The sequence below is a fragment of the Pseudomonas sp. NBRC 111140 genome, assembly GCF_001320885.1.
Lineage (GTDB): Bacteria > Pseudomonadota > Gammaproteobacteria > Pseudomonadales > Pseudomonadaceae > Aquipseudomonas > Aquipseudomonas putida_P.
In genome coordinates this window covers 1-57230 of sequence record NZ_BCBQ01000009.1, presented here as the reverse complement: position 1 = coordinate 57230, position 57230 = coordinate 1, and the positions used below count along the sequence as shown (strand labels likewise).

The 57230-nt window shown below is 62.2% G+C and carries 52 protein-coding genes and 1 tRNA gene (1 of these 53 running past the window's edge); 34 read left to right on the top strand and 19 right to left on the bottom strand.

The window, feature by feature from the left end; genetic code table 11:
* The 3 genes from APH42_RS04970 to APH42_RS04960 all read right to left on the bottom strand — a co-directional run.
* Positions 1-1204: the 5' portion of an aldehyde dehydrogenase family protein gene (locus tag APH42_RS04970; protein ID WP_012270454.1), read on the bottom strand. Its footprint begins 227 nt before the window's first position; 1204 of the gene's 1431 nt are visible here — the first part of the coding sequence; its start codon is at positions 1202-1204; the stop codon falls past the left edge of the window.
* A gap of 13 nt (positions 1205-1217) precedes the next feature.
* Complete coding sequence (locus tag APH42_RS04965) at positions 1218-2717, bottom strand: cytosine permease (RefSeq protein WP_060492873.1); 1500 nt, start codon at positions 2715-2717, stop codon at positions 1218-1220.
* Positions 2718-2808: 91 nt separating this feature from the next.
* Positions 2809-3198: a nuclear transport factor 2 family protein gene (locus APH42_RS04960; protein ID WP_060492872.1), complete on the bottom strand. Its 390-nt coding sequence runs from the start codon at positions 3196-3198 to the stop codon at positions 2809-2811.
* 200 nt (positions 3199-3398) lie between these two features.
* Here APH42_RS04960 and APH42_RS04955 point away from each other — a divergent pair, with 200 nt between their 5' ends.
* From APH42_RS04955 to APH42_RS04905, 11 genes are all read left to right on the top strand, one after another.
* The gene (locus APH42_RS04955) at positions 3399-3902 is read left to right on the top strand and encodes a sigma-70 family RNA polymerase sigma factor (protein ID WP_012270457.1); all 504 of its coding nucleotides are present in this window, start codon (positions 3399-3401) and stop codon (positions 3900-3902) included.
* Complete coding sequence (locus APH42_RS04950; protein WP_012270458.1) at positions 3899-4843, top strand: FecR domain-containing protein; 945 nt, start codon at positions 3899-3901, stop codon at positions 4841-4843. The genes APH42_RS04955 and APH42_RS04950 overlap by 4 nt, the downstream gene beginning before the upstream one ends.
* Positions 4844-4983: 140 nt before the next feature.
* On the top strand, positions 4984-7404 hold the full coding sequence (locus tag APH42_RS04945; RefSeq protein ID WP_012270459.1) for a TonB-dependent siderophore receptor: 2421 nt from the start codon (positions 4984-4986) through the stop codon (positions 7402-7404).
* Between the two features lie 109 nt (positions 7405-7513).
* The gene (locus tag APH42_RS04940) at positions 7514-8533 is read left to right on the top strand and encodes a transporter (protein WP_012270460.1); all 1020 of its coding nucleotides are present in this window, start codon (positions 7514-7516) and stop codon (positions 8531-8533) included.
* A gap of 102 nt (positions 8534-8635) precedes the next feature.
* Positions 8636-9256: an isochorismate family cysteine hydrolase YcaC gene (gene ycaC / locus APH42_RS04935; protein WP_012270461.1), complete on the top strand. Its 621-nt coding sequence runs from the start codon at positions 8636-8638 to the stop codon at positions 9254-9256.
* 108 nt (positions 9257-9364) lie between these two features.
* Positions 9365-10183, top strand: a complete 819-nt coding sequence (gene ppk2 / locus APH42_RS04930; protein ID WP_012270462.1) for a polyphosphate kinase 2 — start codon at positions 9365-9367, stop codon at positions 10181-10183.
* 36 nt (positions 10184-10219) lie between these two features.
* Entirely contained in the window at positions 10220-11416 is a 1197-nt protein-coding gene (locus APH42_RS04925) for a monovalent cation:proton antiporter-2 (CPA2) family protein (protein ID WP_012270463.1), read from the top strand.
* Between the two features lie 40 nt (positions 11417-11456).
* A complete protein-coding gene (locus APH42_RS04920; RefSeq protein WP_060492871.1) occupies positions 11457-12554 on the top strand; it encodes an AI-2E family transporter in 1098 nt (365 codons plus the stop codon).
* Between the two features lie 3 nt (positions 12555-12557).
* Positions 12558-14072 carry an efflux transporter outer membrane subunit gene (locus tag APH42_RS04915; RefSeq protein ID WP_012270465.1) on the top strand — a complete coding sequence of 505 codons (1515 nt, stop codon included), beginning with the start codon at positions 12558-12560 and terminating at the stop codon, positions 14070-14072.
* Positions 14069-15166 (top strand): HlyD family secretion protein, encoded by a 1098-nt coding sequence (locus APH42_RS04910; protein ID WP_060492870.1) that lies wholly within the window; start codon positions 14069-14071, stop codon positions 15164-15166. Before APH42_RS04915 ends, APH42_RS04910 begins: the two co-directional genes overlap by 4 nt.
* Positions 15156-16172: a DUF2955 domain-containing protein gene (locus tag APH42_RS04905; protein ID WP_012270467.1), complete on the top strand. Its 1017-nt coding sequence runs from the start codon at positions 15156-15158 to the stop codon at positions 16170-16172. The genes APH42_RS04910 and APH42_RS04905 overlap by 11 nt, the downstream gene beginning before the upstream one ends.
* Positions 16173-16180: 8 nt before the next feature.
* On the opposite strand, the gene APH42_RS04900 is transcribed toward APH42_RS04905, so the two are convergent.
* Positions 16181-17893, bottom strand: coding sequence for a SulP family inorganic anion transporter (locus tag APH42_RS04900; protein WP_060492869.1), 1713 nt, complete (start codon positions 17891-17893; stop codon positions 16181-16183).
* 118 nt (positions 17894-18011) lie between these two features.
* Between APH42_RS04900 and APH42_RS04895 the strand changes: the two genes are divergently transcribed.
* From APH42_RS04895 to APH42_RS04885, 3 genes are all read left to right on the top strand, one after another.
* Positions 18012-18518, top strand: a complete 507-nt coding sequence (locus APH42_RS04895) for a sigma-70 family RNA polymerase sigma factor (RefSeq protein ID WP_060492888.1) — start codon at positions 18012-18014, stop codon at positions 18516-18518.
* Complete coding sequence (locus APH42_RS04890; RefSeq protein ID WP_060492868.1) at positions 18515-19462, top strand: FecR domain-containing protein; 948 nt, start codon at positions 18515-18517, stop codon at positions 19460-19462. Before APH42_RS04895 ends, APH42_RS04890 begins: the two co-directional genes overlap by 4 nt.
* 99 nt (positions 19463-19561) lie before the next feature.
* Positions 19562-21964, top strand: a complete 2403-nt coding sequence (locus tag APH42_RS04885) for a TonB-dependent receptor (RefSeq protein ID WP_060492867.1) — start codon at positions 19562-19564, stop codon at positions 21962-21964.
* Positions 21965-22021: 57 nt separating this feature from the next.
* On the opposite strand, the gene APH42_RS04880 is transcribed toward APH42_RS04885, so the two are convergent.
* The gene (locus APH42_RS04880; RefSeq protein WP_060492866.1) at positions 22022-22936 is read right to left on the bottom strand and encodes a LysR family transcriptional regulator; all 915 of its coding nucleotides are present in this window, start codon (positions 22934-22936) and stop codon (positions 22022-22024) included.
* A gap of 117 nt (positions 22937-23053) precedes the next feature.
* On the opposite strand from APH42_RS04880, the gene APH42_RS04875 reads away from it, so the two are divergent.
* From APH42_RS04875 to lgt, 3 genes are all read left to right on the top strand, one after another.
* The gene (locus APH42_RS04875; protein WP_060492865.1) at positions 23054-23902 is read left to right on the top strand and encodes a type 1 glutamine amidotransferase domain-containing protein; all 849 of its coding nucleotides are present in this window, start codon (positions 23054-23056) and stop codon (positions 23900-23902) included.
* A 16-nt stretch (positions 23903-23918) separates the two neighbouring features.
* A complete protein-coding gene (locus tag APH42_RS04870) occupies positions 23919-24641 on the top strand; it encodes an SDR family oxidoreductase (protein ID WP_060492864.1) in 723 nt (240 codons plus the stop codon).
* 237 nt (positions 24642-24878) lie between these two features.
* Positions 24879-25697: a prolipoprotein diacylglyceryl transferase gene (lgt, locus tag APH42_RS04865; RefSeq protein WP_060492863.1), complete on the top strand. Its 819-nt coding sequence runs from the start codon at positions 24879-24881 to the stop codon at positions 25695-25697.
* A gap of 32 nt (positions 25698-25729) precedes the next feature.
* Here lgt and APH42_RS04860 read toward each other — a convergent pair whose 3' ends face one another.
* Positions 25730-26653 (bottom strand): TIGR03571 family LLM class oxidoreductase, encoded by a 924-nt coding sequence (locus tag APH42_RS04860; protein ID WP_060492862.1) that lies wholly within the window; start codon positions 26651-26653, stop codon positions 25730-25732.
* Positions 26654-26885: 232 nt separating this feature from the next.
* On the opposite strand from APH42_RS04860, the gene APH42_RS04855 reads away from it, so the two are divergent.
* Together APH42_RS04855 and APH42_RS04850 are read left to right on the top strand one after the other, a co-directional pair.
* Positions 26886-27791 carry a LysR family transcriptional regulator gene (locus APH42_RS04855; protein ID WP_060492861.1) on the top strand — a complete coding sequence of 302 codons (906 nt, stop codon included), beginning with the start codon at positions 26886-26888 and terminating at the stop codon, positions 27789-27791.
* A complete protein-coding gene (locus tag APH42_RS04850) occupies positions 27703-29349 on the top strand; it encodes an FGGY-family carbohydrate kinase (RefSeq protein ID WP_082421379.1) in 1647 nt (548 codons plus the stop codon). Before APH42_RS04855 ends, APH42_RS04850 begins: the two co-directional genes overlap by 89 nt.
* A gap of 45 nt (positions 29350-29394) precedes the next feature.
* Here APH42_RS04850 and APH42_RS04845 read toward each other — a convergent pair whose 3' ends face one another.
* A complete protein-coding gene (locus APH42_RS04845) occupies positions 29395-30327 on the bottom strand; it encodes a LysR family transcriptional regulator (protein WP_177336841.1) in 933 nt (310 codons plus the stop codon).
* A gap of 205 nt (positions 30328-30532) precedes the next feature.
* Between APH42_RS04845 and APH42_RS04840 the strand changes: the two genes are divergently transcribed.
* From APH42_RS04840 to APH42_RS04795, 9 genes are all read left to right on the top strand, one after another.
* Positions 30533-31051, top strand: a complete 519-nt coding sequence (locus tag APH42_RS04840; protein WP_060492859.1) for a flavin reductase family protein — start codon at positions 30533-30535, stop codon at positions 31049-31051.
* A gap of 50 nt (positions 31052-31101) precedes the next feature.
* Positions 31102-32085 (top strand): ABC transporter permease, encoded by a 984-nt coding sequence (locus APH42_RS04835; RefSeq protein ID WP_082421378.1) that lies wholly within the window; start codon positions 31102-31104, stop codon positions 32083-32085.
* A 47-nt stretch (positions 32086-32132) separates the two neighbouring features.
* Positions 32133-33065 (top strand): sugar ABC transporter substrate-binding protein, encoded by a 933-nt coding sequence (locus APH42_RS04830; protein WP_060492858.1) that lies wholly within the window; start codon positions 32133-32135, stop codon positions 33063-33065.
* Between the two features lie 13 nt (positions 33066-33078).
* Positions 33079-34575 (top strand): sugar ABC transporter ATP-binding protein, encoded by a 1497-nt coding sequence (locus tag APH42_RS04825; protein ID WP_060492857.1) that lies wholly within the window; start codon positions 33079-33081, stop codon positions 34573-34575.
* 9 nt (positions 34576-34584) lie between these two features.
* Positions 34585-35382 (top strand): SDR family NAD(P)-dependent oxidoreductase, encoded by a 798-nt coding sequence (locus tag APH42_RS04820; protein WP_060492856.1) that lies wholly within the window; start codon positions 34585-34587, stop codon positions 35380-35382.
* 72 nt (positions 35383-35454) lie between these two features.
* Positions 35455-36573, top strand: a complete 1119-nt coding sequence (locus APH42_RS04815) for an LLM class flavin-dependent oxidoreductase (RefSeq protein WP_060492855.1) — start codon at positions 35455-35457, stop codon at positions 36571-36573.
* A 38-nt stretch (positions 36574-36611) separates the two neighbouring features.
* Entirely contained in the window at positions 36612-37490 is an 879-nt protein-coding gene (locus APH42_RS04810; RefSeq protein WP_060492854.1) for a transketolase, read from the top strand.
* Between the two features lie 2 nt (positions 37491-37492).
* Positions 37493-38473 (top strand): transketolase family protein, encoded by a 981-nt coding sequence (locus APH42_RS04805; RefSeq protein ID WP_060492853.1) that lies wholly within the window; start codon positions 37493-37495, stop codon positions 38471-38473.
* 267 nt (positions 38474-38740) lie between these two features.
* The gene (locus APH42_RS04795; protein ID WP_060492851.1) at positions 38741-39961 is read left to right on the top strand and encodes a carbohydrate porin; all 1221 of its coding nucleotides are present in this window, start codon (positions 38741-38743) and stop codon (positions 39959-39961) included.
* Between the two features lie 91 nt (positions 39962-40052).
* Here APH42_RS04795 and APH42_RS04790 read toward each other — a convergent pair whose 3' ends face one another.
* A complete protein-coding gene (locus APH42_RS04790) occupies positions 40053-40958 on the bottom strand; it encodes an NAD-dependent epimerase/dehydratase family protein (protein WP_060492850.1) in 906 nt (301 codons plus the stop codon).
* 219 nt (positions 40959-41177) lie between these two features.
* On the opposite strand from APH42_RS04790, the gene APH42_RS04785 reads away from it, so the two are divergent.
* A complete protein-coding gene (locus tag APH42_RS04785) occupies positions 41178-41960 on the top strand; it encodes an SDR family NAD(P)-dependent oxidoreductase (RefSeq protein ID WP_060492849.1) in 783 nt (260 codons plus the stop codon).
* Positions 41961-41979: 19 nt separating this feature from the next.
* On the opposite strand, the gene APH42_RS04780 is transcribed toward APH42_RS04785, so the two are convergent.
* The 11 genes from APH42_RS04780 to APH42_RS04725 form a co-directional block, all read right to left on the bottom strand.
* Positions 41980-43167 (bottom strand): MFS transporter, encoded by a 1188-nt coding sequence (locus APH42_RS04780; RefSeq protein WP_060492848.1) that lies wholly within the window; start codon positions 43165-43167, stop codon positions 41980-41982.
* Between the two features lie 315 nt (positions 43168-43482).
* Entirely contained in the window at positions 43483-44583 is a 1101-nt protein-coding gene (ychF, locus tag APH42_RS04775) for a redox-regulated ATPase YchF (protein ID WP_012270475.1), read from the bottom strand.
* Between the two features lie 24 nt (positions 44584-44607).
* Positions 44608-45192, bottom strand: coding sequence for an aminoacyl-tRNA hydrolase (gene pth / locus APH42_RS04770; protein WP_012270476.1), 585 nt, complete (start codon positions 45190-45192; stop codon positions 44608-44610).
* 79 nt (positions 45193-45271) lie between these two features.
* Positions 45272-45865 (bottom strand): 50S ribosomal protein L25/general stress protein Ctc, encoded by a 594-nt coding sequence (locus tag APH42_RS04765; RefSeq protein WP_012270477.1) that lies wholly within the window; start codon positions 45863-45865, stop codon positions 45272-45274.
* A gap of 120 nt (positions 45866-45985) precedes the next feature.
* On the bottom strand, positions 45986-46927 hold the full coding sequence (locus APH42_RS04760) for a ribose-phosphate pyrophosphokinase (RefSeq protein ID WP_003247410.1): 942 nt from the start codon (positions 46925-46927) through the stop codon (positions 45986-45988).
* Between the two features lie 48 nt (positions 46928-46975).
* Positions 46976-47050, bottom strand: a tRNA-Gln gene (locus APH42_RS04755).
* Between the two features lie 20 nt (positions 47051-47070).
* Positions 47071-47931 (bottom strand): 4-(cytidine 5'-diphospho)-2-C-methyl-D-erythritol kinase, encoded by an 861-nt coding sequence (gene ispE / locus APH42_RS04750; protein ID WP_012270478.1) that lies wholly within the window; start codon positions 47929-47931, stop codon positions 47071-47073.
* A 4-nt stretch (positions 47932-47935) separates the two neighbouring features.
* On the bottom strand, positions 47936-48553 hold the full coding sequence (gene lolB, locus APH42_RS04745) for a lipoprotein insertase outer membrane protein LolB (RefSeq protein ID WP_012270479.1): 618 nt from the start codon (positions 48551-48553) through the stop codon (positions 47936-47938).
* Between the two features lie 4 nt (positions 48554-48557).
* Positions 48558-50279: a tetratricopeptide repeat protein gene (locus tag APH42_RS04740; protein WP_060492847.1), complete on the bottom strand. Its 1722-nt coding sequence runs from the start codon at positions 50277-50279 to the stop codon at positions 48558-48560.
* A 586-nt stretch (positions 50280-50865) separates the two neighbouring features.
* Positions 50866-51840 carry a hypothetical protein gene (locus APH42_RS04730; protein ID WP_060492846.1) on the bottom strand — a complete coding sequence of 325 codons (975 nt, stop codon included), beginning with the start codon at positions 51838-51840 and terminating at the stop codon, positions 50866-50868.
* Between the two features lie 10 nt (positions 51841-51850).
* Positions 51851-52339: a type VI secretion system tube protein Hcp gene (locus APH42_RS04725; RefSeq protein ID WP_012270483.1), complete on the bottom strand. Its 489-nt coding sequence runs from the start codon at positions 52337-52339 to the stop codon at positions 51851-51853.
* Between the two features lie 471 nt (positions 52340-52810).
* On the opposite strand from APH42_RS04725, the gene hemA reads away from it, so the two are divergent.
* From hemA to murI, 5 genes are all read left to right on the top strand, one after another.
* Positions 52811-54088, top strand: coding sequence for a glutamyl-tRNA reductase (gene hemA / locus APH42_RS04720; protein ID WP_012270484.1), 1278 nt, complete (start codon positions 52811-52813; stop codon positions 54086-54088).
* The gene (gene prfA, locus APH42_RS04715; protein ID WP_012270485.1) at positions 54085-55167 is read left to right on the top strand and encodes a peptide chain release factor 1; all 1083 of its coding nucleotides are present in this window, start codon (positions 54085-54087) and stop codon (positions 55165-55167) included. The genes hemA and prfA overlap by 4 nt, the downstream gene beginning before the upstream one ends.
* A complete protein-coding gene (gene prmC, locus APH42_RS04710) occupies positions 55167-55997 on the top strand; it encodes a peptide chain release factor N(5)-glutamine methyltransferase (protein ID WP_012270486.1) in 831 nt (276 codons plus the stop codon). The genes prfA and prmC overlap by 1 nt, the downstream gene beginning before the upstream one ends.
* The gene (locus tag APH42_RS04705) at positions 55991-56746 is read left to right on the top strand and encodes a molybdopterin-synthase adenylyltransferase MoeB (RefSeq protein ID WP_012270487.1); all 756 of its coding nucleotides are present in this window, start codon (positions 55991-55993) and stop codon (positions 56744-56746) included. The genes prmC and APH42_RS04705 overlap by 7 nt, the downstream gene beginning before the upstream one ends.
* Positions 56739-57230: glutamate racemase (gene murI / locus APH42_RS04700; protein WP_082421377.1), on the top strand; the 492-nt coding region annotated here is incomplete at its 3' end. The genes APH42_RS04705 and murI, both read left to right, overlap by 8 nt.

Sequence of the window (57230 nt, the reverse complement as noted above, 5' to 3'; positions counted from 1 at the left end):
CGTTGGCTTCGGCAATCGCCTGTTCTTCTGTAGCAAAGCGCCGTGCGCACAGCACTGGGCCAAAGATTTCCTCGGTCCACAGGCGGCTGTCTTTCGGCACGTCGGCATACAGCGTAGGGCTGACGAACCAGCCATCACGGTCCAAAGCCTTGCCGCCGGCCAGGCACTGCAAACCTTCTTCCCGCGCCGTGGCAAAGTAGCTGGCCACCTTCAGCCACTGCGCCTGGCTGGTCAGCGGGCCCATGTCGACCTCTTCGGTCAATGGGTTGCCCACCCGCAGGTTTTCCAGTGCCGCCTGCAAGCGCGGCAACAGCGCATCGGCAATGCCGTCCTGGACCAGCAGCCGTGAAGTGGCCGAACACATCTGCCCGGCGTTCCAGCTGATGCCGGCAACAATCCACTCCACCGCCTGGTCGATGTCGCAATCGTCGAACACCACGATGGCTGACTTGCCGCCCAGCTCCAGTGTCACCGGCCGGCACTGCGCCGACGCGCTACGCATTACCTGGCTGCCGACGCTGTTGCTGCCGGTGAACGACAGCTTGTCCAGGCCGTTATGGTTGCTGAGCGCGGCGCCAGTCTCGGCCTTGCCGTTGACAATGTTCAGCACGCCGGCCGGCAGGCCCAGGGCGTCGGCGAGCTGGCCGTAGGCCTGCTCGATCAGCGGGGTGACCTCCGACGGTTTGAGCACCACGGTGCAGCCGGCAGCCAGGGCCGGGGCGAGCTTCCAGGCACTGGTAACCAGCGGGAAGTTCCACGGCACGATCAGGCCGACCACGCCCACCGGCTCCAGGCGGGTACGGGCGGTAAAACCGGGTGCGGCCAGCGGCACGTCACGGTTTTTCGACGGCAGTTGCTCGGCCAGTTCGGCGTAGTAGCCGAAGGTGGCGATGGCGTCATCCAGGTCGATTTCGGCCTCGTGACGGGGTTTGCCGTTGTTGCGCATCTGCAAGGTGATCAGCGCTTCACGGCGCTGCCCGAGCTGTTCGGCAAAGCCACGCAGGAAGGTTGCGCGTTCGCTGGCGCTGGTGTTTTTCCAGGCGGGCAGAGCGCTGCGGGCAGCGGCTACGGCCTGATCGACCTGGGCCACGCTTGCGGCCATCAGTTCGGCGAACGGTTGCCCCAGCGCAGGGTCGTTGACGCTGATGCAGTCGCTGCCCTGGCCTTCGACCCAACGGCCGGCGATATAGTGGGAAGTGGTCATGGTTGGTTTCCAGTCAGGCCATTTCGGCAGTGGTCACAGGCGTGCGCGCGGTGCTTTTGCAACGCACCCAACGCGGGCCCTGGGGGCCATACACGCCAGCAGGTTCAGGGAACAGGTTGAGCAGCAGCAGGTACAGTACGCCAGCCAGCCCCAGGGTGACCGGCAGGCTCAGGTCGATGCCACCGGCCAGGTCGCCCAGCGGGCCGACGAACTGCCCCGGCAGGTTGACGAAGCACAGGCCGACCGCCGCGCTGGGGATCCACGCCCCCATGCCGCGCCAGTTCCAGCCGTGCAGGAACCAGTAGTGGCCACCACGCTGGCCGCGGGTGAACACCTGCAGGTCATCGGCGTGGTAGAAGCCGCGGCGAGTGATCAGGCCAAGGATCATGATCACCATCCACGGGCTTGTGCAGGTAATGATCAGCACGGCAAAGGTCGAAACGCTCTGCACCAGGTTGAAGGTGAAGCGGCCAACGAAGATGAAGCCGATTGCCAGCACGCCGATCAGCAGCGTGGCGCCGGCACGGCTGAGCAAGCGGGGGAACACGCTGGACATGTCCAGGCCCGTGCCATACAGCGCGGTGGTGCCGGTGGACATGCCGCCGATCACCGCAATCAGGCACACCGGCAGGAAGAACCAACTTGGCGCTACCGCCAGCAGGCCGCCCACATAGTTGTTGGCGGCGATGTAGTCCGGTGCCTGGGTGGCAACCAGGGTGGCGGTACACAGGCCGAACAGGAACGGAATCAGCGTTGCGCCCTGTGCCGCGATCACTGCCAGCATGATGCGCGCCTTGGGCGTCTCACGCGGGATGTAGCGCGACCAGTCGCCCAGGAAGGCGCCGAACGACACCGGGTTGCTCATGGCCAGGATCGCTGCGCCGACGAACGCCGCCCAGAAGCCTGCCTGGCCAAGGTTGACACTGCCTGCATAACCCGCATCGAACGGGCCGGCAAAGGCGACGATGCCCAACAGGAACAGCAGGCTTGAAGCCCACACGGCAATCTTGTTGACCCACAACATGAAGCGGAAGCCGAAGATGCATACCGCCAGTACCAGCACCGCGAACAAGCCGTAGGCCAGGCCCAGGGTCAGGTCGGTTTCCGGCAGGCCGGCCAGGCGCTTGGCTCCGCCGACCAGGGCATCCCCCGAGCTCCAAACCGACAGCGAGAAGAACGCCACCGCCGTGAGCAGTGACAGGAACGAGCCGACGATACGCCCGTGCACGCCAAAGTGCGCGCCTGACGAAACGGCGTTGTTGGTGCCGTTGAGCGCGCCGAACAACCCCATCGGTGCGAGGATCAGTGCACCGACGCCAACGCCAAGCAGAATGGCCCACACACCCGCCTGGAACGACAGCCCGAACAGCACCGGGAAACTGCCCAGCACGGCGGTAGCGAAGGTATTGGCACCGCCGAAGATCAGGCGGAACAGGTCTAGTGGGGAGGCGTCGCGTTGATCGGCGGGGATCTGTTCGACGCCGTTGGTCTCGATACCAGTCGAGTGGCTCATGGTGGTGCTCCAGCGCGGTTGTTGTAGCCTGCGCAGTGCGCGGGCCTTCTTGTGGGTGCGATGGCAGGGCGGCAGTGCCGCGTAAAGGTGATCAGGCCGGCGTTACGACCGACAGGTGCTCGTGACAGGCCAACCACTGGTCGGCCTGGCGGCGAAAGACAATTGTCTCGCGTTCGCTCAAGCGGTGGTCTTCACCGGCGATACGGATATGCGTGGCCACATCGTGCATGAAGATCGCCACGTCACCTTGCAGGCTTACCTGGGCGTTGCTCGACTCGCAGGCGAGCACGGCAAAGCCTTCGGCCTGCCACTGGGCCCAAAGGTCTTCGTAGGCGCGGCGCGACAGCAGCGGCTGCGGCAAGGTGTGGAACAGGAATGTGGCGTCTTCGCTGAAACAGGCGAAATAGCGGGCGGTGTCGTTGCTGGCGAACGCGGCGACGAGGTCGGCGGCGGCTTGGCGCACCTGGAGTGTCTGGTCCACGGGAGTGGCCTCACGGTTTTTGTGATTATGGTGAAGCGATTCTGGTGGTGGTTGGCGAGGGGACAAATCGCTGACGGCAAATAATCAGTTCAGGAATTTGTGAAGTGATGGCCATGGGCAAGTCTCTTGAAATGCGCGCACTTGTAAATAATACTGCTTCCCATTAACACCCTCGCGTAACCCTGCCTCGAGGTACTCCCGTGTCGTCGCTGCCCCACAACGCTCAAGTCGGCGAGCTTTACCGTGGCCATCACTCCTGGCTGCGTGGTTGGCTGTTCAAGCGCCTGGAGTGCCAGCACCAGGCTGCCGACCTGGCCCAGGACACGTTCCTTCGCCTGCTGGGGCGTGACACCTTGAATGGCCTGCGCGAGCCACGCGCATTTCTGGCCACCGTCGCCAAGGGGCTGGTGGTGGACCATTACCGCCGGCTGAGCCTGGAACGGGCCTGGCTCGACAGCCTCGCGGCGCTGCCTGAGCCGGAAGCTCCGTCAGCCGAAGCGCGGGTGCTGGTGCTGGAAACCCTGGTGGAAATCGACCGGATGCTCGATGGGCTGAAGCCCAAGGTGCGTAGCGCGTTCCTGCTGTCGCAGCTGGACGGGCTGACTTATCCACAAATTGCCGAACAGCTGGGCCTCTCGCTCAGTTCGGTGCAGCAGTACATGACCCAGGCGTTCGGCCATTGCTACCGGGTGCTGTATTCGTGAGCGCATCGGAACCGACTGAGCAAGTGGTGGCGCAGGCCATCGGCTGGCGCGTGCGCCTGGCCTCGGGGCTGGCCCAGGTCGAAGAACTGGAAGCCTGCCAGCGTTGGCGCGGTTTGCACCCAAGCCATGAGCAGGCCTGGCAACGGCTGGCGGTGTTCGACGGGCGCCTGGGGGCGATGCCGCCACCCCAGGCAAGCCAGGCCCTGCGTTACCGCGATCGACGCACGGTACTCAAAGGGCTGGCGTTGCTATTGGGCGGCTCAGCCGTGGTCGGTAGTGCCAGCCTGGGGATGCGCGGCTCGCCCTGGCTGGCAGGGCAGCGCACTGCCATGGGTGAGCGCAGGCGCCTGCAACTGCCGGATGGCGGCTGGCTGCAGATGAACAGTGGTAGCGCGTTGGACCTGGCATTCGACAGCCAGCAGCGGCGTATAAATCTGCTGGCTGGCGAGGTGATGATCCAGACCGGCAAGCAAGGGGCCGAACGGCCATTCTGGGTTGAAACCCCCTTGGGGACCTTGCAGGCACTCGGGACCGGTTTCTCGGTGCGGCTGAATGACGAGAGTGCGTTGCTGGCCGTGGAGGAGGGGGCCGTTGCGGTGCGGCCGGGTACCTTGCTGCAATCTGCAGCCGTTATACGCGCGGGGGAGCAGGTGCGTTTCAACCGGCAAAGGGTATTTGCGACCCAGCCATTGGACCGTGACGCACTGGCTTGGCGCGACGGGTATCTGGTCGTTCGGCAGTGGCCTTTGGCCCGCCTGTGTGCCGAGCTCGGGCGTTATCGCAACGGGGTGTTGCGCTGTGACCCTGCGGTAGCGGACTTGCTGATTTCCGGGGTGTTTCCGCTGGACGAGCCGGACCGGGCGCTGGCGGCATTGGGCCGTACTTTGCCTGTGCGAACGCGGTACTTGACCCGCTGGTGGGTGACCCTGGAGCCGGCCTGACAAAGCGCGTGAGCCCCTTCGCGGGCATGCCCGCGAAAACGTTCATGCACATCTCACAGAAACTATTTTCTTTTTTTTTGCAGTTTTTTCGCCGTGGCTCGGCCTCCTTGCAATTCCGCTCATGACCACAAGGAAACCCCATGGCGTCGTCCCCGCACACCCCGCTTGCCCGCGCCCTGCGTATCGCCCTGCTGGGCCTGAGTGTCAGCCTGCCCATTGGCAGCCTGGCGCAGGCTGCGCCAAGCCACCACGTCGAAGTCCCGGCCGGTAGCCTGGAAGGTGCCCTCAACGCCTATGCCCGCCAGGCCGGCGTGTTGCTGAGTTTCGACCCGGCACTCACACGTGGCCTGAGCAGCCGCGGCCTGTCAGGTGATTACCCGATCGACGTAGGCTTCGCTTCCCTGCTCGGCAACACTGACTTGGCCGCCGAAGCCAGCAGCGATGGCAGCTGGCGCCTGGTACGTGCGACGAGCCAAGGGGCGGTCACCTTGCAGGCACAGACCATTTCCGCCCTGGGCGAAGAGAACCCGCTGGGGCCGGTGGGCAGCTACGTGGCCAAGCGCAGTGTCACTGCAACCAAGACCGACACGCCTATCCATGAGACCCCGCAGTCAATTTCGGTAGTAACCCGTGAACGCATGGAGGCTCAAGGCGTGCAGTCGGTCAATGAGGCCCTGCGTTACACCCCGGGCGTGTCTTCCTACGGCGCCAACAACCGCTCCGACTGGTACACGGTCGTACGCGGCTTCTCGCCGACGACCTATCTAGACGGCCTGCAACTGCCGACCACCATCAACCTGGCCAGCTGGATGGTCGACCCCTACATGCTCGAACGTGTCGAAGTGCTGCGTGGTCCGGCAGGCGTCTTGTATGGGCAGGGCGACCCCGGTGGGGTGATCAACCAGGTATCCAAGCGCCCGAGCACGGTCAGCAGCCACGAAATCCAGGCCCAGTACGGCACTGACGCGCGCCGACAGCTGGGCTTCGACAGCACCGGCGCGTTGGATGACGAGGGCGTTTGGAGCTACCGCATAACGGCCATCGGCCATGAAGCCAACATTCGCGACACCCCTTGGGAGGACAAGCGCCAGGCACTCTCCGCCGCCCTGACCTGGCAGCCGTCGGAAGAGACCCGGCTGACCGTAATGGGCAATTACCTGGCGGACGATTCCAACGCCCAGGACAACTTCCTGCCGGCAGTTGGTACTTTGTCCCACTCGCCCTACGGCAAGATCGGTCGCGATACCTTCACCGGCGACAAGCACTTCTCCAAGTACGAGAAGACCCAGTACAGCCTCGGCTACGAATTCGAAACGCGCCTGAACGACGTCTGGCAGCTGCGCCAGAACCTGCGTTATTCGCATCTGGACCTGAATGACAACATGGTCTTTGGTGTTGGCACTACCGCCTACTACGGCATGGAAGGTGGTGACGAGCGCACACTGTTACGCTACGCCGGCATCGAGAACCCCAAGTACAGCCGCTGGGCTGTGGATAACCAGGCCCAGGCCGACTTCAGTACTGGCGACATCCGCCATACCCTGCTGATCGGTGTGGATTGGCAGCGTCAGCAAACCTCTGACCCGCAGGCCTACGTCCTGACCACCCCTGTCGACCTGTATGGCGGCACGGACTATGGCCCGGTCGACCCAAGCCAGTTCACTCCGGACACCTGGAGCTACAGCCATCAGACCAGCCGACAAACCGGGTTGTACCTGCAAGACCAATTGCACTTCGACGACCATTGGGTACTGACCCTGGGTGGTCGCTATGACTGGGCCACATCGCAAACCCGAAACTGGACCGATGCCGGTTCCGATCCCGAAATACATACCCGTGACGAGGCGTTCAGTGGCCGGGTTGGCCTGGTGTATCTGGCCGACAACGGCCTGGCACCCTACCTGAGCTACAGCGAAGGTTTCACGCCAAACCCTGGCACCGATGCCAACAATCAGCCATTCGAGCCCACCGAAGCCAAGCAATACGAAGCGGGTATCAAGTACCAGCCACCGGGCTCGAACAGCTCGCTGACTGCCGCTGTCTTCGAGATTACCCAGGACAACGTGCTGACCACTGCGCCAGGCAACCCCAATGACAAAGTACAGACGGGGCAGGTGCGCTCGCGTGGCATCGAGTTGGAAGGGGTGGCCAGCCTGAGCAATGAGCTCAACTTGATCGCCACCTATACCTACCAGGACGTGAAGGTGACCAAGGCCAACGATGAGACCGATGGCAAGACGCCCATCAGCATCCCGACACCGCGCAACCTGGCCTCGGTATGGGCTGACTACACCTTGCACGATGGCTTGCTCAAGGGCCTGGGTTTCGGCGCAGGGGTGCGCTACACCGGTCGCAATCCGGGGGCACCGGACAACTCGCTGAACGTGCCGGCCTATACCTTGCTCGATGCCGCCGTGCATTACGAAACCGGGCCGTGGCGGTTTGCGGTAAACGCCAGCAACCTGGCCGACAAAGAGTATGTGGCGGGATGCTATGACGCTACCCGCTGTATCTACGGCAATGGTCGCACAGTGCTGGGCACGGCCACCTATCGCTGGTAGACACCGACCCTGTGGGAGCGGGCAGTGCCGCTGAAGGTTGCTGTCATCTGGCTGCAACGAATATTCAGCAACATTTCTGCCATCTCCCCGTGCCTCATTGCGAGTTCGAATGGGCCATCCCGCGCTGCACCTGCCACAGGACCACGACCTGTTCGGCTTGCTCTACGCCTTCGCTTTCCGCCCCGGCCAGCCAGGGCGCGAAATCGATTCGACGCAGTTGTTGCACACGCTCGGCCAGCCGCTGGAGCCCGGCGAGTTTCTCTGGGTGCACCTGAACCTGGCCCACGCCGCCTGCGAGCGCTGGCTGCGCACCCACCTGCAGTTGCCCGACGCTTTCTTCGAAACGCTGCGCGAAGGCTCTCGCTCGACCCGCATCGAGCACGCCGACTCAGCACTGCTGGCAGTGGTCAACGATGTGGTGTTCAACTTCGGCCTGGTGTCGTCGGACATTTCCACGCTGTGGGCCTGTGCCAGCAGCCAGTTGCTGGTGAGTGCGCGACTGCAGCCGTTGCACTCGGTGGACAAGCTGCGTTCGTCGGTCAAGCAGGGTGAGCGTTTTCATTCGTCCATCGAACTGTTGGTCCACCTGCTGCGTGACCAGGGCGATGTGCTGACCCAGATCGTGCGTGAAACCACCACCAGCGTCGATCGCATCGAAGACCAGTTGCTGTCCCAGCGCCTAAGCGACAACCGTGCCGAGCTGGGCAGCATGCGCCGGGTTCTGGTGCGCTTGCAGCGCCTGCTGGCGCTGGAGCCGGGGGCGCTGTTGCGCTTGCTCAACCGCCCGCCGGAGTGGCTGAAGGAACAGGACATACGCCAACTGCGTGCCGCCACTGAAGAGTTCACCCTGGTGATCAGCGACCTCACCGCCCTGGGCGAGCGGATCAAGCTGCTGCAGGAAGAAATCGCCGCCAAGGTCAACGAACAGACCAACCGCACGTTGTTCACCCTGACCGTGGTAACGGTGCTGGCGCTGCCGATCAACATCATCGCGGGCTTCTTCGGCATGAACGTGGGTGGCGTGCCGCTGGCGGAAAACCCCCATGGCTTCTGGGTGCTGGTTGCCCTGGTGGCGACCTTCACCGTGCTGGTTGGGCGCTGGGCGTTTCGCAAGCGCCGGGAATACTAAAACTGGGCAGGCACAGAACAGGCGAACCGACTGACGGTCGCTCCCACCCTTCATCCTTGCCTACGCTGATACTCCCAACCCGCTGAAGCAAGGAGATCCACCGTGAGCTTCCAATACAAGCGTCTGGACAAGAACAACGCCGCCGTGCTGCTGGTCGACCACCAGACCGGCCTGCTCTCGCTGGTAAGGGACATCGACCCCGACCGCTTCAAGAACAATGTGCTGGCCCTCTCGGACCTGGCCAAGTACTTCAAGCTGCCGACCATCCTTACCACCAGCTTCGAGACCGGCCCCAACGGCCCGCTGGTGCCGGAACTGAAAGAGCAGTTCCCCAACGCCCCCTACATTGCACGCCCCGGCAACATCAACGCCTGGGACAACGAAGACTTCGTCAAAGCAGTCAAAGCCACCGGCAAGAAGCAGTTGCTGATCGCCGGTGTCGTCACTGAAGTGTGTGTGGCCTTCCCGGCCTTGTCGGCACTGGAGGAGGGCTTCGAAGTATTCGTCGTCACCGATGCATCAGGCACCTTCAACGAACTGACCCGAGATTCGGCCTGGCGGCGCATGGAGGCTGCGGGGGCGCAGCTGATGACCTGGTTCGGCGTGGCCTGCGAGCTGCACCGTGACTGGCGCAATGACATCGAGGGGCTGGGTACCCTGTTCTCCAACCATATCCCCGACTACCGCAACTTGATGACCAGTTACAACAAGCTGGCCAAATAGCGCCTCCCGGCGGGGCTGCACGGCAGCCCCCGCATCAATCTGCAAGCGAAGCGGCAAACCGTCATGAATCGACCATACTGACTCTTCATTCGCCTTCAGGAGAGTGTCATGTCGAAGCCGTCCAGGAAGAAACCCACCCAGGAACAGCCAGAAAAACTGGGCGGCAAGGCCTACGAAAAAGCGCTCAGGAACCTGCATGTAGAGCTGGTGAAGCTGCAGGAGTGGGTGGTGGCCAAGGGCTTGAAGGTATGCATTGTCTTCGAAGGCCGCGATGGCGCCGGCAAGGGCGGCACCATCAAGGCCATTACCGAGCGCGTCAGCCCGCGGGTGTTTCGTGTGGTGGCGCTGCCGGCGCCGACCGAACGGGAAAAATCCCAGATGTACCTGCAGCGCTACCTGGGCCACTTGCCTGCGGCAGGCGAAGTGGTGATCTTCGATCGCAGTTGGTACAACCGCGCAGGGGTGGAGCGGGTAATGGGCTTCTGCTCCGATGAGCAAGTGGATAAGTTCCTGACCGGTGTGCCGGTGTTTGAAAAGGTCATGGTCGAGTCGGGGATCATCCTCATCAAGTACTGGCTTGAAGTCAGCGCCGAAGAGCAAACCCGGCGCTTGCAGGATCGCATCACCGACGGCCGCAAACTGTGGAAGCTGTCGCCGATGGACCTCAAGTCGTACACCCGCTGGGATGACTATACCCAGGCGCGTGACGACATGTTCCAGGCCTCGGATACCGCTTGGGCGCCGTGGTTCATGGCGCACTCCAACGACAAACGTCGCGCTCGGCTGAACATCATCAGCCATCTGCTCAGCCGTATTCCCTACAAAGACATCACCCGCGAGCAGCTGGTGAAGCTGCCCAAACGCGGCAAGATCGGTAAGTACAAGGCTGTGGCCTACCCGTTCAAGGTCGTCGAAGAACGCTTCTGAACCCCTTCCTACGGGAAGCTGCGAAGGTACGAGCTCATGCCTCATGACGGCAGCCTGCTGCAGGCGACGGTGGTGTTCCTGTTGGCCGTGGTGCTTCTGGTACCGCTGGCGCAACGTCTGAAAATGGGGGCGGTACCGGGTTATCTGTTGGCGGGTATCCTGATTGGCCCGTCGGTGCTTGGGCTGCTCGGCAACCCGGACAACGTGGCGCGGCTGTCGGAAATGGGCGTGGTCATGTTGCTGTTCGTGATTGGCCTGGAGCTGTCCCCACGGCGTCTGTGGACCATGCGCCGGGCGCTGTTTGGCGTCGGCAGCTTGCAGGTGGGGCTTACCGCCGTGCTGCTTGGGCTGCTGGCGTATGGGGTGTTCGACCAATCCAGGGCCGCTGCCATCGTGCTGGGCCTGGGCCTGGCGCTGTCGTCCACCGCCTTTGGCTTGCAGGTACTGGCCGAACGCAAGGACCTGGGCAAGCCTCACGGCCGTCTGGCCGTGGCCATTCTGCTGTTCCAGGACATTGCCGCCATTCCCCTGATTGCTGTGGTGCCGTTGCTCGGTGGTGATGTCAGCACCGCCGACGAAGGTGCCTGGCCGTTGCTGGCCGTGGCTGTTGGCATTGGTGTGCTGATTGTTTTTGGCCGTTATCTGTTGACCCCGGTATTCAAGTGGACGGTGGGGTCGGGTCTGCCTGAGCTGTCCACCGCCACGGCTTTGCTGGTGGTGCTGGGCACCGCCTGGTTGATGGAGCACGTGGGTGTTTCGATGGCGCTGGGGGCCTTTCTGGCCGGCGTGCTGATGGCCGAGTCGCCCTTTCGCCACGAACTGGAAACCCAGATCGAGCCAATCAAAGGCCTGCTGCTGGGGCTGTTCTTCGTTGGCGTGGGCATGAGTGCCGACCTGCGCCTGCTGTTCGGCATGCCGCTGATGGTGTTGGGGCTCACCTTGCTGCTGGTCGCCATCAAGCTGCCCTTGTTGTATGGCCTGGGGCGCACGCTCGGTGGGCTCAACAAGGCACAGGCGCTCTGCCTGGGCGTAGTGCTGGCCTCGGGGGGCGAGTTCGCCTTCGTGGTGTTCAAGCTGGCGCTGGACCATCAGGTCCTCACCCAGCAGGTGCACGACCTGCTGGTACTGGCCATCACCTTGTCGATGGCCGTGGTGCCCTTGGTAATGATGGCCTTGGCGCGGCAGCTACGCGACGACAGCCCCGTGCAGGTATCCCCTGAAACGGGCCAGTGAATTGCGCCTGGCTGGTGCATTGAATGTCGGGAGGTGGATCATGCAGTCGAGTTTCAAGCTGGACAGCGCCCTGTCGCGGGGCTTGCTCGATGTACTCATCAAGGCCGGCCTTGTGGCAGCCTTGGTGATCTTCTCCTTCCAGGTATTCCAACCGTTCCTGGAGTTGATGCTGTGGGCGGTGATCCTGGCGGTCACGTTGTACCCGTTGCATTGTCGTATCCAGCGCCGCACTGGGCTCAAGCAAGGCTATGCGGCGACGCTGGTGGTGCTGCTGGTACTGGTGGTGCTGTTGGTGCCGATCTACCTGGTCGTGATGTCCATTGGTGAATCAGTGGACAGCCTGGTGACCTTGCTCAAGAGCGGTGCCTGGAGCGTGCCGGTCCCACCTGACTCCGTGGCGAATTGGCCACTGATCGGGCCGAAGGTGCATGCGCTGTGGTTGGCGGCCTCCGAAAACATGGCCAGTGTACTGAATCAGTGGATGCCCCAGATCAAGGGTGCCGGGCTTACGGTACTGGGCGCTGCGGCCAGTGCCGGTGGGGCCTTCCTGCTGTTCATCGGCGCGATCATCATTTCCGGGGTCATCATGGCCTTCGGTGAACGCGGTGAAGTCGCAGCGCAGCGTATTGCCATGCGGGTTTCGGGCGAAGAGCGCGGTAAGCCCTTGGCCACGCTGTGCACCGCTACCATTCGCGCGGTGGCGCAAGGCGTGATCGGCATTGCGTTCATCCAAATGCTGTTGATCGGTGTCGGTTTCGTCATCAAAGGCGTACCAGGGGCAGGGATGCTGGCCATCGTCATCCTCATGCTTGGGATTGCCCAAGCCCCGGCCACGTTGGTCACGGTGCCGGTAATCATTTATGTATTCAACACCGAAGGCTTCACGGTGGCGGCCATCGTTTTTGCCGTCTACACCTTCGTCGCCGGCCTTGCCGATAACGTGCTCAAACCGATGCTGCTGGGGCGCGGGGTCGATGTGCCGATGCCGGTGGTGCTGATTGGGGCACTGGGCGGCATGGTGGTCAAAGGCATCATCGGGTTGTTCATTGGCCCGGTAATCCTAGGCGTGACCTACGTGTTGTTCTGGCAATGGGTTGCGCTGCAGGTGCCGGAGCAACCGGCACCCCCCGCCGCCTGAGCCATGCCCAACTGCTGCTATGGCCTGGGGTTGCTGATGCTGCTGGCTGGTTGCACCCAGGTCGGCCCCGATTTCGAAAAGCCCCAGGCCCCGTGGCTGGACGGCTGGAGCACACCCATGCTGGAACAGGCAGGGCGTAGCGCCACCACCCCTGACCTGCGCCAGTGGTGGGCGGTGTTTGCCGACCCGATGCTGGACGCGCTGATTGCCGAGGCCGACGCCAACAACACCAACCTGCGCGTGGCTGGCCTGCGTATCGCTGAAGCTCGTGCGCAATTGGCCATCGTGCAGACCGGGCGTTATCCACAGCTGCAGCAACTGAGCGCGCAGAGCCTGTACCTGAAGCAGAACCAGTCCGGTACTGCCACCGCCCGTGATTCGGTGTTCTGGCAATCCAGCGTCGGCTTCGACATTGGCTGGGAGATCGACTTCTGGGGCCGCTTCAGTCGCGCCATCGAAAGCGCAGATGCCCTCTACTTCGCCTCCCAGGCCAACTACGCCGACGCCATGTTGTTGCTGCGTGCGCAAGTGGCCGACACTTACTTTGCCCTGCGTACCGCCGAGGCGCGGCTGGATATCGCGCAAGAGAACGCCAAGCGCCAGGCGCGTAGCCTGGAGATCACCGAGCGGCTTTTCCGCCACGGCGAACATGACGAACTCGACTGGCAGCAGGCGCGTACTCAATACCTGGCGACCCTGGCCACCATCCCTGAATTCGAGAATCAGCTCAACGCCCTGCGCAATGTGTTGTGCTCATTGCTGGGCCGCCCGCCCGGGCCGCTGCCGCAGTTGCAGGCCGGTCATGGCCAGCTGCCGCTGCCAGAGCGCGCAATATTGCAGGACGTGCCTGCCAACCTGCTGCAGCGCCGGCCAGACATTCGCGCCGCCGAGCAGGCAGTGGCGGCGCAGTCGGCGCTGGTCGGGGTGGCCGAGGCCGATCTTTATCCACAACTGAGCCTGCTTGGCAGTATCGGCTGGACCTTTCTTTCGGCCAGTCACCTGCCCAACACTTTCGACCTGGCGGCAGGGCCGAGCCTGATCTGGAACCCGTTCGACTACGGCCGGCGCAAAAATGCCGTGCGGGTGGAAGATGCCCGCTTGCAGCAACTGATCGAGCTGTACCAACAGGGTGTGCGCGAAGCCGCCCGTGAAGCCGACGACGCTGCCAGCGGTCTGGTGCGCTCGCTGCAAAGTGCAACCATTCGCGACCAGGCTTCCCAGGCGGCGCAACGCTCGCTGACCCTGGCCAGCTCGCAGTACCGCGAAGGCTTCGCCGACTTCCAGCGGGTGCTCGATGCCCAGCAACTGCTGTTGCAGCAACAGGATGGTTACCTGGTCAGCCGTGGCAACGCGGTCAGCAGCCTGGTGACGTTGTACAAGGCCCTGGGCGGAGGCTGGGACACCCGTCGCGCGCCGATCGACCCGGCCACCCGCCAGCACATGCAGCAACGCACCGACTGGGGCGAGCTGCTCGACGTGCCAGCCTCCAGCGCACATGCACAAGGTGAAACCGAATGAGCGACACCAGGCCAGCGCCGCCCCCGTCAGCCCCTGATCGCGGTATGCGCTGGGTGCTGTTGCTAATTGCCGTGAGCCTGCTTTGGTACCTGCTGGCGGACCGCTTCACGCCATACACCCAGCAGGCACGCCTGCAGGCCTACGTGGTGCCGGTGGCCGCCGAAGTGGCCGGGCAGATCAAGCGTGTGGCCGTCGGCAACAACCAGGAAGTGCGCCAGGGCGATGTGCTGTTCGAACTCGACCAAGAACAGTACCGCATTGCCTTGGCCCGCGCCGAAGCCGATCTCGATACCGTGCGCCGGCAGATCGGCGCCAGTACCGCTGGCATCGACTCCGCTCAGGCTGCGCTCGTGGCGGCCCAGGCCAATGAGCGCAAGGCGCGGCAGGACGCAGAACGCCTCAAGCGGCTGATTGACGAAGACACCGGCACGGTATCGGTGCGCCGCCTGGAAGGCGCACAGGCCACCCGTGACCAGGCCATAAGCCAAGTGGCGGCGGCCCGTGCTGAAGTGGTGCGCGCCCGTGAACAGCAGGGCGGTGCACAGGAGGACAATGCCCAGCTGCGCAGTGCAGCGGCCAACGTGGAAAAGGCCCGCCTGGACCTTGCCCGTACCGTGGTACGCGCTGATGCGAACGGGTTGATCACCGACTTGCGCACCGACGTTGGCCACTATGTCGGGGCGGGCAGCCCGATGATGACCCTGATCAGTATTCATGACGTGTGGATAAGTGCCGACATGACCGAGAACAACCTCGGTCGGCTGCGCCCCGACACGCCGGTGCTGGTGGTGCTCGACGCGCTGCCCGGCACTGTGTTGAAGGGGCGTATACGCAGCATTGGCTACGGTGTGAGCGTGGGCCAGCCTGCAGCGCCGGGTACGCTGCCGACCGTGCAGAACAGCCGCGAGTGGCTGCGTTCGGCGCAGCGCTTCCCGGTGATCGTCGAGCTGGAGCGCGACCAGCTTCAGGACAAGACCGTGCTGCGGGTCGGTGGCCAGGCCGAGGTCATGGCCTTGCCCGGCGAAGGCAACCCCCTGAACCTGCTGGGCCGGTTGTTCATGTGGCTGATGAGCTGGCTGTCATATGCCTATTGAGCTGCGCCGCCTGCGCGCCCTGCGCCTGGCCTGGGGCGTGGCACTGTGCCTGGCAGTGAGCTTTGGTATCGGCTTGCCGGTGCCGATCCTGGCACCTGTGTTTGCAGTATTGCTGCTCGCCATGCGCAGTCAGCCACTGCCCCTGCGTGCGGCGCCGGCCCTGGCGCTGCTGGTGCTGCTAAGTTGCGGCAGCGGTTTGCTGCTTATTCCGCTGTTGCGCCATGCCCCAACGGCTGGCGTGTTGCTGGTGGGGGTGGGGGTTTTCCTGACATTGCGCTATGCGTTGAAGGGGGGCAACGGCCTGCTGGCCAACCTGCTGGTGGTCGGCCTGACCATGATTGCTGCTGCCGGCACCAGCGATTTCACATTGGCGCTTTCGGTAGTCGAAGCGCTGGCCAAGGGCATGCTGCTGGCGGTGCTGGGCACGACAGTGGCGCATGTGCTGTTTCCCGAGCCAGCCGATGCGCCGGCACAACCGGCGGCGGCGCTGCTGGCCAGCGAGCATGTCAGCTGGGTGGCGCTGCGGGCCACACTGATCGTGATGCCGGCCTTTCTCCTGGCGTTGATCGCGCCGGACCAGTACATGCCACTGATCATGAAAGCCGTGAGCGTTGGGCAGCAGGCCGGCGAAACCCGTGCGCGGCACGCCAGCCGAGAGCTGATCGGTTCAACCTTGCTTGCTGGGGTGTTGGCGATAGTGTTGTGGGGGGCGTTGAGCCTGTACGTGCACCTGTGGATGTTCTTCCTGTGGGTACTGCTGTTCGCGCTCTGGCAGGCGCGACGGCTGTACCAGGCCGTGTCGAACCGGCAGAGCCCGGCTTATTGGGTGAGCTGCCTGACGACAATGCTGATCCTGTTAGGGCAGTCGGTGCAGGACAGTGCCGGCGGGCAGGACGTTTACCGCGCCTTTGCCGTGCGCATGGCACTGTTTCTGGCGGTGTCGGTGTATGCCAGTGCCATGCTTATCTGGATTGACCGGTTTCGGCTTCGGGTACGGGCTGTTTAGTTTTTCTGTCAGGGCTGCCAATCGACCCCACTCTCTTCCAGATAGGCATCCACTGCCGCGCCCACTGTAGGGTGAAAAGCCCTCTCTCCCATATGCTCGAACAACCCGAATCGCCGCATCTTGTCCTTCACCGGGTCCTTCATTTCGGCAAACTGCAACTCCACCCCCCGTGCCTCCAGCGCTCGGTCCAGCTCGGCCAGCATGTCCGCCGAGGTGATGTCGATACTGGTCACCGGTTCCGCCGCAATTATCAGCCGCTGCACCGGCGTCGGCGACGCGTCCACCGCCGCCATCACTGTGCTCTGGAACTGCTCGGCATTGGCAAAGAACAGCGGCGCGTCCCAGCGCAGCAGCACCAGCCCCGGAATACGCCGGGCCTGTGGATAACGCTGCACGTCATGGTAACCACGCAGCCCATCGGCACGCCCGAGCACCGCGTGGTGCGGCCGCCAGCCGTCCCACAGGAACTCGATCACCGACACCGCCACGGCAATGCAGATACCGGGAATGGCGCCGAACACCGCCACACCGACAAAGCAGGTGATCGACAGCCAGAATTCCCACTGCTGCATGCGGAAAATACGCTTGAGGTCGGCGAACTCGAACAGCCCCAGCGCAGCGGCAATGACCACCGCAGCCAGCGCGCTGTTGGGCAGGTGCTGCATCAGATTGGGCGCTACCAGCAGCAACAGGGTTACTGCCAGCGCGCCGATGATGCCGGTGAGCTGGGTCTGCGAGCCGGCGGCTTCGGCCACCGGTGTGCGTGACGAACTGCTGCTGATCGGGATGCCTTGGAACAGCCCCGAAGCCAGGTTGGCCACGCCCAGGCCGAACATCTCCTGGTTGGGGTTTACCGGCATTTTCAGGCGTGCGGCATAAGAGCGTGACAGTACGCTGGTGTCGGCGAACGACACCAGCGCCACGGCAACCCCGCCCAGTATCACTTCGACCAGGTCGATGTCGGTTACCCAGGGGAAGACGAAGCTGGGCAGGCCCTGGGGCAATTGCCCGAGTACCTTGACGCCCATTTGGTCGAGGTTGAACAGGCTTACTGCCAGCGTCGCCAACACCACGGCGATCAAGATGCCTGGCAGGCGCTTGAACGGTTTTAGCAGCAGGATCAGCGCCAGGCTACCGGCGCCCACGACGAAGCTTGGCCAGTGCCCCTGGCCGGCGAACAGCGCCTGGCCCAAGTGCCAAAGGTCGCGCAAGGGCCCCTCACTGTCGACTTTGAGGCCGAACAGCTTGGGCAACTGGCTGATCAATACGGTGAGGGCGATGCCGTTCATGTAGCCGTAGCGGATCGGCTTGGACAGCAGCTCGGTGATAAAGCCCAGGCGCAGCAGCCCGGCAACCACACAGAACGCCCCGGCGACCAGCGCCATCATGCTGGCGATTGCGATCGCCCGCTGCGGGTCGCTGGCAGCGTACTGCACCACCACTGCCAGGATCGGCGCGGCCAGCGCCGAGTCCGGCCCCAGCACCAGGATGCGGCTGGGGCCGAACAGGGCATAGGCCAGCAGCGGGATGATGGTGGCGTACAGCCCATAGATACCGGGGACGCCGGACGCTTCGGCGTAGGCGATGCCCACGGGTACCAGCATGGTGGTGAGCACCAGGCCGGCGGCGATGTCCTTGGGTAACCAGGCCGCTTTGTAGTGGAGCAGGGTGACCAGGCCGGGCAGCCAGCGTTGCCAGTCGAAGCGTGTGGTGTCGGGCATGGTGCGGGCTCTGGAGAAGGAGGGGGCTCAATCACAGAATAGGTGTTGGCGCCGGGTAGCGCTTCCCGCGTCTCGCCTATAAAATGCGATAAATTCTCATTAGCTTTTGGTCCTGCCCGTGTCCGCATCCCACACCAGCAAGCTGGGTTTGTTTTTCAGCGATCACCACCGCTGGTTGCTGCGGCATGTGCAACGGCAACTGAGCAACCGCCCAGACGCCGAGGACACGGCTGCCGAAACCTTCTGCCAGCTGCTTGCCGCACGGGTCGACCCAGCGGCCATCGAGCAGCCGCGCGCCTACCTCTCGACCATTGCCAGGCGATTGATTTCCGACCGCCATCGCCGCCGACGCCTGGAGCAGGCCTACCTGGAGCGGCTGATGCTGCTGCCTGAAACGCTGGCGCCCTCGCCGGAAGAAACCCACCTGCTGCTGGAAGCCCTGCACGTCATCGACCGCAGCCTGGCAGGGCTGCCGCTGGTGGTGAAGAAGGCGTTTCTCATGAGCCAGCTCGATGGCCTGGCCTATGCGGAAATTGGTCGGCGCCTGGGCGTATCCGAACGTACGGTTGGCCGCTACATGACCCAGGCCTTGCGCCAGTGTTACCTGAGCGGGGCGCAAGCATGAACCGGCGCGTACTGAACCCTGCCGCCGAACAGGCAGTCGCGTGGATGGTGCGCCTGCGCTCCGGGCGAGACGATGCCCGGCAACAGGCGCTTTTTCAGCAGTGGCTGGGTGATGACCCGGCCAACGTCCATGCCTGGGAGCAATTGCAACGTGGCTTGGGCGAGCACTTCGAGGTTGTGCGCCGAGCTCCTGGCGCTTTGCGCGATACCTTGCTGCAGCCGGAAGTCGGTCGGCGCGATGTGTTGCGGGCAATGGCCGGGCTTTCTGTGCTGGGTGGCAGTTTGTGGTTCGCCGCCAGCAGCGATACCGGCCAGGCATTGACGGCCGATTTGCGTACAGGCACCGGCGAACGTCGCAGCCTGACGTTGGCTGATGGCAGCCGGCTGACATTGAATGCCGACAGTGCGGTCGACCTCGCCTTTTCCGGCAGCCATCGGCTGGTGCGCTTGCGCAGGGGAGGGCTGGTGGTGCAGGTGGCTGCAGACCCGAGCCGTCCGTTCATCGTGCGTAGCGCGCAAGGTGATGTGCGCGCACTGGGTACGCGTTTTCTGGTCGAGCAACTGGCCGACGCCACCCGCGTGGTGGTGCTGGAGCACGCCGTGCGCGCTTCGTTGCCCAATGGCACCGAGCTGGACTTGGCAGAGGGTCAGGCAGCGTTGTTGCATGCGCAGCGCATCGAGCCACTGGCGGCGGGGCAGGCCTACCGCGCCGACTGGGTGCAAGGTCACCTCAGTGTGCTGGACGAGCCCCTGGCGTTGGTTATCGATGCCTTGCGCCCGTATCGCCCGGGGTTCGTCCGTGTCAGCCCGCAGGTGCGCAACCTGCGGGTACAGGGGGTGTTCCCGCTGGATGACAGCGAGCGCACCTTGGCTGCCCTTGAAGAGACGATGCCGATCAGCGTGAAACGCTACGGTGCCTGGCTGACCTTGATCGAAGCGCGCTGAGCGGGCTGCTTTCGAATGAAAATTTTTATCATTCGTGTCCGGTTTTTCTTGCTCGTCCCACCTCTCTCCTGACAACAGCAAAAATTCAGGAGTATCCACGTGTTCAAACCTTGGCCCCTCGCCCTTGCCATCGCGCTGGCAACCGCACCAACGGCCGTCGTCCAGGCGCAAGGATCTGCGCAGCAACAGCGGCAGCGTTTCGACCTGCCGGCCGCCAGCCTGGCGCAAACCCTCAACACCATCGCCCGCCAAGGTGGGCAGGTGATGTCGCTGGACCCGGCTCTGGTCGTCGGCAAGCAGGCCCCCGCGATCCAGGGTGAGATGAGTGCCTTGCAAGCCGTGCAGCAGGCGCTGGTGGGCAGCGGCCTGCAACTGATCGTCACTGGCAGCGGCACCTTCAGTGTGGTGCCGACGGTGGACGCCAAGGGCGCGCTGGAACTGGGTGCTACCAACATCAACAGCGTGGGGCTGGGCGAAACCACCGAGGGTTCTGGCTCGTACACCACCGGCGCCGTGACGATCGGCAAGACCCCTCAGTCGCTGCGCCGTACACCGCAGTCGGTGACCGTGGTTACGCGCAAACTGATGGACGACAAGAACCTGGTCTCACTGGACCAGGTGATGGCCCAGACCACAGGCATTACCCGCGCCAACCGTGGCTACGGCAACCATCACTTCAGCTCCCGGGGTTTCGACATCACCGACGACAGTTACATGGTCGACGGCGTGGCCGGGCAGGCCTACGCCTACACCGGCTGGATGATCCCCGACATGGCGGTGTTCGACCGTGTCGAGGTACTGCGAGGCGCCTCGGGCCTGTTGGTAGGGGCGGGCAACCCAGGCGGTGCGGTCAACCTGGTGCGTAAGCGCCCGACGTCGGAGCCACGTTTCTCCGTGACCACCCGTGCCGGCTCCTGGGACAATTACCGGCTGGACCTGGACGCCAGTGGCAGGCTGAACCCGCAAGGTTCTCTGCGCGGCCGCGTGGTGGCGTCCTACGAGGACCGTGGTTACTTCACCGATGTCAGCAAGTCCAAGCGGCCGTTGCTGTACGGCATAGTCGAAGGCGACCTGAGCGACGCCACTACCGTTGCTTTGGGTTTGCGCCGGCAGACTTCGCGCATTGACGGCTACAGCGTGCTGGGCTTGCCGAACAACCCGGATGGCAGCAACCCGCACCTCAAGCGTTCCACCTTCCTGGGCCAGGACTGGGCCACGCTGCAGACCCGCACCGACGAAGTGTTCGCCGACCTCAATCACCGTTTCACCGACAACTGGAGCGGCAAGCTGGCGCTGTCGCACTCCGAAAGCAGTTACAACCGCAGCGCCATCGAATGGAGCGCAGAGGACACGCTGGAGTACGGCAGCCCCACTGGGCCGATGATCAACGACACCAGCTTTCACAAGTTCGATGTCACCGCCAACGCGGTGGACGGCCACCTGGACGGCGAGTTCGAAGCGTTTGGCCTGAGCCATCAGCTGTCGCTGGGGGCCAACTGGTCCCGGCGCAAGATGAATGACAAGGACGCCACGGTAAAGCTCGACAGCCCCATCCCGCTCAATGTGTTCGACCCGGACCACAGCATTGTCCCAGAACCTTCGCGACAGGGATGGGACTACAAGGAAGACACCTTCGATACCCGTTACGGCACCTACCTCAATGCCCGCCTGCACATGACCGAGGACCTCAGCCTGGTACTGGGCGGGCGCCTGAGTTGGTACAAGACCGAGGCCTGGAGTGGCGGGCTGAAAAGCACCAATGAACAGAAGCACGAGTTCACGCCTTTCGTTGGTGCCATCTACGACCTGAACAACAACTGGTCTCTGTACGCCAGCTATGCCGATATCTTCATGCCCCAGGCCAGTTACCGCAGTGCGGGTGGCAAGATGCTTGACCCCGCTATCGGTTCCAACTACGAAACCGGCATCAAGGGCGAGTTGTTCGACAAGCGTCTGAACCTGTCCTTTGCGCTGTTCTATATCGAACAGGAGGACGTCGCCGCTCGCGACTATGCCAATGATGGCAACTGTCCCACAGACGTTGCAGGCCGTTGTTACGTGAACAGCGATGGCATCAGCCGCAGCAAGGGCTTCGAGGCAGAGGCCAGCGGTGAGTTGCTGCCGGGCTTGCAGGTGGCGGCGGGTTATACCTTCAACACCACGCAGTCGGAGACTGGCGGGCCGATCTCGGCACAAACGCCCAGGCATCTGCTGCGGGTGAACACCAACTACACCCTGCCGGGTGAGTGGAACCGCCTCAGTGTCGGCGGTGGTGTGTCGGCCCAGTCCCATTACTACGACGCTTACAATGGCGTGAGCAACAGCGGCCGGGCGGTGTTCGATGCACGGGCGGCGTACAAGCTCGACCAGCACTGGACGGTGGGCGTGGACGTGGAGAACCTGCTGGACCGCAAGTATTTCGACTCGACCGGTTACTGGACCCGCGGCACTACTTACGGCGCGCCGCGTAGCTACATGCTGACCTTGCGTGGGGATTTCTGAAGCTCGCCGCAAACACCCCCCTGAATTGCGCGCCTGATGTTGGACACAAATCCAACCTCAGGTTGCGCCTTCATCCACAGCCGTCGCTATCAGAAAATCGATTAATGCCCGGCTGGCCGCCGACAGTTGGCGATGCGGCGGATAAATGATCGAGAAAGGCCGTCGGGCACCTTCGTAGTCCTCCAACAAACGCTCCAGCCGGCCCTGCTGCAAGCGTTCGGCGACGATGAACTCGTAAGTCTGACAGATCCCGACACCCTGATCGGCCAGTGAGATGCAACCCAGCACATCGTCCGCCACCACCGGATTTCCCTGCGGTATGAAGCATATTTCCTCCTCACCTTGGCGGAACTGCCAAACGCCTGGCCGGCCGTTGCTGGGCATTACGAAAGGCAGGCAGTTGTGTCCGGCCAAATCTGCTATGGATTGCGGCCTGCCGGCACGCGAGATGTAGGCCGGCGCCGCCACCAGGCAAAGCCGAGCTTCCTCCAACCGACGCGCCACCAGGGCGCTATCCGGCAAGACGCCAAGACGAATGGCCAGGTCATACCCTTCGGCCACCAAGTCGACATTACGATTGGTGATGCTCAACTCGACCTGTACTTTCGGATAACGCAGCGCGAAGGTTGCCAGCATGGCCGGCAACCGGTGATGCCCATAGGTGGTCGGCGCGCTCAGACGCACACGGCCCTGCACCTCGCCTTGGCCGCTCAGTGCTCGCTCCGCGCTGGCGATCTGTTGAAACGCAGTGCGGGCCTGCTCGATGTATTCCAGGCCACTGTCAGTGACGCTCAATCGACGCGTGGTGCGGCGTAGCAACTGCACCCCTAGGTGTGCCTCAAGCCGTGAAATCGCCCGACTAACCACGGAGGGTGTGGTGGCGAGGGCCACCGCTGCCGCGCTGAGCGAGCCACGCTCTACTACCTCCAGCAGCGCCTCGACATCCCCTAGGTGACCAAACCGTCGCGCCATCTTGTTCTCCAGAGCAAAACTGCTTTCCCACGCCCCCAATTTATCGCCTGGTTGATCATCAATAAAGTGTCCATCAGGGCACGGCATCCGGCTTGTGCATGAATGGGAGAAAATGCGATGGGGACTTACCGACGACTGATCCTGGCTGCTGTCATTGGCAGCGTGAGCTTGGGCGCCCACGCGGCTAACGTGCTGGTGGTGCTGTCCGACGAGAGCCACCTAGGCCTGCGCGATGGTAAGGCCTTCGCCACCGGCTTCTACCTCAACGAGCTGCTGGAGCCGACCAAAATGCTGCTCGACGCAGGCCACCAAGTGACCTTCGCCACTCCCCTCGGCCGTGCGCCTACTCTGGACCGCAGCTCGGCCAGCGCCCAGTACTTCGGTAACGATCCGAAGCAATTGGAGCAATACCAGGCGCTGCTGGACCAGTTGCAGCTCACTTCTGCGGAGCATTCGCCGGTGATAAGCCTGGCCCGTGTGGAGCAGATTGGCTATGGGACGTTCGATGCAGTCTACGTGCCTGGCGGCCATGCCCCGATGCAAGACCTACTCGCCGACCCGGCCCTAGGTCGTCTGCTTCGTGCATTTCACGCCGAGGGCAAAACCACCGCGTTGCTCTGCCACGGTCCCATTGCTCTGCTCTCCGCGCTGGACCAGCCGCGCAAGTTGATCCAGGCACTGGAGAGCGGGAGCCGGACAGCGATGCCCGACGACTGGATCTATTCTGGCTACCGCATGACGGTCATCAGCAACCAGGAGGAAGAACAGGCCAAGGGCCTGCTCGGCGGGGGGCAGATGAAGTTCTATCCGCAGACCGCCCTGGAGCGCGCGGGCGGGCAGTATCAGAGCAACCAGTCGCCCTGGACGCCTAATGTTGTCATCGACCGTGAATTGATAACCGGGCAGAACCCGGCATCAGCGACGCAGGTGGCCCAGGCTGTTTTGCATCGTCTGCAGAAACACTGATCAACAGGGGCATGCCATGACGCAACGTACCTTTTTGATTACCGGAGCCAGCAAGGGCATCGGCCGGGCAATTTCCGAACAACTGGTGGAACAGGGCCATCAGATCGTTGGTATTGCTCGCCAAGCAGGGGATACCAGCTTCCCCGGCGAACTGATCGCCGCGGACCTGAGCGACTCAATGCGTTTGTTTGCGATGCTGGCGGAGCTGACCAAGCACTACGCGTTCGACGGCGTAGTGAACAACGTCGGTTTGGTCCGTCCGCAGATGCTGGGCGAAATTGACTTGGCAAGCTTCGATGAAGTTATGCGGGTTAACTTGCACCCTGCGTTGCAGGCGACCCAAGCGTTGCTGCCAGGGATGCGCAAGCGCGGTTGGGGGCGCGTAGTGAATATCTCCAGCCTGACCGTGCTCGGTATTCGCCAGCGCACTTCCTACGCGGCTGCCAAGGCAGCGTTGGTCAGCTTCACTCGCAGTTGGGCGCTGGAACTGGCGCAGACCGGAATTACGGTCAATGCGGTCGCTCCAGGGCCGATCGAGACCGAACTGTTCCGCGGCGGCAATCCGCTGGGCAGCGCAGGCGAAGCTGCCTATATCGCCGCGGTGCCGATGGGGCGGCTCGGGCAGCCACAAGAAGTCGCTTCGGCAGTGGCCTTCCTGCTTGGGGAGAGCAGTGCCTTCATTACTGGGCAGACAATTTACGTTGACGGTGGCGCATCTATCGGTCGCAGCGGTCTTTGACAACAGAGCCAGGGCGCTGATCGTGCGAAGTGCCATCTCGGCAGCGACCTTGCCCACCCTGAGAGCCAAGGCAAGCGGCAGCCTTGGCGGCCTAGGTGAGCCCATAACCTGCTCTTAATCCAAACGCCTCAGCCTTGCCAAAATTTTAAGCCCCCTGGGCGCGCCAAGTGACAGGCCTACCCAGTTCCATGCCCGCACAGATGAAGAAAACGACCAACACGGTTGGAGGCTACACACATGTTGATCCACTGGAGCTTTGACCCTGTCCTGGTGACTTTGGGGCCCTTCTCTATCCGCTGGTACGGGGTACTTTTCGTCGGCGCATTCCTGGGGGCACAAAGAATACTCAGAGGCATCTTCAATGCTGAGGGCATCAACCCAGATTACGCAGAGCGGTTGTTTTACTGCGCGCTGGTCGGTGCCATCGTGGGTGCACGACTTGTCCATTGCTTGTTTTACGACCCTGATTACTATCTCGCCAATCCGTGGGCGATCCTTCGTGTTTGGGAAGGAGGCCTAGCTAGCCACGGTGGAATGATCGGTGTACTGATTGGACTGTGGCTTGGATCTCGATCAGTGAAATCGGACATGCCCTTCCTCTGGCTGATCGACCGGGCAAGCCTTCCCGCAGCATTGGGAGCAGCGCTTGTACGAATCGGCAATTTTCTGAATTCTGAGATTCTGGGCAAGCCTACTTATTCAGATTGGGGCGTCGTATTTCAGTCCGTTGATGCCGTGCCACGCCATCCCGTTCAACTCTACGAAGCGCTAGCCTATCTGCTGACGTTCTTGGCTTTGCTGGGTTGTTACCAAAAATTCAAGCACCGCACTCCCCATGGCCTGCTGTTTGGCGTGTTTTTGACCCTGGTGTTTTCGGCACGCTTGATCCTCGAGTTTTTCAAGGAGCCGCAGGCCGCCTACGAAGCCCACCAACTGTTCAGCACAGGTCAGTACCTTAGCCTTCCAATGGCTTTGATAGGCGCAATACTGATTTGGTGGTCGATCGTGCATTCTGCAGGCGATCACAAGAGAATGGGTACGTCAGCACAGGCTTGACGAGCGGGCTTGGCTCCAGATTGAACAAGTGGCTACCCATGGAAATGCGGTAGCACGAATGTTCCCAACTCCTCCAGTGTCTCGTCCAAGGGGCGCCGGTTGTGCCGCAAATGGAGACCAATATGCGCCACGCCCGCCGCGCGCATGGCTTCGAGTTCGGCAATCAACCCCTTGCGCCCCACCTTGCAGCCGAAGCGGTGACGCTCCAGCGGCGCTTCGGGGCTTTCATCCAGGTCCAGGTGAATGAATGACACGTATGGCTTGTCTCCCGCCACCTCACGCCACACGCCTGCGCGATGTACGTGTTCGGTGGGGGTGCCAGGGTAGGCCAGCCAGCCGTCCAAGTGCTCGCCGACCCAGGCCGGGCTCTGTTGTGCCAGGCCCGCCACGAGGAGCGGTATAGGCTGGTGCGGCCTTGGGAGTACTTCGACGCCAGCCGGTAGATCGGCACTGCGCCACTCGCGCAACTGGGTGATTTGCTTTCGAAACACCTCGCCACGGTTATCGAAGTCGCGGCCGAACAGCGGGTACTCCACGGGTCGATCACCACTGGCCACTCCCAGTAGCAAGCGTCCGCCACTTAGCAGGTCGGCGCTGGCAGCCGCCTTCATGGTCAGCAACGGTTCGCGGATCGGTAATACCACTGCGGCGGTGCCGAGCAGGATGTTGCGGGTCACACCGGCCAGGAAACCTAGGTAGGTGAATACCTCGAATACCTGTGCGGCATCGCCGAACTTTGGATCGTACAAGGGCACGTCGCGTACCCAAAGTGCGCGGAATCCCAGGCGGTCAGCGAGGGTAGCCAAGCGTGCGTGGTGGGCGAGATCCGGTATCCCGAACGGTGTCCCTGCCCGCTGCCGAGACTGCTCGCGCACGCTGTTCCAATCGTTGTCCAACGGCAGTTCGAGGCCAATGCTCAGGCCTCCAGTAGTAAGTTTCTGCAAAGTAGAATTCATGGCTGGGGTTCGCAAGACAAGAAATGGCGGCCAGCCTATGGCAGCTCCAGCTTGTGCAGTAGACCCGGATAATTCAAATCAATTGTGAATTGAGGTCGTGAATGTCGCTGGGCTCCTTGTGAGGGGAGCAGCCTCACTTGTCAGTGATTCTAAAAACAGTTTTTACCCGTTGCCGTCTGCCCAGCCCCCATACCGCACGCTAATCTTTCCTATTTGTGCCCAAGGATCAGCAATGGCCCGACTTGACATCAACCGCTCCGGTGAACTGGAGGTGTTCGTGCGTGTCGTCCAGGCTGGAAGCTTCTCGGCAGCGGCGCGAGACCTGCGGATAACGCCCTCGGCGGTGAGCAAGCTTGTCGCACGCCTGGAAGGGCGGCTGGGGTCACGACTGTTCAACCGCTCGACCCGCCAGCTGAGCCTGACCCATGAAGGTCGCGCTTACTACGAGCGTGGCGTGGGGCTACTGGCCGATCTGGACGAATTGGAGCGCAACGTTGCCTCCCAGGATGCGCCACGAGGACGGGTGCGCATCAATGCCAACATGGCCTTCGGTTATCACTACCTGTTGCCGCTGGTCCCACTGCTCATCAAGCACTTGCCAGAAGTGAAGCTCGATCTGGTGCTGACCGACGAGGTGATCGACGTAGTCGGCCAGCGCACCGATATCGCTGTACGAGCAGGCCCCATGAAAAGCTCCAACCTGGTCGCTCGCAAGCTTGGCCAAACGCGCATGGTGATCGTGGGCGCGCCCGGCTATCTTCAGCTTCATGGTGTTCCAGACTGTCCCGCAGCGCTGCAGTGCCACAACCTGCTGACGGCCAACTATGCGCGAGCCTTCAATGGCTGGCCTTTGCAGGACGGGGGGCAGGTGATCAAAGTGGTTACGGCAGGCAACGTTCAGGCCAGTGATGGCGAAGCCTTGCGCCGCTTGGCGCTCAGTGGCACAGGGTTGGCGAGGTTGGCGGCGTTCCGGGTGCGTGAGGACATCGCCGAGGGGCGTCTGGTGCCGGTGATGGAGGCGTACAACCCAGGCGACCTGGAAGAAGTTCATGCAGTGTTCGTCGGCCAGGACGGCTATGTACCGCTGCGGGTTCGCGCGGTGCTGGATTTTCTCGTCGAGCACGTACACGTTCAATGACCGTGGCCGCGCGCCGGTCACGTTGGTCGAGGTACGCAATGTGAGCAGCCAGGCGATTCTCATGGGTGTCGATCTGGGTACCTCCAGCACCCGAGCCGTGGCCCTCGATGCCCAGGGCACTTTGCGTGGTGTCGCACGCGTGGGCGATGTGCCGATGGCGCAGAGGCCCGGGCAAGGCATGGCGCGGGAGGGGTTTCTCGATGCACCGCTGGCGGCCATCCGGCAAGCACTTGACGACGCCCGGGCGAGCCCGGCGCAGGTATCCGGGATCGCATTGTGTGGGCAGATGGCTGGACTCTGTGCGGTGGATGCCATGGGTGACCCCGCGACTTCCTGCGATGCCTGGCTCGACCTGTCCTGTGCCTCAAGCGTGGCCTTGTTGCGGTCGCATGAGCGGGAGATCGTGGCGCGTTCGGGCAGCCAACTGATCGCCAGCCATGGAGCCAGGTGGCTGCAGATCCGCCAGCAACAGCCAGATCTCTACCAGCGCTTGTGCAAGTTGACGGTGCCTTCTGCTGTGGTGGCTGGACGGCTGTGTGGGCTGCCTGGGCAAGCGGCGTTCATGGATACCACTTGCCTGGGGTTCAACTGTTTTGCCGATGTTGCCTCCGGTGGCTGGAACCTTGATTTGGTCCGGGCGTTGGCGCTCGACCCTGCGCACCTGCCGCGCGTCATCGAACCCTGGGAGCGCGTCGGTGGTTTGACCCGCGACATAGCACAGGCGCTTGGTCTTCTTCAGGGTACGCCGGTGTTCGCCGGGTGCGGCGATGTCGCCGCGACCTTGCTGGGTGCTGGCGTGTCAGTGCCAGGGCAGCTCGTGGACATTGCGGGTACCGGCTCTGTGTTCTGCGCGGTACGTGACGACTTCAGCGTGGACGACCAGCACCACACATTGCTGACCCTGCGCCACTGCATACCGGGCCTCTATTACAGCGCTGGCTACGTTGGTGGTGGCGGGTTGTGCTGTGACTGGTTGGAGTCGCTGCGGGCTGAAGCCCGCCCGCCTCAGGATGTCAGCGCGGCATTGCGAGAACGCGCACAGGTGCCACCGCTGTTGTTCGTACCGCATATGGGCGGCCGTCATTTACCGTTGTTTGCGGATATGCGCGGTGCCTTTGTTGGCCTGACCTGGCAGCACGGTCTGGCCGACATGCAGCGGGCGATGGTCGAGGCTACCGCCTTTGAGTACGCCGTTTTTCTGGAGGCCATACGGGGCACCGGCTTGAGGCCCGTCGAAGGCGGTGTGCTGGTGGTAGGCGGAGGGGCCTCGAGCGAGGTGTTCAACCAGGTCAAGGCCGACGTGCTAGGGTTGGCCTATCGTCGTCACGGGGTATTCGAGGCCGCGGCCCGAGGGGCGGCGCTGTTGGCCGGCCACGGAGCTGGGGTTTTCACCGACCTGAAGCAGGCTGCTGGGCGGGTGACGGAGGCGGTGAATGGGGTCACGCTGCCGGGCCAATCGAAGCACGGGTTGTACCAGCAGCGACGGCAGGTTTACGGCAGGATGCTGGAAGCGCTCGGGCCGGTGTTCCGAGACATGGCGAGGTTGCCATGGATGTAGGCTGGTCGCTGCTGGCCTCCTCGCGGTTGCAGACCTCTTGAGCCTTCAATGTCCCGCGGGCCTGAGCAGGTGGCGCGCAGGTGTTTCCAGTTCGTTGAAGTAACGCACTGCGAAATCGACGAATGCCCGTACCCGCTGGGGCAGTTTCTTACCGCCCTCGGTCAGCAGGTGGAAGCCGGTCGCTGGGCAGCTGAAATCCTCCAGCAACGGCACCAGCCGCTGTTCGTGAATATCTTCGGCAACCTCCCAGACAGACTTCCAGGCGATCCCCAGCCCTTGCAGCGCCCATTGGCGCAGGGTGAAACCATCGTTGACCAGGCGATTACCCCGGACTTGCACCGAAAACGTTTCCCCGTCACGCGTGAAACGCCACTTGTCCTGGGGGAAATCCGCTTGTAGATGAATCAGGCAGTTGTGCTCCAGCAACTGTTCCGGGCACAGCGGCGTACCGTGGCGCGCCAGGTAATCTGGTGAGCAGCAGACAATGCGGCGGTCACCTCCCAGCGAACGCGCCACCAGGGTGCTGTCAGGCAGATTGCCATAGCGGATCGCGATGTCCGAGCCGGATTCGACGAAGTCCAGCAAGCGGTCGGTGAAGAACAACCGCACGGTGACGTGGGGGTGCTCCTCGACGAACGCATCGACCAATTGGCTGACCCACTGGCGGCCCAGATCGGTGGGGCAGGTGACGCCGATCGTACCGCGCAGTTGTGCGCTACCGCCACGGATGACGCCGTCGAGAGCCTCCACGTCCTCCAGGATTTTCTGCGCCGCTTCGAACAGGTACAACCCTTCGGCGGTGGGGCTCAACCCACGTGTATTGCGCTTTAGCAGGCGCAGACCATAGAACTCCTCCATTGCCTTAAGGCGACCGCTCATGGCTGCTGGCGAAAGGCCAAGCTGACGCCCAGCCATCGACAATGAACCGCTTTGTACCACCAGCCTGAACAGCCGTAGGTCCTGGAGCCTGTCTGCCATGGTGTCACCTCGTTGTCGTCATTGCGTGCCAGGGCATCATTTTTCACGTTTGCTTAAAGCTAGGCAATGTAATGGCTTGAAGGCGGCTAATACAGGGGGTGGCCTTTCGAATGCGCTGAAAAGTCATTCCGGGAAAATCGAATACTTGTCGGGTAGAAACGCTCCTTAACATGGCAACAGGCTCAACGCTAAGAGGAGTTGAATGATGTCTGTTGCATCGAATCAAACCACCCACGGCAATCAGGATGTCGCCGATCTGTTTCGCAGCGCCATGGGGCGTTTCGCCTCATCGGTCACCTTGGTCACCACGGTCGACGAGCACTGCTGCCCGCACGGCCTGGCCGTCACCGCGTTCTCCTCGGTTTCGATGGACCCCGCATCCGCGCTGGTCTGCGTCAACCGTAATTCCAGTGCGTCACCCATCATCAAACGGTCCGGCCTGTTCTGCGTGAACATGCTGCAGAAAGAGCATGAGGCCCTGTGTGCCATCTTCAGCAAGCCTGAGTTGCGAGACCGGCGCTTCGTCGATGGCGACTGGGCTGTGGGCGTCAATGGCCTGCGCTACCTGGCCGACGCCCAGGCTTCGATCTTCTGCGAAGTCGTCCAGGCGGTGGAATACGGCTCCCACACCATCTTCATTGGCAATGTCGTGAACGTCATGACCCAGTCGCTGGAGTCGCCACTCGTGTACATGGGTGGGCGCTTCAGGGAACTGGCAGCCTGACTGCAATTAGTGCTCGTACCCCTCAAATAAATACAAGAAGTGGTGTTCGTATGTATGGCTTCAGTTCCAAGGTGCGCCTGATTCCGCCTTCATTCAAGCTCAACGCGCAGGCGTCGGGCATCACCGGCCCGTTGCTCGGTCTGGTCCTTCTGTGCGTGGTGCTCAGCCTGACCACCGACGCATTTCTCACCTTGAGCAACCTCCTCAATATCCTCGATCAAGTGACCGTGCTGGGCATCATGGCCTTGGGCATGACACTGGTTATCCTGATTGGTGGAATCGACCTGTCAGTCGGGGCGGTGCTGGCCGTGTCGATCATGGTCATGAGCTGGGCCGAGCACGTCATCGGCCTGCCCATGGGCTTGGCGATCGGCGCGGCATTGCTTACTGGCGCGGCCTGCGGTGGTGTCACGGCAGTACTGGTGGTGCGTGCCGGATTGCCTTCATTCATCGCCACTCTGGCCATGATGTCCGTTGCCCGTGGCCTGGCCTACATGGTTACGGACGGAACGCAGATCAGCGGCTTTCCAGAATGGTTCGGCAACCTTTCCATCATCCGATACGCCGGTGTGGTGTCGCTGACTGTGGCCTGTTTCGTGGTTCTGGCCCTGCTGTTCTGGTTCGTGCTGCGCTTCACCGTGGCCGGGCGCAGCCTCTATGCCATCGGCGGTAGCGCCAAGGTCGCCAAGCTGTCGGGCATCCGGGTCAAGACCCATACCGCCATCGTTTACGTGATCTGCGGCATCACCGCCGCGCTGGGTGGGGTCATCCTCACTTCGCGCCTTGACACCGCCGGTGCTGGCGCCGGGGTCGGCTACGAACTGGATGTGATCGCTGCTGTGGTGATCGGCGGCGGCAGCCTCAAGGGCGGCGCTGGCAGCGTGGTTGGCACCTTGGTGGGTGTCCTGATCATCGGCGTACTGCGCAACGGTTTGAACCTGGCCGGCATCTCGCCCTTCGTCCAGCAAGTGATCATTGGCGCGGTCATCGCCGCTGCCGTGATGCTCGATGCCATGAAGCGAAAGCCCGCGTAATTCCCACATCAGCCTTTGACAATCAGAACAATTCTGGAGGCGTGTAAATGAACGTTTTCTCTTTACGTGTGCGCGTTTTTCTTGCCTTGATGCTGCTGCCTGCCCTGGCCAGTGCTGAAGGCAAACCGCTGAAAGTGGGTATGTCGATCCCAAGCCTGCAATGGGAGTTCTACCTGATGGTGCGTGACGGCGTGCTGGAGCAGGCCGCGAAGGATGGCATCGAGGAGGTCTTGGTCGTTGACGCGCAGGCCGACGCCGCGCGTCAGGTCAGCCAGATTCAGGACTTGCTGAGTAAAGGTATCGACGTGCTGCTGTACACCGCCACCGGGTCCGCCGCCTCGGCTGTGCCAGTGCGCCTGGCCAAGCAGCAGGGAGTACCGGTGGTGTGCGTCGATAACTTCCCGAAGAACGTCGAGTGTGACGCCTACATCTCCACTGACAACATCGCCGCCGCCGCCGAGCTGGCGCGTCAGGTGGTGAAACTGACCGGTGGCAAGGCGCAGATCGGCCTGCTCCAAGGGACCCTTGGCGACACCACCGAGAAGACCCGCGCCGATGGTTTCGACGTCGAACTGGCCAAGACCCCGGGAATGGTGATCGTCGATCGCAAACCCACCGACTGGCTGCAGGACAGCGGCTTCAAGGTGGCCCAGGACATGTTGCAGAAGCATCCGCAGATCGATGTCTTCGTTGGCCGCTCAGATGCCCCGGCCTTGGGCGCCGCCCAGGCCTTACGCGTGGCCAACGTACAGCACAAGGTGTGGATTTTCGGCTACGACGGCCTGCGTCCTGCGCTGGAGGCGGTGCGTGACGGCAAGATGGACATGACCATCACTCAGCAAGCTGTGGAGATGGGCCGTGTCGCCCTGCGCACTGCGCTAGCCCTCAAGGCTGGCGTGCCGGTGGAGAAAAATCAGGCGCTGCCCGCCTTCGTCACCACCCGCGAGAACGTCGAGACGTTCATCACCCGCCACCCATGAGAGGACGCCGAGCATGAAAATGGCAAGCACGCACGCGCCCTTCTTCCGCGCCGACCAGTTGGGGATGTCATTCAATGGTGTCGGTGTGTTGGAGAGTATCAGCCTGGAGATCGGCCGCGGTGAAGTGGTGGCGCTACTCGGCGAAAACGGCGCTGGCAAGTCCACGCTGTCGTCGATCATCGCCGGCGCCCTGTGCCCGAGCCGTGGCCGCATGACCCTCGAGGGACAGCCCTATGCGCCGACCTGCCCGAAGGATGCCATCGCCTTGGGTGTGATCATGATCCACCAGGAAATTCAGTTGCTGCCTGAGCTGAGCGTGGCGGAGAACATCTTCCTTGGCCATCTGCCGACCCGCAGTGGCGTAGTTGATCGCCAGCGTATGCGCCGCGAGGCACAGGTGCAGCTTGAGCGCCTGGGCCTGGACATTTCGCCGGACACACTGGTGCGTGAGCTGAGCATTGCCGCTCAGCAGTTGGTGGAAATCGCCAAGGCCCTGACCCTCAACTCACGGCTGCTGATCCTTGATGAGCCCACCGCGGCGCTGGGCACAGAGGAGACTGAACGGCTCTTCGAGCAGATCGAGGTGCTCAAGCGTGAAGGTGTGTCGTTCATCTACATCAGCCACCGAATGGAAGAAATCGGCCGCATTGCCGACCGCATCGTGGTGATGCGTGACGGCCACCTGGTGGCCCATCACGCTCAAGCGGATGTCGAGGTGGACCTGTTGGTGGCACAGATGGTCGGGCGTTCGATCGAGCGGTTGTTCCCAGTGATCGCAGCGCCCCGTGCCCGAGAGGTGTTGACGGTGCGTCACCTGACTTGCCGCAGCAAGCGCTTCCAGAACATCTCGTTCTCGGTGCGTGCTGGTGAAGTGTTCGGTATCGCCGGTATGGTCGGCGCCGGGCGTAGCGAGGTTATCCGGGCCATTGCCGGGGTCGACCCGGTAGCCAGTGGCGAGGTGACAGTCGACGGCCAGGTCCTGCGTCTGGACGGTGTGCGCGGTTCGATCGATGCCGGCGTCGTGCTGGTGCCCGAGGACCGCAAGGCCGAAGGCGTGGTGTTGGACCATTCGATTGCCGAGAACCTGGCGTATTGCAACCTTGACCGCCTCGGCATTCGAGGGTTGCTGACGCGGGGCAGAATCGATGCTTTCGCCAGCGAGCGCATCGCCTCCCTCGGCGTCAAGGGCGATCCGGACAAGCCCCTGGACAAGCTTTCCGGCGGCAACCAGCAGAAGGTGGTGATCGCCAAATGGATCGCGCGGCAGCCCAAGGTGATCATCCTCGACGAGCCGACCCGTGGCATAGACATGGGGGCCCGCGCCGCGATCTACCAGTTGATCGCCGACCTCGCCGCCAGTGGCGCGGCCGTGGTGGTGGTGAGCTCGGACCTGGACGAGGTGATTGGCCTTTCCCACCGTGTGATGGTCATGGCCCGTGGCACTTGCCAGGGCATTCTCGACGGTGAGCAAGTCGCACCGCAGCAGATCATGGCCTTGGCGACTGCCTGAGGAGTGCCGATGGACGCTATCGAATACCAGCACCTTCCCGAGACGCCGTTCGAGAGCCTGCTGGACCTGGACGGCCAAGTGGCAGTGGTCACCGGAGGCAGCTCTGGCATCGGCCTGGACATTTCCCGGCGCCTGGCCCAGGCCGGTGCGCGCGTGGTGATCGGCAGCCTGGCCCGCGAGCGCACCGATGAGCTGATGGACGAAGGCTTGGCCGTGCACTTCGTCGCTACCGATGTCAGCTGCCGTGCGCAGATCGAACGGCTAGCGACCGAAGCGAGTGGGCAGGGCAGGCTGCGCATCTGGGTGAACAACGCTGGCATCTACCCACTCAAGGCCATCGACGAGGTGGACGAGGGCTTTTGGGATCGCATGCAGGCAATCAACACCCGCGCCGCATTTTTCGGCGCCCAGTGCGCCCAGGCGCAGATCCGCCGACACGGGGAGGGCGGCAGCATCATCAACCTGTCGTCGGTGTGCGGTCATCGACCAATGGCCAACCATGTGACCTACGACACCAGCAAGGGCGCGATCCTGGCCATGACTCGCAGCTTGGCCAAGGACCTGAGCCGTCATTGCATCCGGGTCAACTCGATCTCGCCCGGGCTGACCGCGACACCGGGCAACCTGGAACCTGAATTGTTCCGCCAGCACCAGCACAACCGTGTGCTGGAAAACATCCCTCTGGGCCGCCCCGGGGAGCCATACGAAATCGCCAACGTAGCGTTGTTCCTGGCTTCGCCCCTGGCCTCGTACCTCACCGGCACCGACATCACGGTCGACGGCGGCTGGCTGCTGCACGGCAGCTGACGCCCTCGCCCTACCGCCAAGGCGCCTGTGTGGGTGCCTGGGCACGCTATCGCCTGATAAAGGAGAACCATCATGAAACTCGCGATGTTCATGCAGCCTCTGCACCACAAGGGCTGGGACTACCATGAAATGTACGACCAGGACATAGCCTGTGTCGTCCACGCCGATCAGGTCGGCTACGACGAAATGTGGATCGGCGAGCACACCTCGCAGCGCACCGAGCCGATTACCAACGCCCTGCAGTTCATGTCCGCACTGATCCCGCTGACTCAGCGCATCAAGCTGTGCACCGGTGTGCTCAACTTGCCGCACCACCACCCGGCGCGCATTGCCGCCGATGCTGCCATGTTCGACCACATGAGCCGCGGCCGCTTCATCATGGGTATCGGCCCAGGGGGGTTGGCCTCCGACTTTGAAGTGTATGGCAGTAACGGCAAGGACCGTGGCCGGATGATGGTCGAGTGCTACGAGATGATCCGCAAGATCTGGAGCAGCAATGCACCCTACCAGTTCTCTGGCGAGTACTTCGATGTGTCGCTGGTGAATACGGTCAATCATGAGCTGGAGATCGGCTACATGCCCAAGCCGTTCCAGCATCCGTTCCCGCGCCCTGCCACGACCGCCATGAGCCCGTTCTCCAGCACTGCGAAACTGGCCGGCAGCAAGGACTGGGACCTGATGTCCGCGAACTTCAACCCGACCGCCACGGTAGCGTCGCACTGGCAGGCTTACCTCAAGGGTGCCGAGGAGGCCGGCCACCAGGCCGACCCGCGCAACTGGCGCGTGGCGCGCTCGGTATTCGTCGCAGACTCCAAGGCCCAGGCCGAGGATTACCTGGCTGATCCGAACTGCACCCTGCGGCGTTACTTCGAGTACATGATCGATAACCTCGCCAGCAACAACTACATGCAGATCTTCAAGACCCGCCCTGACATGACTGACGCCGAGGTCACGGTCGATCACTGCATCCGCGAGATGGTGATTTACGGGGATGCCGACAGCGTGGTCGAGCAATTGGTCGCCTTCAGTGAGCGGACCGGCCCGTTCGGCACCCTGATGACCACTTTCCACGAATGGGATGACGAGGCCTTGTGGCGCCGTTCGATGGAATTGACCGCCCGTGAAGTGATGCCACGACTGAGCCGTTACATGCAGCCGCGTCTCGATGCAGCCATGGCCGTCAGCGCCTGACTGATGCCTTCAGAACGTTTACCGATCCAAGGTGCAACATGACCCTAGCAGTTGATCCGAGCAACACCGACGAATACGCGCTCACGCCCAGCGAGCTGGCGCGCCTGCGTGAAAAGGCGCAGTTCATCCGCCTGGAAACCATCCGCCTCATCGAGATTGCCAAGGTTGGCCATTACACTTCGGTGTTTTCCGCGGCCGAGCTGTTCGCCGCGCTTTACTACGACGTGATGTCCCTGCGGCATGGCGAGCCCAAGTGGCCGCTGCGCGACCGCTTCATGATGGGCAAGGGCCACGCCGCCGTGGGCCTGTTCCCGGTGCTGGTGGAGTGGGGCTTCTTCGACAAGGAGATCCTCGACGGCTACACCCGCCTGGGCAACCCGCTGGGTGACCACCCGGACATGCGCAAGGTGCCCGGCGTGGACTTCTCCTCAGGCTCCATCGGCCATGCACTGTCGGGCGGTTTGGGCATGGCGATGGCCGGGCGCATGCTCGGCCAGGACTTCACTACGTTTGTCATGGTCGGCGACGGTGAAATGCAGGAGGGCCAGGTGTGGGAAGCGGCCATGGCCGCCTCGCATCACAAGGTAGGCAACCTGGTGGCGATCGTCGATCGCAACGGTTTCCAGCTCGATGGCAGCGTTGACGATGTGATTGGTGTCGAGCCACTGGCTGACAAATGGCGTGCGTTCGGCTGGGAGGTCTACGACGTCGATGGCCACGACCTGGCCGCGCTGACCCCTCTGTTGCGGCGCATCAAGGCTGAAAAGGGCCGTGAGAAGCCGGTGTGCATCATTGCCCAGACCCTCAAAGGTAAAGGCGTCTCGTATATGGAGACGGAACCTGGCTGGCACCTGGGCTACCTGGACCCTGAAGACGCGCAACGCGCCATCGACGAAATCAAGAGCAAGGTGATCTGATCATGAATACTGCCCCCCTGTCCCCCAACTCCTGGCAGTACCGTGCCCTCAATACCCAAACGCCTGGCCTGGATGCGTTGTCCGATGCTTTGCTGGCGTTGGTCGAGCAGGGCGAACCGGTGGTCGCTGGTACTGCGGACCTTCAATACTCCAACGGCCTGGCCAAATTCGCTCAGTTTCATCCGGAGCGCTTCGTGCAGTTCGGTATCTCCGAGCAGAACATGGTGTCGTGCGCCGCCGGTATGGCTGCGGTCGGCATGAAGCCGTTCGTGGCCACCTTTGCTTCGTTCTTGCCGCTTTTGTGCTGCGAGCAGATCCGCATGGATGTCGCTTACTCGGCGCTACCGGTGCGCCTGATTGGCCACCACGCCGGGATATCCCTGGGCTTCTATGGAACCTCGCACCATGCCACCGAAGACCTGGCGATCATGCGCGCGATTGCTGACATCACCATCGTCGCACCGGCCGATGCCAACCAGCTCAAGGCCGCGATCAAGGCCTCGGCCAATCACCCGCAGCCGATCTACTTCCGCATCCAGCGCGGGCGTGACCCGGTGGTGTACGAAGAAGAACCTGTGTTCGAGTTTGGTAAGGCCACCACGTTGCTTACCGGTGACGAGCTGACCATCATCGCCACAGGCTCGACTGTGCACCCGGCACTGCAGGCGGCCAAGGCGCTCAATGCCCAGGGGCGTTCGGTGGGGGTACTGGACATGACCACGGTCAAACCGCTGGATGTGGAGGCTGTTTTGCGCGTGGCGCGCCAAAGCCGGGCGATCCTTACCGTCGAGGAGCACAACATCATCGGTGGCCTGGGGGGCGCTGTGTGCGAGGTGATCGCCGAGGCTGGCATTGGCACGCGCATCCGCCGTCATGGCATCTATGACGAGTACAGCCTGATCGCGCCGCCTACCCACCTCTATCGTCACTACAAGCTGGATGCCGAAGGCATCGAGAGCGTGGCGAGAGAGTTGATCGACTAACCTGCAGCTGCAGTTCACCCACTGCAGTGCCAGCACGCTCCTACGGCGACCATCTCGACGTCTGTAGGGGTGTGTTGGGCACACTCGGCAGGGCTGGCCTGCTGAGCCTTTCCTGCGACTGACAACTTCAACAGAACCCCAATAAACCTTTTTTTCGCCGCGATCGCGCGGCGGGTGAGCGCGTGTCTGACGCCCTTGCCGTGGACGGCTGTCGCCCGCAGAAAACTGATCGCCCGCAACAAAAAAACAACAAAGCGGAGCACCACCATGAAACTGAAGTTCCTCACCACCCTTGCCGGGGCGTCCCTGGCTACCCTCGTACTGCCGGCTTATGCCCTGGAGTTCACGGGCTACCTCCGAACCGGTGCCGGCGGCGCCTCCAGCGGCGGCAGCCAGAGCTGCTTTCAGCTTCCCGGCTCACCCTCGAAGTACCGCTTGGGCAACGAGTGTGAACAGCTCGCCGAACTGCAATTGGCTCAAGACCTGATCAAGCCTGGCGACGGCTCGACTTTGAGTGTGGTGGGTATGGCCCAGCTGTTCGCAGGCTATGGCCACACTCCACGGTTTACAGGCGAGCACGGCTATTCTCGAATGGTGCAGATGTACGCCCAGTGGCGCGACATGCCGGTACTCAATGGTGGCGCGTTCTGGGCCGGCCGGCGCTACTACCGACGTAACGACATTCACATCTCCGACTATTTCTACTGGAACCAGAGCGCCACAGGCTTTGGCGTTGACGAAGTGGCCATTGGCGACCTTAGGTACAGCTATGTGTTCTCGCGCAAGGACAACCTGTTTCAGGAGCCCTACATCAACCGCCACGATTTCAATGTCGGTGGCTTCAAGAGCAACTCGGGGGGAGAGCTGGAGTTCGGCGTGAGTTATCTGCAACGGCCCGACAGCCGCGGTGCTCACAGCGGGTGGTCAGTGGCGGCGCAGCACAAGCAGCGGGGCATTTTCGGCGGGTTGAACACCTTCGCCCTGCAATACGGCCGTGGCCCCGGCACTGCCTTGGGATACACCGGTGACCCTACCCTGGACAACGGCAACCAGAGCTGGCGTGCAGTGGAGTACTTCGACTGGCAACTGACGCCGCGTTTCGGTGGGCAGTTCCAGGTGGTCTACCAGAAGGACCGTCGCCCTGATGGAAATGACCAGGACTGGCTGTCGCTGGGCGTGCGCCCAGTGTACGCATTCGGCGACCATTTCAAGCTGATCACGGAGCTTGGCCGCGACCAGATCGATGCCCCCGGCGGCACACGCAAGCTGACCAAGATCACCGTCGCGCCCACGTGGTCACCGGCAGGGCCGGGCTTCTGGCAGCGACCGGAGGTACGCCTTTACTACACCCATGCACGCTGGAACCATGCCGCTCAGCGCGCCGCCAATGAGAGTGCGGCGGGCTCGGCGCTGTCTGAAAGCGGTGCTTTCGGCAATGCGCTGCATGGCAGTAACTTCGGGGTGCAGGTGGAGTATTGGTGGAAGTGAGGCAGTAGTGGGGCGGGTGTGGGGGGGGCCCGCACTCGCCCGATCGCGATCCGGTTTGCCTGTAAGTGGGGGGCTGACTAAACCGGTTGTCTTACCAATGCACGCTGGTCGTGCGCAGCCACTGGTGAATTGACTCACGCTTGGGCTGCCAGCCCAGCAACTGTCGCGCATTTACCGCCCGTACGCGGCTGTTTGAGCCAATCGCAAAGCGGGCCCAGTCACCTAGCTCGGCAATCGCCTCGTCCGCCGGCCAGCTCTCGATACGCCCTTCGTAACCTAGTGCGTGGCTGATGGAAGTCGCGATCTCGATGAACGAAGCCTCGCCGTTCTCGGCAAAGAACAACGACGCCGAAGGTGCCTTTTCCAAGGCCAGTCGATACAACTCGGCAAGGTCCTCAATGTGTACGTTGGACCACCGGTGTACGCCCTCGCCTAGGTAAGCACCAGCGCTGAACTGGCGCGACTTGGCCAGCAGCTTGGGCAACTGGTCGCTGGCGGTCGGTAGGCCCAGTGCATCGCCGTAGATCATGGTCGGGCAGAACACAATGGCGCGGATGCCCAGCTCCACGCCGGCATTGCGCACGCGTTGGTTGATCGCCACACGGTCACGACGGATGTCCATCGGCTCGAACGGCGTCTCGTCGGTGAAGATTGCCTCCCGCTCGTAGGCACCGCGCGCGTCGTCGCCGACCACGCTGGAGCCAGAAGTGTGGATGAACGGTTTACCGCTGCCACGAAGGGCGTTGATGAAGGTCTCGACGCTGGCCCGGTGGTCGGAATCGGCGGTGTGCACCACGGCGTCGGCGGCCTGGGCTTGCTGGGTGAGGATGTAGGTGTCATCCAGGGTGCCCAGTACTGGGGTGATGCCCAAGGCTTGCAGGGCATCGCGTTTGGCAGGATCACGGATCAGGCCGGTGACCTCGTGCCCGGCGTCTGCCAGGTACTTGGCTACCGAGCCACCGATGTAGCCTGAAGCGCCGGTAATGAAGATTTTCATCGTGGACCTTTCTTATTGATGAGTGGAGGTAAGCATCTGTGTTGCAGGCCTACGGTAAGAACTTGCCGAAGGCGCGACCAGCCGCTAGCCACGCACAACTCTTGTGACGTCGATTCGTATCAACATTTGCTGAATGGTGTTTGCACGGGAAGTGAATACGGCTGTCACGCCGATTCGTAATAGATTCCTGGCAAGAACAACTACAAAAGGTACGGCATCATGGATTACCAACTGGTCGGCAAGAATGTCCTGATCACCGGCGGCGCCACGGGTATCGGCAAGGCCATTGCCCAGTGCTTCCTGGACGAGGGCGCTCATGTGGTAGTCAGTGGGTTGACTGAGGCAATGGTTGCCGAAGCTTGCGAAGCCCTCGGCCCTCGCTGCAGCGGTCTGGCCGGCGATCTGACCCAACCGGGTATTGCCGAGCGCCTTGTCGAGCAGGCGCGGCACAACGGCCCCATCGATTACTTGATCAACTGTGTCGGCATCTTCGAGGTGCGCGACTTCTTCGAGACGGACGACGCGCAGTGGTTTCGCTATTTCGACGTGAACGTCATGACGGCGGTGCGCATGACTCGCCTGGTGCTGGCCGAGATGCTGGCCGCGGGCGAGGGCTCGGTGGTGTTCATCAGCAGTGAGTCGGGTGTCAAGCCGCAGCCGTGGATGGTCCACTACGGTGCCATGAAGTCTTGCCTGTTAGGCGTATCCCGTGCCTTGGCCGAACTGACCAAGGGAACTGCGGTGCGGGTCAACAGCATCCTGCCGGGGCCTACCAGCACTGAGGCGGTGCGCCGTTACCATGCCGAGATCGCGGAGGAAAAAGGCATCAGCGCCCAGCAGGTGGTGGCTGATTACTTCGACCAGACCGAGCCTACCTCGTTGATCCGTCGCATGATCGAGCCGGAGGAGGTGGCCCGCAGTGTGGTGCACCTGGCCGCATCGCCCGCTCTCAATGGGATGGCGATGCGGGTGGAGGGTGGAACTATTCGCAGCATACTTTGACGTCAGTTATCGCCGACTATCAAGCCGCCATGGTCACTTTCCGGCGCCACAGCAACCAGGCCAGCGGCAGGTTCACCAGTAAGGCGGCAGCCACACCAGCCCAGGGGGTGAGCGCCAGTTGGCCGTTTTCCACTAGCACGCTACCTGCCCGTTCGCCCAGGGTGATGCCCAGGTTGAATGCTGAGATGTTCAATCCCGAAGCGAAGTCCACCGCCTTTGGCGTATGCAAGCGGGCAGTGGACAACATGCCGGTCTGAAACGCTGGAGTCATGCCGAAGGCAACGATGCCCCAGACGAACACGGTGATCACCATCAAGACTTTGTACGGTAGCGACAGTGCCAGGGCCACCAGTGTCAGCGCCAATACGCCGAACAGCAGCCGCAAGGTACGTTCCCAGCCCAGGCTATCGGACAGCCGGCCACCCAGCAGGTTGCCGATCATGGTTGCCACACCGAACACCAGCAGCAGCACGCTGGCGCTGCTGGCCGAGAACCCGGTGATGTCTGTCAGGATTGGCGTGATGAAGGTGAATGCCGAGAAGCTTGCACCGAAGCCAAGGACAGTGACCGACATCATTGCCCAGATCGCCGGGCTGCGCAGTGCAGCCAACTGCCCCAGGGCATTGCCGGCCTTGCTGGCCGGTTGTCGTGGTAGCCAAACTGCGGTGGCCAGCAGCGCAAGCAGGGCCAGCAACGCCACCGCATAGAACGGCAGGCGCCAACCGAGGGCGTTGCCAAGGTAGCTGCCCAGCGGCACACCAATGACCATCGCCAGGGTCAGGCCGGCGAACATCACTGCGATCGCCTTGCTGGCCTGGCCTTCACGTGCCAAGCCAGCCGCTACGGTAGCGCCGATGGCGAAGAAGCTGCCGTGCGCCAGCGCGGTGATGATTCGCCCCAACAACAAGATCGGATAATTCGGGGCTAAGGCCGAGACCAGGTTCCCCAGCAGGAACACGCCGATCAGCATCATCAGCACGGTTTTTTTCGGGAAGCGGCCCAGGCCGATGACGATGAACGGTGTGCCGATGGCCAAGGCCAGGGCATACAGCCCAACCAGGCTGCCGGCGCTAGCGAGGGAGATCGCGAAGGCGGTCGAGATCGACGGCAGAATACCGACGATGATGAATTCGGCGACGCCAATTGCGAAGGCGGTGATCGCCAGGGTGAGGATGCCGGGATGCAGCCCGGTGCTGGATCTGCTCATGTTCAGTACTCCGGATTCGAGAATCGCAAGACGATAAGGTGCCTTCGCCGGAGTTCTGGTTCTTGTGGGGGCGGGGGAGGCGGCCGGGCTGGCATTTATGATTGTTGCCCGGCAGACGCGTGAGGTGTGCGTCAACGGGCTCTACTGTGGGGGATACGATGCGGGATGAATATCCGGTGAAGGGGCACATCATTTGTGATCTCGGTTCACATGCGCGAGATCAAGTCACGTTCCTTGGCCGTTGCTACCTGCTGGAAAAACAAAACCCCTTGAAGCGTAGGCCTCAAGGGGTTCGTGGTTGCAGCAGGCTACCGCTTAGACGTTGAAGCGGAAGTGCATCACGTCGCCGTCTTTGACGATGTAGTCCTTGCCTTCCAAGCGCCATTTACCGGCTTCCTTGGCACCGCTTTCACCCTTGAACTGGATGAAGTCATCATAGGCCACCACTTCAGCGCGGATGAAGCCTTTTTCGAAGTCGGTGTGGATCACGCCTGCGGCTTGTGGTGCGGTGGCACCTACGCGTACGGTCCAGGCACGTACTTCCTGCACGCCGGCAGTGAAGTAGGTCTGCAGGTTCAGCAGCTCGTAACCGGCGCGGATCACGCGGTTCAGGCCAGGCTCTTCCAGGCCCAGGGCCTCGAGGAACATGTCCTTCTCTTCACCGTCTTCCAGCTCGGCGATTTCTGCCTCGATCTTGTTGCACACCGGCACCACTACCGCGCCTTCTTCCTCGGCGATGGCCTTGACCACGTCCAGGTGCGGGTTGTTGTCGAAGCCGTCTTCGGCCACGTTGGCGATGTACATCACCGGCTTGCTGGTCAGCAGGTGGAAGCCACGAATGACAGCTTTTTCGTCGTCAGCCATGTGCTTCATCAGGCTGCGTGCAGGCTTGCCTTCGGTGAAGTGCGGGATCAGCTTTTCCAGTATTGCCTTCTGCGCCAAGGCTTCCTTGTCGCCGCCTTTGGCGTTGCGGGCTACTTTCTGCAGCTGCTTTTCGCAGCTGTCGAGGTCGGCGAAGATCAGTTCGAGGTCGATGATCTCGATGTCACGCTTGGGGTCGACGCTGTTGGAAACGTGGATCACGTTCTCGTCTTCGAAGCAGCGCACCACGTGGGCAATGGCGTCGGTCTCGCGGATGTTGGCGAGGAACTTGTTGCCCAGGCCTTCGCCTTTCGACGCACCGGCAACCAGGCCGGCGATGTCGACGAATTCCATGGTGGTCGGCAGGATGCGGTTTGGCTTGACGATTTCAGCCAGCGCAGCCAAACGAGCGTCGGGCATAGGCACGATGCCGCTGTTTGGCTCGATGGTGCAGAAAGGGAAGTTCTCCGCCGCGATGCCAGACTTGGTCAGGGCGTTGAACAGGGTGGACTTGCCGACGTTGGGCAGGCCGACGATGCCGCAATTGAAACCCATGGGTATTCCCCTCTCTAAAGGAAATCAGGCCTTCTGGCTGTGCAGCTCGCGCATCGCCTTGGCGAAATCGCCGGCAAGCACATCCGGCAGCACGCCGAGGGCAAAATCGATGCTGGCGTCGAGCTTCTCCTGCTCGGCGCGCGGCGCGCGGCCCAGGACGAAGTTGGATACCAGTTTGGCGTCACCTGGGTGGCCGATGCCAAGCCGCAGGCGGTGGAAGTCGTTCTGGTTACCGAGCTGCGCGATGATGTCGCGCAGGCCGTTGTGCCCACCATGGCCGCCGCCGCGCTTGAGCTTGGCAACGCCTGGGGGCAGGTCGAGTTCGTCGTGTGCCACCAGGATCGCTTCCGGCTTGATGCGGAAGAAATTGGCCAAGGCCGCCACGGACTGACCGCTGCGGTTCATGTAGGTGGTAGGGATCAACAAACGAACGTCGTTGCCCTGATGGCTGAATTTAGCCGTCAGGCCGAAATATTTTTTGTCAGCAGTCAGCGAAACTCGCTGGGCGCTGGCAATGCGTTCAACGAAAAGAGCCCCTGCGTTATGCCGGGTCTGTTCGTATTCGGGGCCAGGGTTACCCAGGCCAACGATCAACTGGATGGCGGTCACGTCAGGGGCTCTTCCTTGGAGTTGGTGGGTTACAGTGCGCGCGGCACTGTAACCCGATCAACGCCGGCGTGCGAGTGGATTACTCGGCAGCGCCTTCTGCTTCTGGAGCAACGCGTGGAGCGTGAACGTTGGCAACAGCTTTGTCATCACCGTGGGCCAGAGCGACGAACTCTACGCCTTTCGGAGCTTTCAGGTCCGACAGGTGGATGATGGTGCCGACTTCGGCGTTGGCCAGGTCAACTTCGATGAACTCAGGCAGGTCTTTGGCTTCGCAGGAAACTTCGATCTCGGAAACAACGTGCGAGATCTCGCCGCCTTTCTTGACCGGGGCTTCTTCACCGATGAAGTGAACCGGAACCTTGGCAGTCAGCTTCTGGCCAGCAACGACGCGAACGAAGTCGGCGTGCATGATGAAGCCTTTGGCTGGGTGGCGCTGCATGGCCTTGACCACGACGTTCTGCTTGGCGCCGTCGACGTTCAGTTCGATAACGTGGCTGTAGGCAGCTTCGTTTTCGAACAGTTTGGCGATTTCCTTGGCCACGATGGTCAGGGATTGGGCTTCTTTATCGCCACCGTAAACAACGGCAGGGATGCTGGCGGCGTGACGCAGGCGGCGGCTCGCACCTTTCCCCAGGTCAGTACGCGCTTGGGCGTTCAGGATGAAGTCAGTCATTTTGTTTCTCCAAAATAGCCTCCCGAATGGCGTTTGCGACCAGCGCCAGACGGGGATGGCAAAAAAGCCCCGCCCCAACACAGGTTGGGGCGGGGCGCTTCACATCAACACGTGTCCCGCTTAGCGGAACATCGCGCTGATCGATTCTTCGTTGCTGATGCGGCGTACCGCTTCAGCGACAACCGGTGCGATATCCAGCTGGCGGATACGGTCACAGGCTTGAGCAGCGGCGGACAGCGGTACGGTGTTGGTCACCACCAGCTCGTCCAGTACCGACTTCTCGATGTTCTCGATCGCGCGGCCCGACAGGACAGGGTGCGTGCAGTAGGCGTAAACCTTGGCAGCGCCGTGCTCTTTCAGGGCTTTGGCCGCGTGGCACAGGGTGCCGGCGGTGTCGACCATGTCGTCTACCAGGATGCAAGTGCGCCCTTCGACGTCGCCGATGATGTGCATAACCTCGGAGTGGTTAGCCTTTTCGCGGCGTTTGTCGATGATACCCAGGTCGACGCCCAGGGACTTGGCGACAGCGCGTGCGCGCACGACACCACCGATGTCCGGGGAGACGATCATCAGGTTCTCGAAACGCTGGTCTTCGATGTCGTCGACCAGTACGGGCGAGCCGTAGATGTTGTCGACGGGGATATCGAAGAAGCCTTGGATCTGGTCAGCGTGCAGGTCGACGGTGAGTACACGGTCGATACCTACGACAGTGAGCATGTCAGCGACGACTTTGGCGCTGATGGCTACACGTGCCGAACGCGGACGGCGGTCCTGGCGGGCATATCCGAAGTAAGGAATCACGGCGGTGATTCGGGAGGCTGAGGAGCGGCGGAAGGCGTCGGCCATCACTACCAGTTCCATCAGATTATCGTTGGTCGGGGCACAGGTCGGCTGAATAATGAAAACGTCTTTACCGCGAACATTTTCATTGATCTCAGTGCTGATCTCGCCGTCGGAGAATTTACCGACAGAGACGTCACCGAGAGGGATATGCAGCTGACGTACGACACGCCGAGCCAGATCGGGGTTAGCGTTCCCCGTAAAGACCATCATCTTGGACACGCGCAGTACCTGAAGGCTGAGGGTATACCTGGATGAGTATAAGGAAAATGGCAGGGGCGGCTGGATTCGAACCAACGCATGGCAGGATCAAAACCTGCTGCCTTACCGCTTGGCGACGCCCCTGTATCTGTTGCTGCGAACGCTTATGCGCTCGACTTCTTGACCAGACTTTGCAGCTTGCGATGCAACATCGAAATATTGCTTCCTTTCGCCACAAACCCTGTTTGGGTCGCTGAAAGAAGGGCCAGAACTTTATCAGCTTCGGCTTTGCTTGGGAAGGCCCCAAACACACAACTTCCAGTGCCGGTTAGCCGAGCCTCAGTGAATTTCCCCAGTGAATTCAACGCATTGCGAACTTCTGGGTAATTCTGCTCTACCACCGGTTGGCAGTCATTTCGACTGTTTCCCTCGGGAACGGGGCGCATCTTAAGGGGGAGTGAATCACGTGTCAACTGTGGATGTGAAAAAATTTCTACTGTGCTGACAGACACTTGCGGCACCAGTACGACATACCAGGGCTCGATCGGGTCGACCGGTGTCAGTTGCTCGCCCACACCTTGGGCGAACGCCGCATGGCCGCGTACGAACACCGGCACGTCGGCGCCCAGGCTCAGGCCCAGTGCGGCCAGGCGGTCTTCGTCCCAATCCAGTTGCCACAGGTGGGCGAGGGCCAGCAGGGTGGTGGCGGCATCCGAGCTGCCGCCGCCGATGCCGCCGCCCATGGGCAGCACCTTGGTCAGCCAGATATCGGCACCGAGTGCGGTGCCTGATTGTTCTTGCAGCTTGCGCGCGGCGCGCACGATCAGGTTGCTGTCGTGGGGGACGGCCTCGATCTCGGTGTGCAGGCGGATCACGCCGTCTTCACGCAGGGCGAAGCTCAGTTCGTCGCCGTGGTCGAGGAACTGGAACACCGTTTCCAGCTCGTGGTAACCGTCGGCGCGGCGGCCGATGATGTGCAACCACAGGTTGAGCTTGGCCGGGGCGGGCAGGGTGAGCGTGTGCATAGGGTCAGTGCCCCAGCTGGCGCGGTTGCCAGTCCTTGACCACCAGGGTCACGTCCAGGTCCTTGCCGTGCAGTTTCAGGCGCTCGGGCAGCCAGTAACCGTTTTGTTCGGTGTAGCTCAGGTACTGTACCTGCCAGCCATCCTGATCGAGGCTGGCCAGGCGGCTGTCACCATCCAGGGTCAGCTTGCTCTTGCTGTCGGGGGCAGGCAGGCCGCGCACCCACCAGACCAGGTGCGAGACTGGCAGCTGCCAGCCCAGTTGTTCTTCAAGCAGGGCTTCGGGGCTTGTGGCCTCGTAGCGGCCCTGGTTGGCCACTTCGAGCACCACGCCACCTGGGCGCCCGGTCAGGCGTGCGGCGCCACGGCCCAGCGGGCCGGCCAGGCGAATGTCGTAGTAGTCCTGGCGTTGCAGCCAGAACAGGGTGCCGCTGCCGGAGTCGCGCGGGGCGCGGATGCCGACCTTGCCGTTGATCTGCCAGCCATCGAGGCTGCTCAGCTGTTCTTTATGGGCGCGCCACTGCTGCGGGTCGCCGTGACCCTGCAGGGCTTCTCGGCTACCGAAGCCGGCACAGCCGGCCAGCAGGGCGATAAGGGTGAAGGTGATGCAATGGCGCAGGAACATGGCGTTAAAGAGTCTCGGATCCGGTCAGGCGCAAAATGGTCTTGCGCAGGATGGGGCTGTCGGCCTGGGCTTCGAAGCCCTTCGCCCAGACCTGGCGGGCTTCACGGCGCTTGCCATTGGCCCACAGCACTTCGCCCAGGTGAGCGGCCACTTCGTGGTCGGGGAAGCTGGCAAAGGCCTGGCGCAGGTAGGTTTCCGCTGCGTCGAGGTTGCCCAGGCGGTAGCTGACCCAGCCCAGGCTATCGAGCACTGCCGGGTCGTCCGGGGTCAGCTGGTGGGCTTTGTCGATCAGTGCCTTGGCTTCGGTATAGCGAGTGGTGCGGTCGGCCAGGGTGTAGCCCAGGGCGTTCAGGGCCATGGCGTTTTCTGGCTCGCGGGCGATGATGGCGCGCAGGTCTTTCTCCATTTGCGCCAGGTCGTCGCGCTTTTCGGCCAGCATGGCGCGGGTGTACAGCAGGTTGAGGTCGTCCGGGTAGCGCTGGATGGCTTGCTGCAGCACCTGGCTGGCCTGGGCGTCCTTGTTGTTGTTGCTGTAGCTTTCCGATTCGATCAGGTACAGCTGGATGGCGTAGTCTGGCTGGGCTTCGCGGGCTTCGGCAAGCAGGCGCGAGGCCTCGCTGCTGCGGCCGTTGGCGATCAGGATGTCGGCCTGGCGCAGTTGTGCCGGCAAGTAGTCGGGGCCAGGGCCGACCAGGGCGTACTCACGCAGGGCGCCAGCAGGGTCGTGGCGCTCCTCGCGGATGCGGCCCAGGTTCAGGTGTGCGGCGTCGACGTTGCTCTCACGCTCGATCAATTCCTGCAGGTAGCCTTCGGCTTCATCCCAGTCTTTGTTCTCCAGACACACCAAGGCCAACGAGTAGCGCAGTTCGTCATCATCGGGGTATTGCTGGACCAGGCTGAGGAACTCGCCCTTGGCATCGGCGATGCGGTCCTGTTCGACCAGGGTGCGGGCGTAGGTCAGGCGCAGGCGTTTGTCGTCCGGGTTGTCGCGGATTGCGCCGCGCAGCAGTGGCAGAGCCTCCGGACCACGGTCCAGGGCCTGCAACAGGCGAGCGCGCAGGAGGATCGGGGCAATTTCGCCGTTTTGAGCCGGGTGCGATTCGAGCAGCTCCAGGGCTTCTTCGGCCTTGCCGTCCTGGTTCAGCAACAAGGCCTTGCCGAATACCAGTTGGCCGTTGTCAGGGTATTTCACCAGCAGGCGCTCGAAGCTTTGCAGCAGGCCGTCGCGGGTGCTCTGGTCGGTTTCGGCCGCAGACAGGGCGAGGAAGTCGAAGTGGGTGTCGCCCTGGCCCTGTAGAACCTTTTCCATGTAGGCCATGGAGTCGTCATAGCGGCCAGCGCGGGCCAGTTGGATGGCGGCGGCACGTTGGGCGTCGAGGTTCTGCGGGTCGTTACGGGCCCAGACTAATGCATTGTCCAGCGACGGCTCGTCAGCACCGAGGTATTCGGCAATGCGGTAGGCGCGCTCGGAAACCCCAGGGTCCTGGGTTTTTGCCGCCTGGTCGGTGTAGTTGGCCAGGGCGATGTCGAAGCGGTTGCGCTGGCCGGCCAGCTCGGCTACCAACAGGCTATAGAGTGTGTCCTGCTTGAACGAGCCATACACCACGGGCTTTTCCGCCTCGCCCTTGCCGGCTTCGGCGACGGGAGGCTCGGCTTTTTGCGGGGCCAGGCTCTGGCAGCCCTGGAGCAGGGCGAAGGCAAGCAGCAATGCGTATGGTTTGTTCATAGAAAGGCTTATAGGAGGACTCACCGGCGGTCGGAGCATGATGACACAAGCGCGGGGGCAAACCCACCTGCGAAGGTCGTGGTTTACAGCCTGGGTGGTGCAGGTGTGGGACAACAGGCTAAGGCATGGGTTCGTTGCAGTGCGGCTCGGGCTCAGAATGCCTGTTCCGCGAGAGGGTATGGGGATGTTCGCCTCTTTTGCACTTTGAACTAGCCTCGTTCGAGGTATCTTGTGACGCATTCGAAGATGATTAATGATGACACTGAGAGCATGAGGTGGTACCAGAAAAAGAGGATCAGGCGCTTGGTTCTCTGGGGGAAATTTTTTATGTCAGAGATATCTGCCAGATTACGGCGCAGGTAAAAATTCGGGGTCGACAGCATTCCTGCTATCATGCAAAGTCTCATCGTTTTGCCGAAAACGCCTGCCGTAGAGTACGCTGAGCGGTTTCCTTGTACGAATTTGCAATTTGTCAAAAGCGTCTCGAAGCTTTCAACGTGCCGATATGCGATATAGGTCAGTGCGGAAACACTGAAAAGCAGCGAGATCAGAACAAGAAAAGAGATGATTATCCATAAAGTGCTTGTCATTCACCTGAGACCTCGTACAAAAGTTCTCCGAGCCTTGCTCCCTGTGTTTTGCCGACATCACCTACTAGCATGCCTCCAGTCGCCCCCCCAATGACTGCACACGCGAGTGTGCCGAGGCCTCTTGTAGGAACACCAATCGCTATACAAAGTTGCTCAATAGCATAGCTACCCAGATACGCGCCACCCGCGGCTCCTCCTAGACTTCCGGCTAATGAAGCGCCTTCAATATATGCTGCTTTCCTGCAAGCGTCTTGCCGCCCTAATGTGCATGCCTTCTGAATATCTAATCCAATAGACGCAACCTCTAGCGATATGCCTAAATAGGTACCTTTTTTTATCAGGTTGGCAGCCTTGCCCACTCCGGCAACCTTATCCGCATACCCTGCAATTTCTCCTGTATGCAAATAGCTTTTCGTGGAGATGCCAAGGGTTCTTTTAATCGACCCTTGGTTTCGCAGGCTCGTACCGAACGCGGCCATTTTGCTCAACTGCTCATCCAGCCTCCCAAATAGCGCCGCTCGCTTGGCATAGAACTGATCGCGCGCTTTGAACGTCCCAGAACTCATGTGCTCCTGATACAGTTTCTCAATTTCCAGCAACGTGTCTTGAGTGGCCTTCAGGTATCTGCTCCACCCATCGCTGACCACGCCTGCACCCATGGATGCATGGGCGAGCAGGCTCTTCAGCAACTCGAAGTTCTCAAGAAAGAACTCGTCGGCACCTTGCCCGCTGCGCATTAGCCCCATGTGCGTAGCGGCAGCCTTTGCCATCAGATACGCCTCCTGGCTAGTACATGAAGGCGTGGACCAGTCACCGACAATGACCAGTTCGCCGCTTCTGACCACACTGTTGTAAATGTGTGAGTTCAGTACATCGAACTTGCTGGCCGAATGCCCGCTCAGGGCAAGGCCAGCCTTGAGTGTGTGGTAGTTCTGCATTTTGGGGTTGATGAACGCGCGAGCTTCGGTCATGGCAATTACCTCACGCGTATTTCTTGTTGCCGATCCGGTCCCAACCGCCGGCAATATTGCCGCCGCCCGAACCGTCGATACGCTTCTGTAAGGTGTAGGTGGTCTTGATCCTTCCGTAATCGAGGCGAACTACCTCGACAGGCACGCCATCGGCAGCACTCTGTGTGTAGTCTGCAATGATCACTTCTTCGAGAATAATCTCGTAATACTTGAGCTTGTCGCCGCCCGCGCGGCACAGTGCGAGTTTGACCTCCTTGAGATGCTGCCCTGCGCAGCTGGCCTCCATGAGCTTGCAACTGGCGCTGTCGAGAAACTTGGTAAAAGTGAAGTGGCTCACCTCGGCGCGCCCCGAAGTGGCGCCCCCTGCCGAGCTGGCAGTGGCGGAAGTGCTTTGGCTTACACCGAAGTCATAACCGGTGACTTCAATCCATTTGCTGTGCTTTTCATCCAGAGCTTCGCCCGCGATGTCGTCGATTTTTATATAAGCGTCAAATGCCATGCTTATCTCTCCTTGGCAATCATTTTCAGGGGTGATGCTGATGGGGAACTTGACCCGGTCAGTGATTGGCAAGGCTAGGCACGGATATTGGGCAAGGCAATAGAGGGGGGCTGACTTTAGGAAATGGACTACAAGGTTGTGGATAACTTTGCCAAGGGTGTATCGCTAAGTTTAATTAATAGGTGTTTTTTGTAGGAAATTTGTCACATTACCAGCGCGCAGGTCGAGGAGCGCGGCGCGGGGGGGGGGACCGGAGATAATCGCTTTGCCTGCCCTGGCCTCTTCGCGGGCAAGCCCGCTCCTACAGGATTCGTGCTTGCATCGGCTGCGGCGCTCTGCCGAGAGGGCTGTGGACAGAGCTGCCTTGGGGCCCGGTCGGCCAGGGCTATCACGACAATAGCGAACGGTGGTTGTCCTAAAACCTGCGAAAGAGGACAATTATCGGCTTCCCGTCACAACCAGCGACCTTGCATGGCCTTTCTTGCACTTGGTATCAACCATAAGACTGCCTCGGTAGACGTACGCGAGCGCGTGGCGTTTACCCCAGAGCAGCTGGTAGACGCCCTGCAGCAGCTCTGCCGACTGACATCCAGCCGCGAAGCGGCGATCCTGTCGACCTGCAACCGCAGCGAGCTTTATATAGAGCAGGACCACCTGTCCGCCGACGCCGTGCTGCAATGGCTGGCCGACTATCACCGCCTCAGCCTCGACGAGCTGCGTGCCAGTGCCTACGTGCACGAAGAGCACGATGCCGTGAAGCACATGATGCGCGTGGCCTCGGGGCTGGACTCGCTGGTACTCGGCGAACCACAGATCCTCGGCCAGATGAAGTCCGCCTACGCCGTGGCCCGCGAAGCCGGTACCGTCGGGCCGTTGCTCGGTCGCCTGTTCCAGGCCACCTTCAGTGCCGCCAAGCAGGTGCGTACCGACACCGCCATCGGCGAAAACCCGGTGTCGGTGGCGTTTGCCGCGGTCAGCCTGGCCAAGCAGATCTTCGCCGACCTGGGCCGTAGCCAGGCCTTGCTGATCGGCGCCGGCGAAACCATCACCCTGGTCGCCCGCCACTTGCACGAGCAGGGCGTACGCCGAATCGTGGTGGCCAACCGTACCCTGGAGCGAGCCAGCATCCTGGCCGAACAGTTCGGCGCGCATGCGGTGCTGCTGGCAGACATCCCCCAGGAACTGGCCAACAGCGACATCGTCATCAGCTCCACCGCCAGCCAGCTGCCGATCCTGGGCAAGGGCGCGGTCGAAAGCGCACTGAAACAGCGCCGGCACAAGCCCATCTTCATGGTCGACATCGCCGTACCACGCGACATCGAAACCGAAGTAGGCGAGTTGGACGATGTCTACCTGTACACCGTCGACGACCTGCACGACGTGGTGGCGGAAAACCTCAAGAGCCGCCAGGGCGCAGCCCAGGCCGCCGAAGAGCTGGTTACCGTGGGGGCAGAGGACTTCATGCTGCGCCTGCGTGAACTGGCGGCGGTGGATGTACTCAAGGCCTACCGGCAGCAAAGCGAGCGCCTTCGCGACGAAGAACTGCAAAAGGCCCAGCGCCTGCTGGCCAACGGCGGCAACCCCGAAGACGTGCTGGCCCAATTGGCCCGGGGCCTGACCAACAAACTCCTGCATGCCCCCAGCGTGCAGTTGAAAAAGCTCTCGGCCGAGGGGCGCGTCGATGCGCTGGCCATGGCCCAGGAACTCTTTGCCCTCAACGAGGGCTCGACGGACAAATCCCCGCAATGAAAGCGTCGCTGCTGAACAAACTGGATATTCTCCAGGACCGCTTCGAAGAACTCACCGCACTGCTCGGTGATGCCGAGGTCATTTCCGACCAGACGCGCTTTCGCGCGTATTCCCGCGAATACGCCGAAGTCGAGCCGGTCTACGCTGCTTATAAAGAGTGGTGCAAAGTCCAGGGCGACCTTGAGGGTGCCCAGGCGCTGCTCAAGGACAGTGACCCGGACCTGCGTGAAATGGCCGTGGAAGAAGTGCGTGAAGCCAAGGAACAACTGCTGACGCTGGAGTCGCAGCTGCAGCGTATGCTGCTGCCCAAGGACCCCAACGACGGCCGCAACGTGTTCCTCGAAATCCGCGCCGGTACCGGTGGCGACGAGGCGGCAATCTTCTCCGGCGACCTGTTCCGCATGTATTCGCGCTACGCCGAGAAACGCGGCTGGCGGCTGGAGATCTTGTCCGAAAACGAAGGCGAGCACGGCGGCTACAAGGAAATCATCGCCCGCGTCGAGGGTGAGAACGTCTACGGCAAACTCAAGTTCGAGTCCGGCGCACACCGCGTCCAGCGTGTGCCCGAGACTGAATCCCAAGGCCGTGTCCATACCTCCGCGTGCACGGTCGCGGTGCTGCCCGAGCCGGACGAGCAGGCAGCCATCGAAATCAACCCGGCCGACCTGCGCGTGGACACTTACCGTGCCTCCGGTGCCGGCGGCCAGCACGTCAACAAGACCGACTCGGCGATCCGTATCACCCACTTGCCCACCGGTATCGTGGTCGAGTGCCAGGAAGAGCGCTCGCAGCACAAGAACCGCGCCCGCGCCATGTCCTGGCTGTCGGCCAAGCTGAACGACATGCAGACCAGCGCCGCGCAGAACGCTATTGCCAGTGAGCGCAAGCTACTGGTGGGCTCCGGTGACCGTTCCGAACGCATCCGCACCTACAATTATCCACAGGGCAGGGTGACCGATCACCGCATCAACCTGACCTTGTATTCCCTGGACGACATCCTCAGCGGTGGCGTAGAGGCGGTGATCGAACCGCTGCTGGCCGAATATCAGGCCGATCAACTGGCCGCCCTGGGGGACTGATGACTATCATCGCCAGCCTGCTGCGCAACGCGCAGTTGCCCGAATCGCCTTCTGAGCGGTTGGATGCCGAACTGCTGCTGGCTGCTGCCATCGGCAAGTCGCGCAGTTACCTGCACACCTGGCCTGAGCGTATCGTCAGCAGTGAGGATGCCGAGACCTATGCCGGCTACCTGCAGCGCCGTCGTGGCGGTGAGCCTGTGGCCTATATCCTTGGGCAGCAGGGCTTCTGGAAGATCGACCTGGAAGTGGCGCCGCATACCCTTATCCCGCGGCCCGATACCGAGCTGCTGGTCGAGACGGCCCTTGAACTGCAACCCGCTGCGCCAGCCAAGGTGCTGGACCTGGGGACCGGTACCGGTGCCATCGCGCTGGCGCTGGCCAGCGACCGCCCGGCCTGGCAGGTCACGGCGGTGGACCGGGTGGAGGAGGCTGCGGCCCTGGCCGAGCGCAACCGCCAGCGCCTGGGGCTGGACAATGCCCAGGTGCGGGTAAGCCATTGGTTCGACAGCCTGGCCGGCGAGCGTTTTGACCTGATTGTCAGCAACCCGCCCTACATCGCTGCCGAAGACCCGCACCTGGTTGCCGGGGATGTGCGCTTCGAGCCCAGCAGCGCGCTGGTGGCCGGTGCCGATGGCCTGGACGACTTGCGCGTGATCGCCGCGCAAGCCCCCGCGCACCTTTTGCCGGGTGGCTGGCTGCTGCTGGAGCACGGCTACGATCAGGCCGCTGCAGTACGTGCCTTGCTGGCTGAACAAGGCTTTGTCGAGGTGGCCAGCCGCACGGACCTGGGCGGCCATGAACGCATTACCTTGGGGCGCTTGCCATGCTGACTGATCAGGAATTGCTGCGTTATAGCCGCCAGGTATTGCTGGCTCAGATCGACATCGACGGCCAGCTGCGGCTTAAGAAGAGCAAGGCGCTGATCGTAGGGCTCGGTGGCCTGGGCTCCCCGGTTGCCCTGTACCTGGCCGCCGCGGGGGTGGGGGAGCTGCACCTGGCGGACTTCGACACCGTCGACCTGACCAACCTGCAGCGTCAGGTGATCCATGACAGTGCCAGCGTCGGCATGACCAAGGTCGATTCGGCCTTGCAGCGCCTGCAGGCGATCAACCCGGAAATCGCCCTGGTCGCTCACCGTCAGGCCCTGGACGAGGATTCGCTTGCGGCCGCCGTGGCGGCGGTCGACCTGGTGCTGGACTGCTCCGACAACTTCTCTACCCGTGAGGCGGTCAATGCGGCCTGTGTCGCCGCCGGCAAGCCGTTGGTCAGCGGGGCGGCAATCCGCCTGGAAGGGCAACTGTCGGTGTTCGACCCACGCCGTGACTACAGCCCTTGCTACCACTGCTTGTACGGGCACGGCAGCGAAGCCGAACTGACCTGCAGCGAAGCCGGTGTCATCGGCCCGCTGGTGGGGCTGGTGGGTAGCCTGCAGGCGTTGGAGGCCATGAAGCTGCTGGCCGGCTTCGGCGAGCCGCTGGTCGGCCGCCTGCTGTTGATCGATGCACTCGGCACCCGTATCCGCGAGCTGCGCGTCAAGCGCGATCCGGCTTGTGCTGTCTGTGGCAAGCGCGATGGCTGAGCGCTCGGCGCCGGTCGGCGTGATGGACTCGGGGGTCGGCGGCTTGTCGGTGCTCGCCGAGATCCAGCGCCTGCTGCCCAACGAGACGCTGCTGTATGTGGCCGATTGCGGCCATGTGCCTTACGGCGAGAAGTCGCCGGATTATATCCGCCAGCGCTGCCGACACATTGCCGGGTTCTTCCATGAGCAAGGCGCCAAGGCCATGGTGCTGGCCTGCAATACCGCCACCGTGGCGGCGGTAGCAGACCTGCGCGAGTTGTACCCAACCTGGCCTTTGGTGGGCATGGAACCGGCCGTGAAGCCTGCTGCGGCTGCTACCCGTTCGGGCGTGGTCGGTGTACTGGCAACCACTGGTACCTTGCAGAGTGCCAAGTTCGCAGCCTTGCTCGACCGCTTCGCCAATGATGTGCAGGTGATTACCCAGCCTTGCCCGGGGCTGGTCGAATTGATCGAGACCGGTGACCTGACCAGCCCGGTGTTGCGC

Coding starts and splice junctions, on each gene's coding strand:
- APH42_RS04940 (WP_012270460.1), top strand. CDS start 7,514: ATGGGCCATCCCGCGCTGCACCTGCCACAGGACCACGACCTGTTCGGC.
- APH42_RS04780 (WP_060492848.1), bottom strand. CDS start 43,167: ATGAGCAGATCCAGCACCGGGCTGCATCCCGGCATCCTCACCCTGGCG.
- APH42_RS04705 (WP_012270487.1), top strand. CDS start 55,991: ATGCTGACTGATCAGGAATTGCTGCGTTATAGCCGCCAGGTATTGCTG.
- APH42_RS04740 (WP_060492847.1), bottom strand. CDS start 50,279: ATGAACAAACCATACGCATTGCTGCTTGCCTTCGCCCTGCTCCAGGGC.
- APH42_RS04880 (WP_060492866.1), bottom strand. CDS start 22,936: ATGGCGCGACGGTTTGGTCACCTAGGGGATGTCGAGGCGCTGCTGGAG.
- APH42_RS04805 (WP_060492853.1), top strand. CDS start 37,493: ATGAATACTGCCCCCCTGTCCCCCAACTCCTGGCAGTACCGTGCCCTC.
- APH42_RS04790 (WP_060492850.1), bottom strand. CDS start 40,958: ATGAAAATCTTCATTACCGGCGCTTCAGGCTACATCGGTGGCTCGGTA.
- APH42_RS04870 (WP_060492864.1), top strand. CDS start 23,919: ATGACGCAACGTACCTTTTTGATTACCGGAGCCAGCAAGGGCATCGGC.
- APH42_RS04860 (WP_060492862.1), bottom strand. CDS start 26,653: ATGAATTCTACTTTGCAGAAACTTACTACTGGAGGCCTGAGCATTGGC.
- APH42_RS04835 (WP_082421378.1), top strand. CDS start 31,102: ATGTATGGCTTCAGTTCCAAGGTGCGCCTGATTCCGCCTTCATTCAAG.
- ispE (WP_012270478.1), bottom strand. CDS start 47,931: ATGCACACGCTCACCCTGCCCGCCCCGGCCAAGCTCAACCTGTGGTTG.
- APH42_RS04925 (WP_012270463.1), top strand. CDS start 10,220: ATGCCTCATGACGGCAGCCTGCTGCAGGCGACGGTGGTGTTCCTGTTG.
- APH42_RS04825 (WP_060492857.1), top strand. CDS start 33,079: ATGAAAATGGCAAGCACGCACGCGCCCTTCTTCCGCGCCGACCAGTTG.
- APH42_RS04840 (WP_060492859.1), top strand. CDS start 30,533: ATGTCTGTTGCATCGAATCAAACCACCCACGGCAATCAGGATGTCGCC.
- APH42_RS04915 (WP_012270465.1), top strand. CDS start 12,558: ATGCCCAACTGCTGCTATGGCCTGGGGTTGCTGATGCTGCTGGCTGGT.
- APH42_RS04890 (WP_060492868.1), top strand. CDS start 18,515: ATGAACCGGCGCGTACTGAACCCTGCCGCCGAACAGGCAGTCGCGTGG.
- APH42_RS04765 (WP_012270477.1), bottom strand. CDS start 45,865: ATGACTGACTTCATCCTGAACGCCCAAGCGCGTACTGACCTGGGGAAA.
- APH42_RS04730 (WP_060492846.1), bottom strand. CDS start 51,840: ATGACCGAAGCTCGCGCGTTCATCAACCCCAAAATGCAGAACTACCAC.
- ychF (WP_012270475.1), bottom strand. CDS start 44,583: ATGGGTTTCAATTGCGGCATCGTCGGCCTGCCCAACGTCGGCAAGTCC.
- APH42_RS04900 (WP_060492869.1), bottom strand. CDS start 17,893: ATGCCCGACACCACACGCTTCGACTGGCAACGCTGGCTGCCCGGCCTG.
- APH42_RS04845 (WP_177336841.1), bottom strand. CDS start 30,327: ATGGCAGACAGGCTCCAGGACCTACGGCTGTTCAGGCTGGTGGTACAA.
- APH42_RS04725 (WP_012270483.1), bottom strand. CDS start 52,339: ATGGCATTTGACGCTTATATAAAAATCGACGACATCGCGGGCGAAGCT.
- APH42_RS04830 (WP_060492858.1), top strand. CDS start 32,133: ATGAACGTTTTCTCTTTACGTGTGCGCGTTTTTCTTGCCTTGATGCTG.
- ppk2 (WP_012270462.1), top strand. CDS start 9,365: ATGTCGAAGCCGTCCAGGAAGAAACCCACCCAGGAACAGCCAGAAAAA.
- lgt (WP_060492863.1), top strand. CDS start 24,879: ATGTTGATCCACTGGAGCTTTGACCCTGTCCTGGTGACTTTGGGGCCC.
- APH42_RS04920 (WP_060492871.1), top strand. CDS start 11,457: ATGCAGTCGAGTTTCAAGCTGGACAGCGCCCTGTCGCGGGGCTTGCTC.
- APH42_RS04850 (WP_082421379.1), top strand. CDS start 27,703: ATGCAGTGTTCGTCGGCCAGGACGGCTATGTACCGCTGCGGGTTCGCG.
- APH42_RS04965 (WP_060492873.1), bottom strand. CDS start 2,717: ATGAGCCACTCGACTGGTATCGAGACCAACGGCGTCGAACAGATCCCC.
- APH42_RS04810 (WP_060492854.1), top strand. CDS start 36,612: ATGACCCTAGCAGTTGATCCGAGCAACACCGACGAATACGCGCTCACG.
- lolB (WP_012270479.1), bottom strand. CDS start 48,553: ATGTTCCTGCGCCATTGCATCACCTTCACCCTTATCGCCCTGCTGGCC.
- APH42_RS04905 (WP_012270467.1), top strand. CDS start 15,156: ATGCCTATTGAGCTGCGCCGCCTGCGCGCCCTGCGCCTGGCCTGGGGC.
- APH42_RS04785 (WP_060492849.1), top strand. CDS start 41,178: ATGGATTACCAACTGGTCGGCAAGAATGTCCTGATCACCGGCGGCGCC.
- hemA (WP_012270484.1), top strand. CDS start 52,811: ATGGCCTTTCTTGCACTTGGTATCAACCATAAGACTGCCTCGGTAGAC.
- prmC (WP_012270486.1), top strand. CDS start 55,167: ATGACTATCATCGCCAGCCTGCTGCGCAACGCGCAGTTGCCCGAATCG.
- APH42_RS04815 (WP_060492855.1), top strand. CDS start 35,455: ATGAAACTCGCGATGTTCATGCAGCCTCTGCACCACAAGGGCTGGGAC.
- APH42_RS04910 (WP_060492870.1), top strand. CDS start 14,069: ATGAGCGACACCAGGCCAGCGCCGCCCCCGTCAGCCCCTGATCGCGGT.
- APH42_RS04945 (WP_012270459.1), top strand. CDS start 4,984: ATGGCGTCGTCCCCGCACACCCCGCTTGCCCGCGCCCTGCGTATCGCC.
- APH42_RS04855 (WP_060492861.1), top strand. CDS start 26,886: ATGGCCCGACTTGACATCAACCGCTCCGGTGAACTGGAGGTGTTCGTG.
- prfA (WP_012270485.1), top strand. CDS start 54,085: ATGAAAGCGTCGCTGCTGAACAAACTGGATATTCTCCAGGACCGCTTC.
- APH42_RS04875 (WP_060492865.1), top strand. CDS start 23,054: ATGGGGACTTACCGACGACTGATCCTGGCTGCTGTCATTGGCAGCGTG.
- APH42_RS04795 (WP_060492851.1), top strand. CDS start 38,741: ATGAAACTGAAGTTCCTCACCACCCTTGCCGGGGCGTCCCTGGCTACC.
- APH42_RS04820 (WP_060492856.1), top strand. CDS start 34,585: ATGGACGCTATCGAATACCAGCACCTTCCCGAGACGCCGTTCGAGAGC.